The sequence below is a fragment of the uncultured Rikenella sp. genome (genome assembly GCF_910577125.1).
Classification (GTDB): Bacteria; Bacteroidota; Bacteroidia; order Bacteroidales; family Rikenellaceae; genus Rikenella.
Map to the genome: position 1 here is coordinate 1 of NZ_CAJTMN010000004.1, position 57,671 is coordinate 57,671.

The window sequence follows — 57,671 nt, forward strand, 5'->3', positions numbered from 1 at the left end:
AAACTTTAGAGGATGCTTGCGCATCCTAAAGCTGCCGGCGGCCCAGTTCTCGGACGCTTCTTTGGGCCGGGGATTCTTCCGGGGCGCGTAGGGTAATTCCCGCATTATTGCGCCCCGGAGAACCCCGACCCAAAAGCAATCGCAGAGACTGAGGACTGCGGAGCGTAAGGAGTAGCGTAGCTATCTAAAAGTCTTTTGGGTACCTTTTCTTCAGAAAAGGTACGGTTCTCTGCGGGTAGACACAGATACAACGAATGTTTTAAAATATACGTAATCAGGCGGGATTTGTTTCAAGGGATGGAACCGGAGGCGATAATTTGGTTTGTAAAGTCTCCAGCGACAGGCAGTGTTCGACCCGGAAACCTCCGCTGCGGGTGCGGCGGAGGCCGGTGAGGTGGGCGCCGCTTGTCAGACGGCGGCCCAGGTCGCGCGCGAAGGAGCGGATGTAGGTGCCTTTGCTGCACGCGATGCGTACGGTGAGGCGCGGAGAGTCTGGCAGGTCGCACGTTTCGAGGCGAGTCGAGTAGATGTGGATCACGGCCCGGCGCATGTTCACCTCTTCGCCTTCGCGGGCGTATTCGTAGGCGCGGCGTCCTTCGAGTTTCTTGGCCGAGTAGACCGGGGGCTCCTGCTCCTGCTCGCCGATGAAGCCGGACAATATGCGTTCTACCTCTGCCCGGGTGATGTGTTCCCAGGGGTAGCGGTTGTCGACGGGGTGCTCGAGGTCGTAGCTGGGGGTGGTGGCGCCGAGTTCGATCTCGGCGAGGTACTCTTTCTCTTCGGCCTGGAGGGTGTCGACCTGTTTGGTGGCGCGGCCGACGCAGATCAGCAGGACGCCGGTGGCCAGCGGGTCGAGTGTCCCGGCGTGGCCGACTTTGATCTTGCGGTGGCCCAGACGGCGCATCAGGGTGCGCACTTTCCGCACGACGTCGGTGGAGGTCCAGCCCAGGGGTTTGTCGATCGGAAACACGACTCCCTCTTCGAAGGGGTAGTCGGGGCGCAGGATGTCCAATAGATGGTCTGTCATGGGGTGCGGTTAACCGAGGATAAGGGCCGTAGTGCCTGCCGCGGTGCAGTAGAGGGCGAACCACCACAGTTTTCCGCGGCTGACGATGCGGATCATCACTTTGCAGGCGAAGAGTCCGGAGAGGTAGGCGGCCAGAAAACCGGCTGCCAAGGCGTAGCCGGAGATGCCGGAAGCGGCGGGGGTGAATTCGCCTTTCAGGAGTTCCAGCAGGGCTTCGCCGAGGATCGGTACGAGCACCATCAGGAACGAGAATTTGGCGAGCTGGCTTTTGTCGTCGCCGAGCAGCATGCCGGTGGCGATGGTGGAGCCGGAGCGCGAAATGCCGGGGATGACGGCGACGGCCTGGGCCAGACCGATGACGAAGGCGTCTTTGGCGGTGATGTTCCGTGTCTGTTTCGGCCGGATAAAATGGGTCAGCAGAAGCAGGCCGGCGGTCACGAGGAGCATGCTGCCGACGAAGCGGACGCCGCTGCCGAACAGGGCTTCGACGTGGTCTTTCAGAAAGAGGCCGACGATCAGGATGGGGAGCATCGAGATGATCAGCTTCAGCAGGTAGCGCGATTCGGGGTTGGCCCGGAGGGTGAGGCCGTGCCGCAGGAGTTGCAGGATCTCGCCCCAGAAGACGGTGATGGTGGCCAATACCGTGGCGGCGTGGACGAGGATGGCGAAGGTGGTGTCGTCGACGTCGGTGCCTAAGATGCGTCCCAGTATCACGAGGTGGCCGGATGAACTGACGGGCAGAAACTCGGTCAGCCCCTGGAGCAGGCCGAGCAGGAGGGCGTCAAGGGTTCCCATGGCTTATGACCGGCTTTTGGGGGTTGCGGTTTCGTCTGTGTCCGATTCCTTGGTTTTGGGCCGGTACATGATGGCGTAGATCTCGAACAGGAAGCCGGCGAGCAGCAGCAGGGGGGCGAGGTACAGCCGCCGGAAGATGAACATGTCGTGGTTGAATTCGGCGGCGGGGTTGTCGCTGGCGCCTCCGCTCAGGAGGATGAAGCCCAGAATGATGGCGCCGATGCCGGCGAGCATCAGGATGTAGTTTCTGCGGTTGAAAGGCATCGTGGCGCCGGTGGCGGGACGATGTGCCGGGGTCTGTTTTTTCATATCGTGTGGTGTCTGGTTCAATTTTATGTGGTGGCTGGCCTATTATTGAGTCCTGCGGAGCTTAAGGCGCGCGAACAAAGAATGAGGCGAAGCAAACAGGTAAGCGATACGTAGTATCGCTCTGTCCCGCCGAGGCGCCCACCGGGCGTTTTATTGGGGTTTTTCTTTGCCTTATTGGTCGGCCGCCGCCCGCGCAGGGCAGTCTCGTCCGGTTGGGGTAGAGGCGGCCATTCGCCCACCGCGGGCACGCGGGGCCTGCGCGGCCCGAGGGCAGTACCCTCAAACCAAACCGCGCGTCACGCCTTAGGAGGGAAATCGTTCAAAGCGTTTTGCGCTTTGAACAAGATTTCCCAGAGGCGCGCGGACAAAATAAGGCCGGAACCCTGCGGCTCGCAGGGCCGGAGCCACCCCCGGCGTAGGCCTGCAACTTCGCGGAGCTCGTTTCCGGTCTCGCTGGCTCCGACCCGCATAAACCCCGCCCCGGGCTTCGGCGACGCGGGCGACAATGGGCGGTTAGGCGATCTGATGGGCGTCGGCTACTATGGGTACAGTTGGTCGTCCGCTGTTAGCGGGACTTACGGCGTGTTCTTGGACTTCGGCACGCAGTACCTCAATCCCAGCAACGCGAGCTACCGTGGCCACGGTCTTCAGTTGCGTTGCCTCTCGGAATAAACGCGTCCAGCCCGCGTGACTCTGCGGGTTGCAGAAGCTCTGCTACAAGCACTGCCCCGTGTCCGCCTCACTGCGGCTTCGCTGTCGCTCCGCCACCGGTCGTGTTTTTTCGCGCGCCTTGGGAAATCTTGTCAAAATGTGCGAGCACATTTTGACGATTTCCCCTTTAAGGCGCGCGCCGAGCTTTGTGCTGGACGGAACTGCCGCTTTTTGGCTTCGCCTTCCTCGCGCTACCTCGCCAAAGCTCGCAAGCGGCTTTGGACTCGCAACGCTGCTCGGTTGAAAAAAGCGGCACCAAAACCGACGCTGCCAGCGAGAGCAATGCAAACGCAGTTTGCGAATTGCCGAGCGGCGAGGAGGAAACCCAAGGTAAACTTTTAGTTAGCTACGCTACGCCTTACGCTCCGCAAGATTCAAGTTCCGACTGCACTCGGGCCGGTCGGGTCCCGCGTGCCCGCGGTGGGCAATTGGCGTGTCAGCTCCATTCTTGGTTTTATTCTTTTCTCGCACACCTATCCTAGTGCTAGACTGCTGGGCACCGGTCAATCGGTGTGGCGGACGAACCGGTTGACGGCCAAGGCGGTAAAGGTAGTACAAATCGTTACGCCGGCCAAAATCATGGTACAGAACAGTAAAAACAGGGTTGCGCGGTCGGTCGAGAGGCGGATGTCGGGCATCACTTCGGACAGGCCGTCGGCGAAAAGATAGAGCAGCAGGGAGGCCAGTACGCCTGCTACGACGCCCTGGGTGAAGCTCCGGCGGATGAAGGGGCGGCGGATGAAGGCGGAGGTCGCGCCGACGAGCCGCATGGTGGCGATGGCCTGGCGGCGGGCGGCGATGGCCAGACGAAGCGTGTTCGAAATCAGCATGATGGCCACGGCCAGTAGAAAAATACCCAAACCCAGAAGCAGGTAGTTCAGGCGGTTGAGGTTCCGCAGGACGGCGTCGATGATTTTCTGCTGGTAGGCGACCTCTTCGACCCCTTTCCAGGAGGTGCACTCCCGCTCCAGAGCCGTCAGATCGGACGGGTCGGTGTGGCCGGCGTTCAGGGTCAGCTCGTAGGAGGCGGGAAGGGGATTTTCGCCCAGAAAGTCGATGAAGTCGGTGCCGATGTATTCCTGAAAATCGCGGGCAGCTTCGTCGGCCGAGAGGTAGCGCCACGAGGCGATGGCGGGATGGAGTCCCATCCGGCGCTCGATGGAGGCGCGCTGGGTGTGGGTCACGGTGTCGGAGAGCATGAGCGAAAAGCACAGCTCGCTCCGCACGGCCGAGGTCGAGGAGTAGGCGTTCAGCAGGATGTAGCTCACGGCGCCCAGCAGGAGCAGGACGAGGGTGACGCTGACGGTGGCGATCGTGTAGTCGGCTTTCAGGCTGTTAGGATGGTGTGCCATCGGTGTCTGGAGCGGTTGGTTGGGGTTTGCGTTTCCGGAGGAGTGTCCCGACGAGCAGGCCGAGGGTGCCGAAGAGCAGAATGGCGGAGCTGGCACGGGTGACCTCGACGAGCAGGTCGAAATTCGGGGCGGCGAAACGGAACTCGACGGTGTGTTCGCCGGCGGGTATCCGGATGGCACGCAGGACGTAGTCGGCCCGCAGGTAAGGGGCGCGTTCGCCGTCGATGATGGCTGTCCAGCCCTTCGGATAGTAGATCTCGGAGAGGACGGCTAAACCCTCTTGTGCCGACCGGGTGCGGTAGATCTGCCGATTGACGCGATAGTCGGTCAGCGCGATCGTCGCCGTGCTGTCCGCCGCGAAAGAGATTCCCTCCAGTTGCGGGGCGAAGCGGCGGTCTACCACGGCGGTGGTGTGGGGATCGAAGCCGGTCAGGGCGTCGATCTCGGCGTCGGGGTTGTCGACCCACCGGATGGAGTCGACGAACCAGGCGCTCCCGCAGGCATAGGGGTTCTGCTGGACGGTCGCCCGGCCTTCCTGGTCGGGGACGATGAAGTATTTGGTGTTCAGCATGTCGTAGACGGCCATGTTCTGCCGGCTGAGGTGGTGCTCGATGAGGTCCTGGTAACGCCGCAGTTTCGCAGCGTGGTAGCCGCCGACGGAGCGGTGGTGGTAGGAGGTGGTGGCGTCGGTGAAGGGGTCGAGGGTGAAGTTGGCGACCCGATAGTCGGTGGTGTCCTGTAGGATCAGCCGGTCGGCTTCCGTCATCGGAATGGCCAATGCCTGCCGTTCCGGTTGGAAGTCGGCGGCGGAGACGTACCGCTTGTCGACGGGGAAAAGGTCGAGGAGAATGATGCCGCACAGACCGGCTAAGAACCAGTTCCGTTTGACTTTGCCGCGGGCGAGGAGCCACACGAGGCCGGCGGTCAGCGCCACGAACAGCAGCGACCGGAAGGCGTCGGCGCGCATCAGGGAGGTGCGTTCGTCACGCATGGCGGCCAGAATGGGTTCGGGAAGTCCGATCGCTTCGTCGCCGGGCCCGGCGAAGCTGCTGAGCATGGGGCCGAAGAGGCCGATCAGCAGGCACAGGCCGCCGGTGATGCTCAGAGACCATTGCAGGCCTTTCCGAATCCGGGCGTTGTCGGTTTCGTCTCGGTTCCACAGCCGGACAAGACCGAGTATGGCCAGCAGCGGCACCGCCCACTCGACGATCACGAGGATCATGGAGACGGTGCGGAATTTATTGTACATCGGGAAGTAGTCCAGAAAGAGGTCGGTGAACCACATCATGTGTCGGCCCCAGGCGAGGAAGATCGCCAGCACCGAGACGGCGGCGATCCACCATTTCTCGCGTCCGCGCAGGACGAACATCCCGAACACGGCCAGAAAAACGAGGCTGGCGCCCAGGTAGACCGGGCCTTCGGTGGAGGGCTGGGGGCCCCAGTACGATGGCAGGTTGCGCTCGAAGCCGCGCGGTGCGTCGTATTTCTTCAGGACTTGGGCGACTTCGCCGTCGGGGGCGAAGTCGCGGCCGCCGCCGTAGAGGTTGGGTACGAGCAGGTTCAGCGTCTCGAGCTTGCCGTAGCTCCACGCCGTGATATAGTTCCGGTTCAGCCCACCGGTTTGATTCGCCGCATCGGTCGGATGGCTCTCGGTCAGTTCGCTGCGTCCGCGGGTGGTCTCGGGGGTGTGCTGGGCGATGTAGTAGAGCTGGACGATGTTGGCTCCGACGGCCAGGGCGGCGGCCAGCGCCAGTACTGCGGTGGTCTTGCCGAAACGGGCGAGGGCTCCGGCTTTATAGGCGGCGACGAATTCGTTGATCACGAGGGCCAGCAGGACGAACAGAAAGTAGTAGGTGATCTGCGGGTGGCTGGTGGATATCTCGACGGCGGCGAAGAGACCGGCCAGCGAGGCGCCTAACCACCGGTGCCGCCGGTAGGCGTACCACACGCTCCCGACCATCGGTGCCACCCAGGCGAGGGCCATCATTTTCGTGATGTGCCCGGCGCCGATGATGATGACGAAGTAGGACGAAAGGCCGTAGCCGAGTCCGCCGGCGATCGCGAGCCACGGATCGATGCCGAACAACAGCAGCATCAGATAGAATCCGGCCATGGCGACGAACAGCCATCCGGCGGGCTGGCCGAGAAAGTAGAGCCGGTCGGCGGCCTGTTTGACCCACCGGCCGTCGTAGTTCATGTCGATCAGGTAGGAGGGCATGCCGCTGAAGTTGCGGCCGGCCCACTGGGGGTGTTCGTCGTAGCGGTCGATGTGTTGCCGGATGTCGCTGGTGGCGCCGTTGAACATGACCATGTCGGTCTGGCGCAGGGCCCGGCCGTTGTACTGGGGGACGAAAAAGAGGGCGGAGACGCCGGCGAACAGGCTCAGGGCGACGATGTGGGGCAGGGCTTTCCGGAGGAACCGGACGAGGCTGTGTGGCATGGGGTGTCGAAATTTTGGGCCTAAATATACGGTTTTATTCGCACTCCTGTTCTTTTGTGAGGGTCGGAGCCGTCATTTGGGTGGAGGATACTGCATTGGTTAGGGCTGTCGGCAGTTTGAGGATGCGAAGCATCCGTCTAAAGTTTTTCTGGTTCTCGCTAACTGCGCTACGCTTGTTTTCCTCCTCGCCGCTTACCATAGTCCGTAAACTGCCTCTGGATTCGCTGGCAGCGTCGGTTGTTCACAAAGAGAACAGTACCCTCAAACCAAACCGCGCGCCACGCCTTCGGAGGGAAATCGTTCAAACACGTAGTCGTGTTTGAACAAGATTTCCGCCAGCGCGCGGATAGAACTTGATACCGTCGTCCGCCCCGCGTAAAGAGGGATTTTACTCGTTTTGCGATGAGCAAAATCGAGATGAAATCCCAGCGGGCGACGGCTTAAAGACGTGTGAACCAATCTTTTCCCGCGCGCGACTGCTGGAGAAGGAAATCATTCAAACGCGTGGGGCGCGTTTGAATAAGATTTCCGCCAGCGCGCGGTTGCGGCGGAGCGATAGCGGAGCCACAGTGAGGCGGACACGGGGTAGTGCTTTGGGCCGAGAGCGAGTAGCGCGATTCCGAAAGGAATCGCCGGCCTCGGTTTGGGGGTAGAGGCTGCTATTTCGGAGTGCCCGAAGGCACCGGCGCGGGGGAGGCGCGCCGAGGACGAACGGGTGGAGAATTGGATTGAGCTCTTGCGACTCTTGGGCCGCCGGCCTTGTCGCCGAAGCCGCGTAGCGGTTTCGGCGGGATGGGCGACAGGCCGAATGGGGCGGAGAATTGGGTTGTGGGTTGGGAGAAGTTGGAACGGGTCGGCGCCCGGGAGAGACCGCAATGCTCGACGCGTGAGCGGCGTGTTGCGGGCCTCCCGAGGGTGGTCCAGCCCGCGCGACCCTGCGGGTCGCAGGGTTTCAGCTTTGTTTTTGTCTGTGCGCCGCACTTCCACAGGGCCGTCGAATCGTCGGGGGATTTTCAAGGGGGATGTAGTCCCCCTTGAATGTGCTTTTTGCCTACTTTCTACCACATAGTAGAAAGTAGGGGCCCCCGCGGCCGAGCGGAACAGAGAGAAGAGGTAAACAACGTCCTTGACGTTAACAGCCCAACAACGTTAGGTAAAGCGGGCTTTATCCGCGCGCCTTGGGAAATCCAGTCAAAACACGCAAGCGAGTTTTGACGATTTCCCTCTTAAGGCGTGGCGCGCGATTGGTTTGAGGGTACTGCGCTCGGGCCGCGCGGGCCCCACGTCCCGTGGACGGGCGATGCTTACGCATCGCTGCGGCTGTGTCAGACCAATTCTCTGTCCGCGCGCCTTTTCAACGGGCGCCATGCAAAAGGTGAGAGAAACTTCTTACTTTTGCCGAAGTTGAAAACTCAATCGTATGGCTGGACGGGAGGTGTCTCTGTTTCTGTCGTTTTTCAAAATCGGATGTTTCACTTTCGGCGGAGGGTATGCCATGATTCCGATCATCCAAAAGGAGGTGATCGATAAACGCGGATGGGTCGAACGCGAGGAGTTCATTGATCTGCTGGCCTTGGCGCAGTCGGCGCCGGGGCCCATGGCGGTCAATGTCTCGATCCAGGTGGGGTACAAAATCCTGAGAACGCGAGGGGCGGTGGCGGCGTTTCTGGGAACCGTGTTGCCGTCGTTCCTGATTCTGCTGGGGGTGGCGATCTTCTTCGCGCACATCTCGGAGGATCCGACGGTGAACCGAATTTTCAAGGGGATGAGACCGGCGGTGGTGGCGCTGATTCTCCAACCGGTCTTCTCGTTCGCCCGGGGATTGAAAAAGTGGGAGTACGGGGTGTTCGCGGCGATTGCGGGGGCGATCTGGGCCGGGGTCTCGCCGCTGTGGTTCATCGCGGGAGGGATTCTCGGTGGGGTGGGATATACGTATTGGAGAACGAAGGGGCGGGAGGGGAGATAAAAAATCGAATTCGGGATGCTCTATCTGCAACTTTTTCTGACTTTTTTCCAGATCGGCCTTTTCGGATTCGGAGGAGGGTATGCGATGATTTCGCTGATCCAGGCCGAGGTGGTGACGCGGCACGGGTGGATCACGGCGGCGCAGTTTGCCGATATCATCGCCATCTCGCAGGTGACGCCGGGGCCGATCGCGATCAATAGCGCGACTTATATCGGTTATACGGCGACGGGGTCGGTGTGGGGGTCGGCGCTGGCGACGGCGGGGGTTTGCGCGCCGTCGCTGGTTATTATGCTGATCGTGGCGAGGTTCTACCTCAAAATGAAGGACAATCCGTATGTGGCGGGGGTGATGAGGACGTTGAGGCCGGTGGTGGTGGGGTTGATTCTGGCGGCGGCGCTGCTGTTGCTCACGCCGGACAACTTCATCGACTGGAAAAGCTATGTGATTTTCGGCGGGGTGCTGGTGGCGGCGCTGCGGAAGGTCAATCCGATTCTGCTGATTGTGCTGGCGGGATTGGCGGGGTGGTTGATCTATTGAGCTTGCGGACGGGGTTGCAGGTGGGATTGTAAGGGTTGTCGGAAAAATCTATTCACAAAATATGCACATAATATTAACAATTGTCGTGGCGGCGGGTGCGGGGCGGCGGATGGGTGGTGAGGTGCCCAAACAGTTCTTGTTGCTTGGGGGCGAGCCGATCGTCATGCGGACGCTGCGTCGGATGGCGCTGGGGGTGGAGCGGGCGTTGGCGGATTGTTCACAAAATGTGAACGGGTGGGTGCATAAGCTGGTGCTGGTGCTCCCGGAGGCGTATATCGAACGGTGGGGGGAGTTGTGCAGGGAGCATCGGTTCGAGGTGCCGCACGGGGTGGTGGCGGGGGGAGAGACGAGGTTTCAGTCGGTGCGCCGGGGACTGGAGGCGGAACCGGGGGCGGAGGTAGTGCTGGTACACGATGGGGTGCGGCCGTTTGTCTCGGATGGGGTGATTCGGGGGGTGATCGAGGGGGTGCGCAAACATGGGGCGGTGGTGCCGGTGGTGTCGGTGGTGGATTCGTTGCGGAGGATAGTGCCGGAGGGGGCCAGTGTGGCGGTCGAAAGGGGGGCATACCGGGCGGTGCAGACGCCGCAGGGGTTTCGGGGGGCGTTGCTTAGGGAGGCGTACGGTCGGCCGGAAGAGGAGCGTTTTACGGATGATGCTTCGGTGGCGGAAGCGTTGGGAGGTGTCGCAATCGGGCTCGTGGAGGGGGATCGGCGTAACATCAAGATTACGACGGGGTTCGATCTGGCGGTGGCGGAAAAGTTGCTCTCGGAGGGGTGGGGCTAAGGCTGCCTTTGCCCCCGTTTATTCCGAGAGGCAACGCAACTGAAAACCGTGGCCGCGGCTGCTCGCGTCGCTGGGGTAGAGGTTTTGCGCGTTGAAGCCCAGGAACATGCCGTTTGTACTGTTGGTCACCGCCGACCAGCAGTACCCGCAGTTGCCGATGCCCCTTGCTACGCCCTCATAGCCCGTGCGACCGAAGTCGCGGTAGCCCGGGGCGGGGTGCTTTTTTGTCGGGGGAAAGGGTTGTTTTGTGGCGGGGAAAAGTTATATTTGTACGGGATACGGCCCGGGATCGGGAGGCGGAGGAGTTGTTCGATGCCAAAAACAGGACGGATATGATTAGGGTATTGGATCAGGAAAACACGATTCTGGCGCGCTATGTGGCGCAATTGCGCGATGAGGTCACGCAGCGGGATCCGATGAGATTCCGACGGAATCTCGAACGGACGGGGGAGGTGATGGCCTACGAAATCAGCAAAACGCTGAATTACAGGCAACAGACGGTGGTTACGCCGCTCGGAGAGGCCGAGATGATGCTGCCGGCGGATGAGGTGGTGATCGCGTCGATTCTCAGGGCCGGGGTGCCGATGCACAACGGATTCCTCAATATGTTCGACGATGCGTCGAATGCGTTCGTGTCGGCGTTCCGGAAGTATAGCAAGGACGGGACGATGAAAATCGTGCTGGAGCAGGTCACGACGCCTTCGCTGGAGGGAAAGGTGCTGATTGTGGTCGATCCGATGCTGGCGACGGGGGCGTCGATCGAACTGGCGTACTATGCGCTTGTCGAGAAGGGCGGGGTGCCGGCGCATACGCATCTGGCGGCGGTGATCTCGTCGGCGGACGGGATCGAGTATGTGAAGAAACATTTGCCGATGGAGCATGTCACGCTCTGGACGGCAGCGGTGGATGAGGAGATGACGGTCAAGTCGTATATCGTGCCGGGAATCGGCGATCCGGGGGACTTGGCGTACGGGAAAAAACTGTAGGTGCCGTGTGCCGGCGGGTGGGACGGGCTATCGTTTGAGCTGTCTCACGAACAGTTCGCCGGGGTGTCCGTCGGCGTCGGTGAAGGGGGGCTGACGGACGAAACCGCATTTGAGGGCGACGCGCTGTGAACGGAGGTTTTCGGGACGGGTCGTGATCCACAGGGCGGAGATCTCGGACGAGGCGGTGTAGCGGGCGATGAGCAGGTCGACGGCTTCCGGAATATAGCCGTTCCCCCAGTGTTCCTCGCCGAGCCAGTAGCCTATCTCCCGCTGGTCGGTGGTGATCGCGTAATGCTCGCTGCCGCGGGGCACCAGACCGATGCAGCCGATCGGTTCGCCGAGCGTTTTCAGAACGACGGCATAGGTCTCGGGGGCGTTGAAAACGGTGCGGATGACTTCGCGGCTCATCGCCTCGGAGGTGTGCGCGGGCCAGCCGGCGAGGGGGCCGACGCGGGGGTTGCGGGCGTAGCGGTAGAGGGCGGGGGCGTCCGAAAGCTGCCAGGGGCGCAGGAGCAGGCGGGCGGATTCTAAGGGAGTATCTTTGGGGGGCATCTTTTTTCTTTCAGCAAAAATTCTTTATCGGAAGGTCAGGGTGAAGATCGATCCGGTGCCGTTCGGGCCGGGGCGGTACTGGAGGGTGCCGCCGTGCAGGCGCATGATCTGCCGCGAGAGGCTCAGACCGACGCCCGAACCGCCGCTCTTGGTGGTGAAGAACGGGATGAAGATCTGGTCGGCGACTTCGGGCGGGATGCTCGGGCCGTTGTTCTCTATCTGGATGATCACCTGCTCGCGGCTGTCTACGGTGGCGGTCAGGTCGATCCGGGGATGTTCGACGTCGAGGGTGGCTTCGATGGCGTTCTTCAGCAGGTTGATGGCGACCTGGCTGATCATGCTGCGGTCGGCGTAGAGGATCAGGTCGTCGGGCTCGACGGAGATACGGATGTCGACGTTCCGGGAGCCGTCGGGAACGGTGGCGGAGGTGAGGGCGCAGAGGTTCTCGACGAACTCTTTGACGTAGAAGAGGGTGGGGTTGGGGGCCGGAAGGCGGGTGAATTTGCGGTAGGATTCGACGAAGGAGATCAGGTTCTTGCCGGTCTGGCTGATGGTGGCGAGGCCGCGGCGGAGTTCCGAGTCGTCGTCGGGGCCGATGCGCTCGACGAGGGAGTCGCTGATCGAGGTGATGGGGTTCACGGAGTTCATGATCTCGTGGGTCAGGACGCGGATGAGCCGGAGCCAGGATTCGATTTCGCGGTCGGAGAGTTCGTTCTCGATGTCGGTCAGGGCGAGGATGCGGAGTTGCTCGCCGCGCCGGACGATCGAGGAGGCGTGAACGGAGAAGGTGACGGAGCCGCGTTCGGTGCGGCAGGTCAGCTGCCGGCTTTCGCCGGCGACGATGTCGCGAAGAAGGGCGGGGAATTGTTCGTCGAGCCGGCTGAGCTGTTTGATGTGGGTCAGGGGCTGGATGCCGAGCAGGCGGAGGGCTTCGCGGTTGGTCTGGGTGACGTGTCCGCGGTCGTTGATGATCAGGATGCCGGTGGTGACGCTTTCGAGGATCAGCTGATAGTATTTCTCCTGTTCGATGGTCTCTTCGCGGGCTTTGGTCAGCAGGGAGTGGATGCGGTTCAGGGACTGGTTGATCAGGAGGTCGTTGCTGCGCGAGGATCTCTCGGCGAACTTGAAGGAGTAGTCGCCGTTCTCGATGGCGTGGAACATGAAGATCAGTTTCCGGGTGGTGCGGCTGTAGAGGCGGAGGATGGAGCCGAGAGACAGGAGGAAAACGACGGCGCAGCAGCTGGCGGGAAGGTAGTCGGTGCGCAGCAGGAACCAGAGCAGCTCGGCGGAGCTGGCGGCCAGGGTGAGGAGCAGAAGCAGGAGGCGGAGTTTCAGGGCTTTGTGCATGGTGGTGTGTGACGTAAGGGGGCGTTGTAGGGGTGCGGCAGTCGCGGTGGGGCGGTTGTGTTGAGGTGTATGGCCGGAGTCTGAGGCGTGGCGCGCGAACAAAGAGTTGGGCTGACCCAGCCGCAGAAATGCGCAGCATTTCCCGTCCATGCACCCGTTGGGTGTTTTGTTAGGGTTGTCTCTGCCTTATTAACTGGACGCCGCCCGCGCAGGGCAGTTTCATCCGGTTCAAAGCTCGACCGCGCGCCGACGCCTAAGGAGGCGATTCAACGATTTCGGCGATGAGCCGAAAGGGATGAATCGCCCGGCGCGCGACAAAGCCAGCTCCGTGCGCCACGCCTTAAGAGGGAAATCGTCAAAACTCGCTTGCGCGTTTTGACAAGATTTCCCAAGGCGCGCGAACAAAGAATGGGGCCAAGCAAACCAGTAAGCGATACGCAGTATCGCTCTGTCCCGCCGGGGTCACCCGGACGCCGCCCGCGTAGGGCAGTTCTATCCTGTTAGGGTAGAGGCGGCCATTTCGGAGTGCCCGAAGGCACCGCGCGCCACGCCTTAAGGGGGAAATCCCGTCTTGCCTAACGTTGTGCGGCTGTCCGTCTCGGGAAATAATAAAGGCTCCGCGCCGTAACGCGAACGCGTTGGCCGCGGGGATCCCTACTTTCTACTATGTGGTAGAAAGTAGGCAAAGAGCACATTCAAGGGGAACTCCGTCTCCCTTGAAAATCCCCCGGCGATTCAGCCACCCATTGGGAATGCGGTACGCCTCGCCCCGGGCAACCGCTACGCCTACTCGGGCGATCCGGTGAGCGTCGGCAACGAGGGTTCCGTCTGGTCGGCTTCGGCCAATGGGGCGTACGGCGTTTATCTGCGCTTCGTGATGAATGCGGCTCAGCCCAGCTCCTCGAGCACCCGTGCCAACGGTTTTCTGTTGCGTTGCCTCTCGGAATAAACGGAAGACTCGCTTGATTGGGAACTTCGAACCCGGGCTTGTGACGATAACCCCGCCCCGGGCTTCCGCGGTCGTTCAGAGGGGGCTATAGGGGGCGTCGGCTTCAACGGTTACAGCTGGTCGTCGCCAGTCAGCGGTGCCTATGGCGTGCTCTTGGATTTTAACGTGACGTGGCTCAACCCCAGCGACTCGGACTACCGCGGCTGTGGTTTTCAGTTGCGTTGCCTCTCGGAATAAACGGTGCATGCGGGCAGTCCGAAATGGTAGCCTCTTTATATCGTTGCGGCCGGGCGCCCGGGAGTAACCGCAATTTTCGACGCGTAAGCGGCGTGTCGCGGGCCTCCCGGGGGGAGGCGTCCGGCCCGCGCGGTTCTGCGAACCGCAACTGCTCAGCCCAATCCACGCCCCAAGTCTCTACCCCGTGTCTGCCTCACTGCGGCTCCGCTATCGCTCCGCCGGTGCCTTCGGGCACTCCGGAATAGCAACCTCTACCCGGTTTTCCCGCGCGCTGGCGGAAATTCTGTTAGAACCATTCACCATGGTTCTAACGATTTCCTACTCCAGCGGTCGCGCGCGGGGTCGAACTTCGTTCACGCGCGAGGCTCCTCAACCGTCGCCCGCTGGGATTTCACTCGTTTTGCTTACGCAAAACGAGTGAAATCCCTCTTTAAGCGGGCGGGCGGTGCGTGCCGCACTCCCAATTGGCAGCCTCTACCCTAAAGACCGGAACTGGCCTCGGGCCGGCCGGGCCCCACTTGGTAAGGTGAAGATAACCCTAACAAAACACCCTATGGGTGCGTGGACGGGCGATGCTCACGCATCGCTGCGGCTGGGGTCAGCCCAAATCTTTGTATTGTTCTTCGTTCGTGCGCCTTGGGCTCTGCAAGACTCGATTTCCGTCTGAGCGCCGGGGAATCACAAATTGTATTTCTTCAACTTGTTGTAAAGGGTCTGGCGGGTCACGCCTAACTGGGCGGCGACGGCGGAAAGATTGCCCTGATGGCGTTTGAGGGCTTCGGTGACCATCGAACGCTCCATCTCGTCTAAGGTCGTGAAGTGTGCCGGCTGTGATTTCCGGTCGTCGTCTTCGCGATGCGAGATCAGAAGCTCGTCGGCGGTTACGAACGGGGTGTCGGCCATGATCACGGCTTTCTCGATGGTGTGCTGCAGCTCCCGGATGTTGCCGGGCCAGGTGTGGGAGGTCAGCTTCTCGGCGGCCTGGGGGGCGAAGGCGGTGCAGGGCTTGTTGTATTTCGTGGCGTAGTGTTCCAGGAAAATTTCGGCCAGCGGAAGGATGTCTTCGGGGCGTTCGGAGAGGGAGGGTAGCTCGATGTGGATGGTGTTGATCCGGTAGAGAAGGTCTTCGCGGAAACTGCCGTCGGAGACCATCTGGTTCAGGTCGCGGTTGGTGGCTGAAATCAGGCGGATGTCGACGGGAATCGGGGTGTTGCTCCCGACGCGGACGATACTGCGGCTTTGCAGGGCGGTCAGCAGTTTGGCTTGCTGGTGGTAGGGGAGGTTTCCGATCTCGTCCAGAAACAGGGTGCCTTGCGAGGCGGCTTCGAATTTGCCGGCCCGGTCGCTGCGGGCGTCGGTGAAGGCGCCTTTGACGTAGCCGAAGAGTTCGCTCTCGAACAGGGTCTCGGGAACGGCGCCCAGGTCGACGGGGATGATTGGTTGGGAGCGCCGGTTCGAAAGGCGGTGGATCTCGCGGGCGAGCATCTCTTTGCCGGTGCCGTTCTCGCCGGTGATCAGGATGTTGGCGTCGGTGTCGGCGACTTTTTCGACCAGGGCCCGGAGTCGTTTCATGGGGGCGGAGGTGCCCCAGAACATGGGACTCTCGGCGGTGGGCTTAGAGGCGGGCTGGCCGGAACCGGAGCGGGTGCGGCGCAGGGCCAGGGCGTTGCGCAGGGTGGTGACGAGTTTGGTGTTGTCCCAGGGTTTCACGACGAAGTCGGTGGCGCCGCGTTGCATGGCTTTGACGGCGAGGTCGATGTCGGCGTAGGCGGTGAAGAGGACGACTTCGATTTCGGGGAGGGCTTTTTTGACTTCGGAGAGCCAGTAGAGGCCTTCGTTGCCGCTGTTGATGCCGGAGCTGAAGTTCATGTCGAGCAGCAGGACGTCGGGATGGACTTCGTGCAGGGTGTTCAGCAGGCGGGTGGGGCTGCTGAGGGTTACTACGTGTTCGAAGACGCCGTTCAGCAGGATTTCGACGGCGGTCAGCATCCCGCGGTTGTCGTCTACGACGACGATCGTTCCCTCTTTTTTCATAACGGTCGGTTTATGGTAGGTGATAAACTATTCATGGGGTTCCCGGGGGTGTTGCGGCCGCGCCGCCGGTTTTCCGTTGCGTTGCCTCTCGCACCCACAGGGTATTTTATTGGCAGCCTCTGCCCTACTCTGTCACCCGTTCTCTATTCGTGCGCCTTAGGCTCCGCAGGATTCATTCTCCGTCTGTGCCGGGATATTCGTCCCGGCGCCGTCGATTATAAATATGAACGTTTGGCGGGGCAAAGATAGGATAGGATTGTCAAAAAAATAGACAAGAGTGTCAAAAAATTAGACACTTCGGTGATTTGGACTGAAAGGCAATTGCTTGATAAATAGCGAATTAACCGGTTTGGCACGAGGTGTGGTTATCTTTGCGGAAAAATGATGTCGGCGCGAACTAAACAACGCGGACGAAAAACGGATATAGTATCGAGATGAAAAAATGGATGACTGCTGCCTGGATGTTCGGTCTGAGCATACTGGGCGTTTACGGACAGGAAAACGACTCGCTGCATGTGTGGAACTTGCAGGAGTGCATGCGGTATGCGATCGAAAACAGCCCGAGGGCCGTGAGGCAACAGCTCTCCAATGCCAACCTGAAGGTGTCGTACCACGAGGCGATCCTCCGGCACCTGCCGTCGCTCAGCGGGAGTGTCGGGCTGTCGGCGGGGTTCGGGCGAAATGTGGACCCGTCGACCAATACCTATACGACGGTCAATACGCTGAGCAACAGTTACGGCTTGAATGCGGGCATTACGGTCTTCAACGGCCTGCAGCTGCTGAACAACACCCGGGCGGGCAGGATTGCGAAGCTCCGCGGCGAGGAGGCGCAGAAACAGACGGAGGACAATATCGCGCTGGAGACGCTTACGGCCTATTTCGACTATACGTACACGCTGCGGACGCAGACGCTGGCGCGGGAACAGGTCGAGGCGTCGCGTGAGAATCTGAGGCAGGGGAGGCAGATGAAGGAGCTCGGGCTGAGGGGGGCGGCGGATGTGGCGCAGCTGGAGGCGTCGCTGGCGGCGGACGAGTACAACCTCACGCGGGTCGAAAACAATGCCCGCACGCGCGAACTGAAGCTCAAAGAGGTGATGAACTTCCCGCCCGAGGAGACGATACGGATCGATACGGCCTATCTGTATGCCGCACCGGCGCCCGAAACGACCGACGTCTCGGAAATCGTGGGTGTGGCGACGGCACTGCTGCCCGACACCCGGATCTCGATGATGAATGTCCGGACGGCGAAGCTCGAGCTCTCGACGGCCAAGGCGATGCTTTTTCCGTCGTTGTCGGCGTCGGCAGGGGTCGGGACGTCGTACTTCAAAAACCTGAAACACGACGCGACACCGTTCCACAAACAGTTCAAGGATAACCTCTCCAAGTCGCTCTCGGCGAGTCTGAGCGTGCCGATCTTCTCGGCGTGGAGCCGTCCGGGGAACATCATCCGGCAGCGGAACAACCTCCGCAGCACGGAGCAGACGCACATCGAAACGCAGCGACGGATTGCGGTGGAGGTGGAGCAGGCGGTGTTGGATCTGAACGGGGCGTATGCCGAACGGATTCAGGCTGAAAAACAGGTGCAGGCCCGGCTGTTGGCCTACAAGGTGGCCCGGTACAAGTATCAGGAGGGGCTGCTCAGCGCGCTGGATCTGCAGACGACGTCGAACCAGCTGCTCGAGGCGCGGGCGACGCTGCTCAATGCCGAACTCACGTGGCAGGCGAAACGCAAGCTGGTGGATTATTACAAAGGGATTCCGCTGCTGGCAGAGTAGGAGTGCGGGAGGTGTGTTACTGACGGTGTTAATGAATTAAAAAGATAGATAGAGCGATGAAAGTGATGTTTTTTCGCAATTTTCTGACGACGGTGCGTCGTTTCAAGTTGGCCTGCGGGCTAAATATCGTGGGACTCAGCGTGGCTTTCGCCGCCTTTATCCTGATCCTGATGCAGGTGAGCTATGAGAGCGGGTTCGACAAGGGGTATCCGCAACAGGTCTATCGGGTGGAGGCGAAAGATAGCGTGGACCACTGGGCGATTTTTGCCCGTCCGGCGATCGATGTGCTGCTGAGCGGCTCGCCGGCGATCGCGCAGGGTACGATGCGGCCGTGTTATCTGGATGAACAGTATGTCTCGCTGGAGCGGAACGGGACGAAGGAGGCCTATATCGAATCGTACGCGCCGATCTATCCGGGCGATTTCGAGGTGTTCGGCTACGAACTGACGGAGGGGACGCGCGAGGCGTTCGACGACCATACGAAACTGCTCCTGCCGCAGAGCATAGCCCGGAAGTTTTTCGGGAACGAGTCGGCGGTCGGCCGGTTGATCACATTCGAGAACCAGACGGACGAGGAGGGGCGCAAAAAAACGTTCGAGGTGGGGGCGGTCTACCGCGATTTTCCGGCGAACAGCTCGGTGCCCAATTGCATCAAGCGGAAGATGGCGCCGGGCGAAAACGAAGGACAGTGGGGAAATCAGAATTACTGGTGTTTCGTGACGCTGTGGCCGGGGAGCGATCCGGAGGAGGCGGCCCGGCAGATGACGCAGGCTTATGCTTCGTTCGGGAAACCGGACTGGGTCTCGGGTGAACAGACCTTCGTTCTGCAGCCGATCGACGAGGTCTACTACGATACGACGGTGAGCTTTGACATGGCCCCCAAGGGCAACCGTACGACGATGACGCTACTGTTGTCCATCGCGCTGCTGGTGATCGGGATCGCCGCTGTGAACTTCGTCAATTTCGCCACGTCGCTCACCCCGCTGCGGATCAAAAATATCAACACGCGGAAGGTGTTGGGCTCTCCGGTCGGGACGCTGCGGGCGGAACTGATCTTCGAGTCCGCGGGTATCGCTCTGTTGGGCTTCTGCCTGGCTCTGTTGTGGGTCTACCTGCTGGGGGATACCGGTTTCAACGAACTGATCTCGGGCGGTATCTCGTTCTCGACCTACAGCGGGGTGATCTGGCTGGGCTTGGGTGTCGCTCTCGGTGTAGGTTTGCTGGCGGGTATCTACCCGGCGGTCTACACGACCTCGTTCCCCCCGGCGCTGGTGCTGAAAGGTTCGTTCGGGATGTCTCCGAAGGGCAGGAAGCTGCGGACGGCGCTGATCGGCTTCCAGTTCGTGGTCTCGCTGGGTCTGATCGTGGCGGCGATGTTCATGCAGTTGCAGAACAGCTACATGCGGGGGATGGATACGGGGATGAACCGCGACCAGATCGCTATCGTGCACTTGAGCAGCGAGCTGGCGGAGCCGGAAAGACAGAAAACGCTGGTCAACCGGCTGAAAGAGAGTGCAGCGGTCGAGGATGTCGCTTTTGCGTCGGCGAGGGTCGGCTGCCAGGACGGGTATATGCGGTGGGGACGGAATCTGGCCGACGGGCGGAACATCAATTTCACGTGCGTGCCGGTGTCGTGGAATTTCCTTCGGGTGATGGGGCTGCCGGTGGTCGAGGGACGCGACTTCGAGGAGGACGACGAATTGCGGGCGGGAACGTTTATCTTCAACCAGACGGCGATGAGGGAGTGCAATCTGACGCTCGACAATCGGGTGTTCGGACACCAGTCCGATCTCGTGCCGATTGCGGGAGTGGTGCGGGACTTCAATTTCGCGTCACTGCGCGATGCGATCGGGCCGATGTGCTTCTATCAGTTCGGGACCGATCCCTGGCACAACTTGGGGATCGCTTATATCAAAATCAAGGGCGATCCGTTCGCGGGGGCGGCGCATATCAAGCGGACGATGGCGGAACTCGACCCGCTCTATCCGGTCGATATCGAGTTCTATGATACGGTGTTCAATGCATTGTATCAGAAGGAGCTGAAGGTGACGGCTCTGATTACGGTCTTCTCGCTGCTGGCGGTGGTGCTCTCGCTGATGGGCGTCTTCGGTCTGGTGGTCTTCGAGACCCAGTACCGGCGCAAGGAGATCGGGGTGCGGAAGGTGCTGGGAGCGACCGTTGCAGAGATTCTGGCGATGTTCAACCGCTCGTTTGTGCGATTGGTGCTGATCTGCTTCGTGGTGGCGGCTCCGCTGGCGTGGTACGGGGTACGGGAGTGGTTGGGGACGTTCGCCTACCGGACGCCGATCTATTGGTGGGTCTTCGCGGTTTCGCTGCTGATCGTGCTGGTGATTACGCTGGCTACGGTGACGATCCAGAGTTGGCGGGCGGCGACGGCCAATCCGGTGGAGGCGTTCAAGACGGAGTAGGCTTCGGAGGGTGAATTGCATAAAACAAAGGAATCAGACGATGAAAACGGTTTTTCGTAATTTCATGACGACGCTCCGCCGGTTCCGGCTGGCTTCGGGACTCAATTTGCTGGGTTTGGCAGCGGCTTTTGCGGCTTTTGTCATTATTCTGATCCAGGTGAACTACGAGTATGGTTTCGACCGGTTCCATGCGGGGTCGGATCGGATTTTCCGGGTAGAGGTCTCGTCGTCGCGGCAGCATATTCCGGCGGGATCGTACACGCCTGCATTGCCGCTGCCGCTGGCGGAGGCGATTCGGGATGCGGTGCCGCAGATCGAGCGGGTGGCGGTGGCGGACGGACGCGAACGCACGCTGAATGTGGTGGCGGAGCGGGAGGGAAACCGGACGGTCTATGAGGAGACCACACGGGAGGTGTCGAAAGAGTGGCTGGCGCTGCTCGGTGTGCGGATGGCGGAGGGCGATGCGGCGACGGCGCTGGACGATCCGGGGGCGGCGCTCATTCCGGAGAGTATGGCCCGCAAGTTTTTCGGATCGGAGCCGGCGTTGGGGAGGCTGCTGGCGCCGGCCGAGACCGATTCGACGATAGGGGCGCGGCGGGCGGTGCGGGTCGGAGGGGTCTACCGCGATTTTCCGCGCAATTCGATCTTTTCGAATATCATCTATCTGCCGGTCGGCGAGGCGGAACGCAGCCTGTGGAGCTGGAGCAATTACCAGATCTATCTGCAGCTCGCTTCGACCGGAGAGGCGGACGAGGTGGAGCGGGCGATCGGGCGGATCGACTATCCGGACAAGAGCGCGGAGGCGAAATGGCGGCTGATGCCGCTGACGGACATTTACTATGCCACGGATATCGTACACGATATTGCGCCGAAGGGGAGTCGTACGGCGACACGCATCCTGCTGGCGATCGCAGTGCTGGTGATTGCCGTGGCGGGGATCAATTTCGTGAATTTTTCGATGGCGCTCGCGCCGGTGAGGATGAAGAATATCAACACGCGCAAGATTCTGGGGTCGTCGGTGGCGGCGTTGCGGGCCGCTCAGGTCGCCGAGGCGGCGATGACGGCGGCGGTGGCTTACGCGGTGGCGGTGGGAGTGGTGGCTTATATCGGGCGATCGGCGTTGGGCTCGTATTTCGCGACGTCGCTGTTGCCGGGCGACAACGGCGGGGTGGTGCTCTTCGGGGCGGCGATTGCTGTGTTGACGGGTGCGGCGGCAGGCCTCTATCCGGCGATCTATTCGACGTCGTTTCCGCCGGCGCTGGCGGTCAAAGGGAATTTCGGACTCTCGCCCAAGGGGCGGGCGTTGCGGAATGTGCTGGTGGGGTTTCAGTTTTCGGTCTCGATGGTGTTGATGATCTGTGCGGCGTTCATGAATCTGCAGAACCGTTTCTTCACTACGCGGGCGATCGGGATGAACCGCGGAGGGGTGGTCGAGATGCCGGTGAGCAAAAAGATCTTCGCCGACCGGCAGAGTCTTTTCAATGAGCTGGAGAACGATCCGGCGGTGGAGGGGGTGGCTTTGTCGATGGCGCCGATGTTCCGGGATTGTTACGACAACCTGGGGGTGTGGTTCCGGGGCGAGGCCGTCGAGTTCGGTAATGTGGAGGTGACGTCGCAGTTCGCGGAGCTGATGGGTATCCGCATCGCGGAGGGACGGGGATTCGTCGAAGAGGACGACCGGGCGGAGCCGGGAACACGGGCGATCTTCAACCGGACGGCTTGCCGGAAGTACGGGCTGGAGTTGGGAGACAGGCTGGAGGTCGGTGCGGGGCGCGGGATCGAGGTCGTGGGGATTATGGAGGATGTTAATTTCGAGTCGCTGCACAAGCCGCTGGGGCCGTTTGCGCTGATGAATGTCGGAAATACGGAGCAGGGCTATCTGCCGACGGCCTATGTCCGGATCGGGGCGGGCGGCGGAACGGCGGTGTTGGAGCGGATGGCCGGAGTGGTGGCGGCGCTGGACCCGAATGCGGTGGTGGATGTCCATTTTCTCGACGAGACGGTCGAGGCGCAGTATCGCGACGAACGGAGGATCGGAAGCCTGATTACGGGTTTCAGCCTGTTGGCGATCGTGATTTCGATGGCGGGGGTCTTCGGTCTGGTGGTTTTCGAAACACAGTACCGGCGGAAGGAGATCGGTGTGCGAAAGGTGTTGGGGGCGACGGTGGACGAGATACTTGTGATGTTCAACCGTTCGTTTGTCCGGTTGGTGTTGATCTGTTTTGTGGTGGCGGCGCCGCTGGCGTGGTACGGGGTACGGGAGTGGCTGGGAACGTTCGCCTACCGGACGCCGATCTACTGGTGGGTCTTCGCGGTGGCGCTGGCTATCGTACTTTTCATTACTTTAGCCACGGTGACGATCCAGAGTTGGCGGGCTGCGACGGCCAATCCGGTGGAGGCGTTCAAGACGGAATAGGCTTCGGGGGTGCGTGTGCGGTGTCTAAAAAATAGACGGTGAGTGTCTAAAAATTAGACATTCGGAGGAGGAAGCGTGATTTGTAAATGCTTGATAATTAATCGATTTTCCGGTATGGCACGGGGTGTGGATAGGAAGGGGCGGAAATCGATAAATAAAACAGGATATGTTCAGAAAATTTTTCCTTGAAAGCTGGCGGGCCAAAAAGAATCGGCCGGGCTCGTTCATTGTCAACTGGCTGGGGCTGACGCTCGGGTTTGCGGCCGTGATCGTGATGTATATCTTCATCATCAGGCAGGTGCGGCACGACGACTGCTTCGAACGGCCGATGGACGATGTCTGGCGGTGCGAGGTCGAGGTCGATCAGATCGGTTCGGTCTGTCCCGATCCGCTGGCGCGATTCATGATGCAGTTTCCGGAGGTGAGCGCTGTGACGCGGGTGATGGGCGGATGGGGGATGACGGTATCGGTGCCGGATCGGACGTCGGGCGACCGGTTCCACCTGAATACCCTGATGGGGGACTCGACGCTGTTGCAGGTGCTGCCGTTCCGGATGGTGAACGGCGGGGGAGCCGATGCGCTGGCCGATGCGACGAAGGGGATGTTGAGCCGGTCGGCGGCCATGCGGCTGTTCGGCACGACGGATGTCGTGGGGCGGCAGGTAGAAATCAACAATACCTATCCGCTAACGGTGACGGGAGTTTTCGAGGATGTGCCGCGGAATTCGGTGTACACCCCCGAGTTGATCCTGACGATGAAGCTGGTCAACATCATGAACGGACAGGCGAATTATCAGGACGACCGATGGAACCGGTGGGCGAGCGAATGCTACTTCCGGGTCAACCCCACGGCCGATATGACGGCCATGAACTATAAATTTCAGCGGGCCCTCATGGAGTACCTGGCTGAGGCTTTCGGAGAAAATTTCACAGCGGGAGAGACGATCGAAGACAAGATCAAGAAAGCCGGAGGGCCGGATAGTCCGGAGTTGCCGCATATTCGGGCTTTCGAAGAGTGTTATTTCACGCCCGAGGTGCAGGGATACGGCAATACGTACGACCCCGGGGCGCTCACGGTGCTGGGTATTATCGCTGTGCTGGTGCTGGTGATCGCTATCTTCAACTATGTCAATATTTATACGGCGCGTTCGACGGAGGTGGTTCGCGCGATGGGGATCAAGAGCATCATGGGGGCGAGCCGGGGCGGTCTGATCGGCTTCATTATCGGGGATTCGGTGCTGATTGCCTTCGTTTCGGCCGTCACGGCTTTCGGACTGGCTTACCTGCTGCGGCCGCTCTATCCGACGCTGCTCGGGAGTGCGCTGTCGTTCGACCTGAGCTGGGATATTCTGCTGGTGTTGTTCGGAGTCTTGCCGTTGGTGTGCGGAGTGCTGTCGGGGATCTTCCCGGCGGTGGTGCTCACGCGGATGAAGCCGCTCGACGCCATCGCCAACCGGTCGAGCGGGGGACGGCAGATGTCGACGGTGCGGAACGCGCTGATCGTCTTCCAGTTCGTCATCTCGATCGGACTGATCGCGGCGACGCTGATCATCAACAAGCAGATGCGCTACCTCGCGACGCTCGATTTGGGCTACAGTCGCGAGAATGTGGTGAAGGTGATGGGCGGCCCGTTCATGAATAACGACCGGTTCGAGACCTATCGTGAGCAACTGCTCGCTTCGCCGGCGATCGTCGACGCGTCGCTCATCGGCGACGATCCGATGCATGTCTCCCATATGGAGACGCTCGATCTCAACGGGACGGAGTCGTTTACGCCCAGGGTCTTGCGCGGCGACCGACATACGCTCCATGTGCTGGGGGTACCGATGGTCGAGGGGGACTCGATTACGGAGAGCAATTTCGACCGGCTGGGACGAGATTATCTGCTAATCAACGAGGCTTTTGCGGCCTATATCCGTCGGGTGGCGCCCGAGGTGACGGTGCCGGGCGAGAAGTTCTTCGGGGTGTTCCGCGATTTCCAGCACCAGCCGGTGACGGAACAGGTGACGCCGCTGGTGCTGATGCGGGTGTGGAGCGGCGACCCGTATATCCGGATCGCCGCCGGGCAGATCGAACCGGCCCTGAAACACATCGAACGCACGTTCCGCGAGATGTTCCCGAACGAGGTCTTCCAGTATGAATTTATGGACGCGCAGTTCGACCGGATGTACAAACAGGAGAGTCTCTTCCGGGCGCGGTTGCTGACCTTCAGCGTGCTGGCGATCTTTATCGGCTGTCTGGGGCTCTTCGCGCTGGTGGGCTACTCCGTCGAGCGGCGCCGCAAGGAGATCGCGATCCGGAAAGTGCACGGAGCGACGGTGCGCGAGGTGGTCGGGATGCTCTGCGTGAGCTTCCTGCGGTGGCTGGTGGTGTCGTTCGTCATCGCGGTGCCGGTGGTGTGGTGGCTGATGGACGGCTGGATGAGCCGCTATGTCTACCGGACGACGATGAGCTGGTGGATCTTCGCGCTGGCGGGGCTCGTGGCGGCGGTGATCGCGCTCCTCACGGTGCTGGGCCAGAGCTACCGCGCGGCGGTCGAGAATCCGGCGGTGGCGATCAAACGGGAGTAAAGGACGGCCGCGGCGGGTGGCTTTCGAATAAATTGATAATCAAGTAAAAACAGATAAGAATCATGGACAGAGTAATTGAAAAAAAGAAGGGGCTGCGCAAGAAGCATATCCCGTATGTGGCCGGCGGCGCCGTGTTGTTGGTGTTGTTGTGCTGGCTGATTTTCGGCGACCACAGCGCCTCGATGAAGGTGGACAGCCGGACGGTGACGATCGAGACGGCCCGCAGGGGGCAGTTCAACGACTATGTGCGGGTGAACGGCAACGTGCTGCCGATCACGACGGTGCAGGTGAGCCCGCTTGAGAGCGGGAACGTGGATGTCAAGGTGGTCGAGGAGGGGGCGATGGTGCGCAAGGGCGATGTGATCGTCCGGCTCACCAACCCGCAGCTCAACATGCAGATCCTGACCAGCGAGGCCGACCTGGCGGAAAAGGAGAACCTGCTGCGCAACACACGGGTGAGCATGGAGCAGGAGAAGTTGAACCTCCAGAAGGAGCGGCTCCAGCTCGATATGGATGTGGCGCGGGCCAAACGCAAGTATGAACAGTACGAGGCGCTCCATCGCGAAGACCTCATCTCGAACGAGGAGTATCTGCAGGCCAAGGAGAATTACGAACTCTCGCTGAAACAGAAAGAGCTGGTCTTCGAACGGCAGCTCCATGACTCGATCTTCCGGAGCATCCAGGTCGACAACATGGAGATCAGTCTCGAAAGCATGAAGCAGAACATGGCGCTCATCCGCCAGCGGGTCGACAACCTCAACGTGAAGGCCAACATCGACGGCGAGCTGGGGCAGCTGGATGTGGTGCTCGGGCAGTATGTCAACGCGGGGACGAAGGTCGGGCAGATCAACGACCTGAGCGACTACAAGATCGAGGCGATGATCGACGAACACTACATCGACCGCGTGAAACCGGGGCTCGAAGGGACGTTCGAACGGCAGGGGAACAAGTTCGGACTGGTGGTGCGGACGGTCTTCCCGGAGGTGCGCAACGGCCAGTTCCGGACGTGGTGCTACCTGACGGGCGAACGGCCCGAGAACATCCGTTCGGGGCAGACCTACTACATCAATCTGGAGCTGGGGCAGCCGACCGAGGGGATCATCATCCCGCGCGGGGCCTTCTACCAGACGACGGGCGGCAGCTGGATCTTCGTCGTGTCGCCGGACGGCGACAAGGCCTACCGCCGGCCGGTGAGGATCGGACGACAGAATCCGATGTACTACGAGGTGCTCGAGGGGCTCGAGGACGGCGAACGGGTCATCGTGTCGAGCTACGACACGTACGGCGACAACCAGGTGCTGCTGCTCAAATAGGCGGGCGGCGCGACGGCCGGGACATCCGAAACGGGCCCGGGATGCGTCTCTTGTATGAACATTTTTTGAAAAGGTGTTGAAACCGACACGCGGGCGCATCCGAAATCCCGTTTCGATGCGTCTTATGAACGGCAGGGTGGCAAGACGGTATGGTCGCCCTGCCGTTCTTTCGGTTTTTAATTTTTTGAATGCAAGTAACATGAGACTGTTTTTCCGTCAATTCCTGACCACGATGCGCCGTTTCCGGCTGGCCTGCGGGCTGAACATCGTGGGGTTGAGCGTGGCTTTCGCCGCTTTTATCCTGATTCTGATGCAGGTGAGGTACGAGTCGACTTTCGACCGCTTCCACCGGAATGCCGACCGGATCTGCCAGGCCGAGATGCTGATGTCCGAGGGGTTCGTGCCGGTCGTCTCGTCGGAGTTCGGCCGGACGTTCGGCGGAATGGGGGCGGGGATCGAGGCCTATGCCCTGCTGGTGCCGCCTTTTGAAGATACGTATGTCACGGTCGAACGCAACGGGACGAAGGTCGGCTTCGTACAGCCGGTGGTGAAGGCCGAGGCGGCCTTTACCGATATCTTCACGCCGGAGATGGTGGAAGGAGTTGCCGATGCGCTGCGGGAACCGGGCAAGGTGCTTCTGCCGGCGTCGCTGGCGCGGAGCTTTTTCGGCACGGAGCACGGTGTGGTGGGGCGCGGGGTGACGGTGAGGGGAAAGGAGTATGAGGTCGGCGGGGTCTACCGCGATTTTCCGGACAATTCGCAGATCAAAAACCTCCTCATTTTACCGCTTGTTTTCGGGTCCGACGAGTACAGTTGGGATAACGCCAACTATCAGATGTATGTGCTGCTTCGTCCGGGGGTCGATCCGGCGCAGGTTGTGGAGGGGTGGAAAGCGTTTCCGATCACCAATAAGATAGATATGGGGATGGAGATAACGGCGAATCTCGTCCGGCTGTCGGATCGCTATTACGACGACCGGACGGCGGCTTTCGGACTGGGTGCGCTGACGGAACGCGGCAACCGGACGACGATGACGCTGCTGTTGTCCATCGCGCTGCTGGTGATCGGTATCGCGGCCGTGAATTTCGTGAACTTTGCCACGTCGCTCACCCCGCTGCGGATCAAAAATATCAATACCCGCAAGGTGCTGGGCTCTCCGGTCGGGACGCTGCGGGCGGAACTGATCTTCGAGTCTGCGGGTATCGCTCTGTTGGGCTTCTGCCTGGCTCTGTTGTGGGTCTACCTGCTGGGGGGTACCGGTTTCAACGAACTGATCTCGGGCGGCATCTCGTTCTCGACCTACAGCGGGGTGATCTGGTTAGGGCTGGCGGTGGCTCTGGGCGTAGGGATTCTGGCAGGTATCTACCCGGCGGTCTACACGACCTCGTTCCCTCCGGCGCTGGTGCTGAAAGGATCGTTCGGGATGTCTCCGAAAGGGCGGAAGCTGCGGACGGCGCTGATCGGCTTCCAGTTCGTGGTCTCGCTGGGCCTGATCGTGGCTGCGATGTTCATGCAGTTGCAGAACAGCTACCTGCGTGGAGTCGATACGGGGCTGGATTACGAGGGGATTGCGATGGCCCGGATAGGCGGCGAGCTCCGCGGATCGAAGGCGTTCGAGGAGCGGGTGGTGCAGTCGCCGCTGGTCGAGGAGGTGGGCTATTCGGAGAGACCGCTGGGGTTGACCAATCTGCATGCTCAGTGGGGACGCGAGCTCCGGGGGACGACGATTATCTTTGCGGCCGACCATGTCTCGTGGAACCTGCCCCGGATGCTGGGGGTCGAGCTGTTGGACGGGGACTATTTCACGGAGACGGATGCACGGCGCGAGGGGTGTTATCACTACCTGTTCAACGAGTCGGCGGCCCGGGAGTTCGGACTCTCGATGCAGGAGCCGCTGAACGAACAGGGATGGGGCGGAGAGGCCCGGTTGACGGGAATCGCCCGGAATTTCAACTACGGGTCGCTGCATGCCGGAGTGGGGCCGATGGCGATGGTGCTGGTGGGAAGGGAGTCGGGGCTCGATGCCGATCGGTTGCAGACCGCCTATTTCAAAATTAAGGGCGACCCTTATGCGGCGGTCGAACACATCCGGCGGGCGGCGGCCGAAATCGATCCGGCTTACCCGATCGACCTGCAATTCTTCGATGCGGCGTTCGATGCGCTGTACCGGAAGGAGTTGAAGGTGACGACGCTGATCACGGTCTTTTCGCTGCTGGCGGTGGTGCTTTCGTTGGTGGGGGTCTTCGGGCTGGTGGTCTTCGAGACGCAGTATCGGCGCAAGGAGATCGGGGTGCGGAAGGTGATGGGGGCGACGGTGGGCGAGATTCTGGCGATGTTCAATAAATCCTTTGTCCGGTTGGTGCTGATCTGCTTCGTGGTGGCGGCTCCGCTGGCATGGTATGGTGTACGGGAGTGGTTGGGAACGTTCGCCTACCGGACGCCGATCTACTGGTGGGTTTTCGCGATTTCGCTGCTGATCGTGCTGACGATTACGCTGGCCACGGTGACGATCCAGAGTTGGCGGGCTGCGACGGCCAATCCGGTGGACGAGATCCGGGCGCAGTAGAGCCTGTCGCCGGGGCGTTCCGGTGTCAAAAAATTAGACACTCGGTGTCTAATTTTTTGACAGAAGTGTCCGAAGGGTGTATAGCTAAGTGACTGTTTGACAGAAAATTATTAACTTTGGCACGATTTCGGCATGAAAACAGGGTGTCGATAACCAAGTAAACCGAACGACAAAACATTCAACAATCATGGAAAATACCATTCAAATCTCTGATCCGATGCTTCGCATCGAAGGCCTCAGCAAGTATTTCCGTACGGAAGAGGTGGAAACCATTGCGCTGAACCAGGTTTCGATGGCGGTCTCCCCGGGCGAGTTCGTGGCGATCATGGGGCCGTCGGGGTGCGGCAAGTCGACGCTGCTGAATATCCTCGGGCTGCTCGACAATCCGTCAGAAGGCAAATACTTCCTCCTGGACAAGGAGGTGGGGTCGCTCAAGGAGAAGGAACGGACGCTGTACCGCAAGGGAAACATCGGGTTCGTGTTCCAGAGCTTCAACCTGATCGACGAACTGAATGTGTTCGAAAATGTCGAGCTGCCGCTGATCTACCTGCGCATCCCGGCCAAGAAGCGGAAGGAGATGGTGAACGAAATCCTGAACCGGATGAACATCAGCCACCGGGCGGGTCACTTCCCGCAACAGCTCTCGGGGGGGCAGCAGCAGCGTGTGGCGATCGCGCGTGCGGTGGTGGCGCAGCCGAAGCTGATTCTGGCCGACGAACCGACCGGGAACCTCGATACCAAGAACGGGCAGGAGGTGATGACACTCCTCTCGGAACTGAACCGCGAGGGGACGACGATCATCATGGTGACCCACTCGCAGCGTGACTCGACCTACGCCCACCGGATCATCAACCTGCTGGACGGTCAGATCGTGGACAGCGTCAAGAACGAGCTGTAGAGCTTACAGCAGCGGATACTTCTCTGTTTTCTTCATATAAAAAACGACAGGTCTGTCGCTTCCGTCCGTCTCGCATCCGGCGAGGCGGGGAGGCGGCAGGCCTTTTTTCGTATATTTGTCCGTATGAAGACAATGGATCGGGTAAAACAACGGGTGCAGACGGAGATGGTCGTCGTCTCGGTGGCGCTGATGGCCGGCAAGTTCGTCGCGTTCTTCCTGACGGATTCGGTGGGGATTCTGACCGATGCGCTGGAGAGTATCGTCAATGTGACGGCCGGCTTGATCACGCTGTACAGCCTGCATCTGGCGGCCAAGCCGAAGGATGCGGGACATCCGTTCGGACACGGCAAAGTGGAGCTGATTTCCGCGTCGATCGAAGGGCTGATGATTCTGCTGGCGGGGATCTGGATCGGCGTCGAAGGGGTGAAGCGGCTCTTCGAACCCCGGATGCCGGGGAGGCTGGATATCGGGATCGCGGTGGTGGCGGCGGCCGGGGCGGTGAACTATCTGGCCGGGTGGTGGAGCATCCGGATGGGGCGGCGGTACGACTCGATCGCGCTGGTGGCCGGCGGGAAACACTTGCAGACGGACACCTGGTCGACGGTGGGGTTGGTGGCGGGGCTGCTGTTGCTCTACTTCACCCGGATTCCGTGGATCGACGGCGCGCTGGCGGTGCTTTTCGGCGTGCTGATCGGGGTGGCCGGCGGGCGGATTCTGCACAAGACGATCGGCGGCCTGATGGACAGGGCGGATCGGGAGACGCTGGAGCAGATCGTGCGCGGGGTGTCGGCGCGGAGGAGGCCGGAGTGGATCGATGTGCACAACCTCAAGGCCATCCGCTACGGCAGCCTCTTGTATGTCGATTGCGACCTGACGCTGCCGTGGTATTTCAATATCGCGCAGGGGCACGATGCGTGCGAGGAGCTGAAAGGGGCGCTCAGTGCGGCGTTCGACGGGCGGGTGCTGGTCTCCATCCATTCGGATTCGTGCGAGGAGCGCCACTGTGCGCATTGCGAGGTGGCGGATTGTCCCTACCGGCGGGAGCCGTTCGAGGCGCCCCAGCCGCTGACCCTCGGCGAGATGACCAAAAACGACGAGACGAGGCACGCCGAGGGCGAGGAGTGAGAGGAGCGGTCGGATGCTATTCGATGGTGTACCACGTGTAGCCCCGGGCGGGAATAGTAACGTGCAGGGTCGCCCGGTACTCCCGGTCGAGGCGGTAGCTTTTCGCCGGGCCTTCCGCTTCGCGGATGCGTGCCCGCGTGGTCAGGCCGGTGTAGTAGAGCGGCAGCCGGATGGTGCGGGTGATCGCCCGGTCGGTGGGGTTGAAGAACATGGCCAGACCTTTGACGGGGCCGCTCGGGTCGACGTGCAGCAGGCCGTCCCACTCCCGGGCGTCGGGACGCCGCAGGTGGATGATGTCGCTGTTGAGGATCCGGCGGTAGCGTTTGTACCAGTCGATCACCTCGGTGACGGCCTCTTTGGTCGCGGGGGTGTCGTAGAGCCGCGGCCCGCGGTAGCAGGCCTGAACGCCGGCGCCGTAGTTCTGCATCATGTGGGTCTTGTACTCGTACAGGTGGTCGCTGAGCGGCTCCAGCGTGGCGGCGGCGCCTCCGCCCTGGTATTCGACGAGGGGCACGAAGCTCCAGCAGGCCGAGGCCGGACGATCCCACGTGCAGTCGTAGTTCAGCTGCCGGGCGTGGATGATTTGCCGGTCGCGCGGCAGCGACCAGTTGGTCTCGCGATAGCCGATGCCGGTCTTGGTCGAGCCGTTCAGGAAGTAGAAGTCGGGCACGTTGATGTAGATGCCCTGTCGGCACATCCAGTGGTAGAGGTCGGTCACGGTGCGGAACTGGTTCCACTGCGAGTCGTCGAGCCCGTTGTGATAGGCGTGGGCGGTCGAGGCGCAGACGTCGCCCGGGTAGGAGCCGTCGTGTTCGAAACAGCGCATCCCGGTCTTTTCGAAAAAGGTGCGGATTTTCGCGAAATAGTCATGCCCCCACTGGCTGGAGAGGCAGGGCGAGCTGCCGAATTTCGCGCCGCCCCGCCGGCCGGTCGCCGGGTTGATGACGTCTACGCTGTCGCTGATCCAGCGGCTGGCCAGCAGGGAGTAGCAGCCCATCTCGATGCCCCGTTCGGCGGCATAGTCGACCAGCGTTTTCCACTTTTCGATATTTTGTGCCGAGGTGTCTTCGGCGTTCAGCCCCGAACCGAAGCTGATGATGATCATCTCGTAACCGGTCGAGTCGCACTGGTCGACGGCCTGCCGGATGACGGCCGGGTCGGACGAGGTGAGGTGCATGAAGATCGGATTCTGGGTCACCCACGGGGTCAGGGTGTGGTACATGCGGCGTTTGAAGAGCCCTTTGCGTTCGCGGTCGTCGCTGTCGAACGGCATCTCGCAGACGGCGAACGACCGGAAGGTCTCGCCGGGCTGGACGCTCTGGGCGGGGCCGATCGGCGGGGCGACCTCCAGGATGCAGGGGGTCTGGAGGTTATAGTTCCGCTGCGAGGTGTAGCGCGGGTCTTCGACCCACCGCTCCGTGATGTCGGTCTGGGGTTCGAAGAACTCGCCGCCGCAGGCGTAGTCGCTCTCGATGTGGATGTTGGGCAGCCGGAATTTCGTCGGGTCGCCTCCGCCGGGCGATTCGGGTTCGGCGAAGGCCAGCTGTTCCAGCCGGAAACGGTCGACGGTCACGGGGGCCGACGCTCCGTTGTGCAGGGTGAACCGTTTGCGCACCACGGGCAGCCGGTCGTACAGGGTGTAGGCGATCCGGACAGTCGTGGCGCCCAGCTCTTCCGGGCCGCGCAGGGTGAAGGTCAGGGTGGAGCCGGTCGGATCGTCGGTGTTCAGCGCCCAGCGGTTCCGGTTCCAGGACAACGTCTCTACGTCCGGGGTGAATTCGAAGGCTTCGAGGGTGAAGGAGCCCGGCACGGAGGTCAGCCGGTCTAACCATTTCGGGTCTAAGTAGCCGCGTTCGGGCTGGCCGTCCAAGCCGCCGAGCGGGTACTCGCGGCCGTCGAGGGTGAGGGTGCCTTCGCCGCTCACGGCGCGGATGAGGCTCTCGCCGGTCATCCGGTTGACGATCTCGGTGGTCGCTAAGTTCGGCACGAGCCGGAAGACGCGGGCCACGAAGTCGTTGGCGAGGATCACCCCTTTCCGGTCGGGAGTGGCGTACAGCCGGGCGCGCGAGGGCGACGGGTCGATCAGCCAGTCGTAGGAGACGGGGGTGTAGAGCGCTTCCGAAGTGAGAACGGGCAGCTGGTCGAGTTGACGCAGCAGCTCTTCCTGAGCGGCGGTCAGCGCGTTCGGAAGGTGATTCGTCGAGTCGGCGGTGATGGCTTCGGGGCACCGGTCGCCGTCGTATTCAATCCGGGGAGCGATCCACAGGGCGTGGTCGCCGCTGGAACCGTCGTCGGTCGGTTCGGCGGCCAGCTCCAGCCGGGAGATGCCGGTCAGGTCGAGTTCGATGCTTTGCGGTGCATCGCCTGCGTGCAGGACGCCGCTGTCATAGAGGTCACGGCCGTCGCCCCGCACGACGAACCGCACGGAGCCGGGACCCACCGTCCCGTCGGGACGGGCGAGGCCGACGAACTGTCTGTCGTCTCCGTCCGTCGCATACCACAGTCTGGAGCCGTCCGTCAGGGCGATGGGGCTCAGGTCGGAGGCGGTGTAGTCGATGTCGTTGTCGGCGACGCCGACCCGGGCCCGGAACGAACGGGCCCGGCGGTGCAGGTCGAGCTGCAAAATCGACGGGGCGTGGGTGCCGATGACGTCGGTGAAAGTCTCGCCGCCGACGGTGGCCGGACGACCGGTGACGGCACGTCCGATCTGTGCGGCGCCGTAGCTCTGGCGCACGGTTTCGGGGTGCAGGTCGGTGAGTCGGAAGGTCTGGCGGGCGGCGAGCGGGCGGATGCTCAGCAGCAACAACCCGGCTGCGAGAAGACGGAGGGTTCGCATGAGAAGAAGAGTTGGGTTTAGGTCGGTTGCAAAAATAGACAGTTTTTTCGAATCGGGAGAAAACGGGGCTCTCCGATTATTCGGCGGCCCGATTTGTCCGGTTGATGGAAAATAGCGATATTTGTCCTACTTATATGAAAAGCTATACGAAAATCCGGCTCTGGGGGGCTCTGCTGTGCCTTGCGGCGGCTGTCGGGCCGGCGGTGGGACGGGAGACGGTGCGTTTGTCGCTGGGGGAGGCGATCGAGCGGGCGCAGGCCTACTCGATCGATGCCATGATGGCCAAACACACCTACCTGAGCCAGTATTGGCAGTATCGCTCCTACCGGGCGCAGATGCTGCCGTCGCTGTCGCTGAGCGGGACGATCCCCAATTTCGACAAGTCGTACACTTCGCTCCAGAATGCGGTGACGGGGGGATATAATTATGTGGATAATTATGCGATGCGCAACTCGCTGGGCTTATACTTGCAGCAGAATATCGCGGCCACGGGCGGGAACATTCAGCTCTACACGGGTCTCGACCGGCTCGACCAGTTCGCGCCGGAGCGGGAGGTGACCTGGAACTCGGCGCCGGTGAGCCTGATTCTCAACCAGCCGATCGGCGGCTTCAACCAGCTCCGGTGGGACAAGCGGATCGAGCCGGTCAGGTACGAGAAGGCGAAGTATGAATATCTGGAGTCGATGGAGGCGATTACGGCACAGGCGGTGACGCTGTTTTTCGACCTCCTCGTGGCGCAGCAGAACCTCGATATCGCCCTGAAAAATCGGGATAATACGGATACGCTCTACAAAATCTCGCAGGAGCGGTTCCGGATCGGCTCCATCTCGAAAAACGACCTGATGCAGCTCGAACTGCGGCTGCTGAACGAGGGGATGTCGGTCAATACCAATAAATTGCAGCTGGATCTGGCGGCGGCGCGGTTCAAATCCTATCTGATGCTCGACGAGGGGGATTCGGTGAGGCTCGATATTCCGGGGAGTGTCCCGGAGGTGGAGATCCCGATCGAGGAGGCCTACCGGCTGGCGTTCACCAACACGTCGTTCGAATACCGGAACCGGATCAGCCAGCTCGAGGCGGAGATGAGTGTGGCGCAGGCCAAGGCGAACCGGAGACCGCAGGCGACGGTCTATGCCCGGTTCGGGCTCAACCAGGTGGCGGGGACGATCGGCGGGGCGTATCGCAATCCGCTGGACCAGGAGACGGTCAGGATGGGGATCACGGTGCCGATCTTCGACGGGGGGGTGGCGCGCGGAAAGGTGCGGATGGCGCTCTTCAGGCAGGAGGTGACGGAGGCGGAGATCGATAAGGAACGAATCGACCGGAAACAGGATATCTACCTGAAAGTGATGCAGTTCAATAACCAGAACACGCAGTGTGCCGTCTCGGCCCGGGCCGATTCGGTGGCGGCCGAGCGGTATGCGCTTTCGCTGCGTCAGTTCGCGGCGGGGAAGATCAGTGTCCTGGACTTCAATACGGCCCAAAGCGAACGCAATACGGCGCACACGAGTTATCTCGCGGAGCTGCAGAACTACTGGAACTACTACTACGCGATACAGCGCTACACGCTGTTCGATTTCCTGCACGGACGCAATATCGCGGCGTGTTTCGATGTCGTTTCGCTGGAAAAACAATAGTCGGTCATGAGAACGAACTTATTTCGGCAGATATTCCGTTTGTTACTCGGTGCCGGGGGGACGCTGTTGCTCTCCTGCGCGGGCGGGGCGGCTTCGAATGAAAGCGGGGATTCGGCGGTATTGAAAAAGGAGCAGAGGCAGATGGCCAATCCGGTGGATACCATCGTGTTGAGGCGGGGAACGTTCCGGTCGCAGCTGATCAGCAACGGGAAACTGAGGGCGCAGCAGAAGAGCGATCTGAGGTTTGCGGCGACGGGGACGGTGACGTGGCTGGCGGGCGGAAACGGTACGGTGGTGAGGGCGGGGGCGCCGGTGGCGCGGATCGATGACCGCGAGGCGCAGATCCGGCTGGAACAGGCCCGGCAGGCGATGCACAAGGCGGATCTCGACCTGCAGGATGCGTTGCTGGGGTTCGGATACGATGTGGCGGATACGGCGCGGGTGCCGGACGAGACGATGCGGATCGCCCGTTTGCGGTCGGGATACGACGCGGCGGTGACGGGATTGCGGAGTGCGCGGCTGGCGGTGGATAACTGTGTCCTGACGGCGCCGTTCGGGGGGCGGATTGCGAACCTGAAGACCAAATTACACGAGAATCCGAAGGGGGATTTCTTCTGCTCGGTGATCAACGACGGCTCGTTCGACGTGGAGTTCAATATCCTCGAAAGCGAGCTCACGAGTGTCCGGCCGGGGCAGGAGGTGCGGGTGGCGACGTTCGTCGAACCGACGAAACGCTACGCGGGGCGGGTGGTGCAGGTCAATCCCACGGTGGACGACAAGGGGCAGATCACGGTGACGGCCAATATTCCCAATCCGGGGAGGCTGATCGACGGGATGAATGTGAAGGTCTACGTCGAGAGCTCGGTGGCGGACAAGCTGGTGGTGCCGAAGAGTGCGGTGCTGGTGCGGGACGACCGGGAGGTGCTTTTCCGCTACGATCCGGAGACGGGGCGGGCGATGTGGACATATGTGCTGATCGAGATGTCGAACAGCGATTCGCATGCGGTGGTGCCCAATACGGATCGGGGGGCGGAGCTGAACGTGGGGGATGCGGTGATCGTTTCGGGGAATCTCAACCTGGCGGACGGGTCGGAGGTGGAGATCATACGGCGGTGAGCCGAAATAGAATGAATCGCTCTCGTCGCGCGGACGAAGAATTGGGCTGAGTTGAAAAGTGGAAATGCGTAAGCATTTCCCCGTCCACGGGACGTGGGGCCCGCCCGGCCCGAGGGCAGTCGAAGCTCGACAGTCGCCCGCCCGCCTAAAAGGGCATATTCTGTTGGTTGGCGAGTGCCAACCAACGAGAATTGCCGCGGGCGACTGAAAAACGCATTAACAAACCCGCGCGCCACGCCTTAAGAGGAAAATCATTCAAAAGCGTTCCACGCTTTTGGATAAGATTTTCCAAGGCGCGCGGAAAATGCGAACAAAACTTATCCGCGCGCGACTAACTGGAGAAGGAAATCGTTAGAACAATGATGAATTGTTCTAACAAGATTTCCGCCAGCGCGCGGACAGAGGACGGAACGGCACTTGGTCTGACTTTACGCGGGACGCGGATGTGCCGCTGAACGGGACATTCCCTTATTACTCCGATGGAGTTGTCGGGGAATCCTTCGGGAAAGGTGATTACAAGGCGACCAACGGTCGGTTGTACAAGGTAAGCACCTCGGGTACGGGAACCCCGCTGGCCTGGTACCCCGCCTCGGGCTACCGCCATTCGAACTCGGGCGCTCCGGTGAGTGTCGGTTGCAGCGGGTACCATTGGGCTACATCCGTTCAGGCTGTCAGCAGCAACCACTTAGCTTTCGAACCTGCCATGCTGAATCCTAGCTACGTGAACTACCGTGGCCACGGTCTTCAGTTGCGTTGCCTCGCGGAAGAAACAGAAGAGACCAACATCCCGCCCCGGGCTATCGCTACGCACCCTCGGGCGCCCCGGGCGGAATCGGACACAGTGGATTCAGCTGGGCTTCTGCGATCAACGATACCAATGGGGTGTACTTAGGTTTCAGCGTGACGAGCCTCCTTCCCAGCGGAGTAAACTATCGCGCTGACGGTTTTCAGTTGCGTTGCCTCTCGGAATAAACGGATGACTCGAACGGCCGGAAGTCGAAAGACTGCTGAAAAATCGAAAACAAAAGAGGCGATGGGAGACGCCGGACAAGTATAGAGAAGAAAAATGATGAATTCGTTGTTGTTGCCGTTGCAAGGAGTGTTGGTCGGTTTTCTGGCCTCTGTGCCGTTGGGGCCGATCGGGGTGATCTGTATCCAGAGGACGCTGAACGGAACGCAGCGGAGCGGATTCTTCTCGGGACTGGGGGCGGCTACGGCGGACACCTTGTTCGCTACGCTCGCTGTCTTTTCGCTCTCGTTCATGACCGACTTTATGGACGAACACAAACAGTGGTTTACGGCGATCGGGGGAATTCTGATTATCGCGGTCGGGTTCTCGATCTTTTACAAACGGGTCAGAAGGGCCAGCCAACGGAGGCAGACTCGGAGCAGCTTGCTGAGCGATTACCTCTCGACGTTCTTCCTGACGCTCACAAATCCGGCTTATATTCTGGTATTCATTACGCTGTTCGCGGCGCTGGGGATCAGCAGCGAGGGGGGACGGACGGGGGGAAATCTGTCGCTTATCTTCGGCGTGCTGACCGGGGCGACGTGCTGGTGGTTCCTGCTCACCTATGCGGTGGATAAACTGAGGAAACGCTTTCGGCTCAGGCACTTGTGGTGGATCAATAAAATCACGGGGGGGGTGATTATCCTTTTCGGAGTCTTGCTGGTGCTGAGTCTGGTGGTGGATCTGGGGCCTGTGGACCGGATTTTAGCTTAAATGCCGAATGAAAAAAAAGATCATTATCGCAATTGACGGCTATTCGTCGTGCGGGAAAAGCACGTTCGCCAAGGCGGTGGCGGCGAAGCTCGGGTATATCTTTATCGATACGGGGGCGATGTATCGGGCGGTGACGCTGTTCGCCATGCGGAACGGTCTGGCGGATCGGCCAGAGGCGTTGGCGGAGAGGCTGCCGGAGGTGAGAATCGATTTCCGGTTCGATCCGGAGACGGGACGGAGCGATGTCTATCTGAACGGTGAGAATGTCGAGCAGGAGATCCGGCGGATCGATGTGAGCAGCCGGGTGAGTGCGGTGAGCAGCATTCCGGCGGTGCGGGCCAAGCTGGTGGCGATGCAGCAGGAGATGGGGCGTCGCAAGGGGGTGGTGATGGACGGACGGGATATCGGAACGATGGTCTTTCCGGAAGCGGAACTGAAGATTTTTATGACGGCGGATCCGCATGTCCGGGCGGAGCGGCGTTATAAAGAGTTGATAGCGAAGGGTGAAAAGGTGTCGTTGGATGAAATCGAACAGAATATCCGGGAGCGGGATCATCAGGATGAGACGCGGGCGGTGAGTCCGTTGCGTCGGGCGGCGGATGCGGTGGTGTTGGACAACAGCGGGATGACGGTAGAAGAGCAGATGCGCTGGATCGACCTCCGCCTCGCTGCTCTCGAACAAGGGTGATTCGTCTAAATAGAAATTGATTCGGAGGGTTGCCCGGCCGAGTGGTTTGTGCGGGCAAATAGTGTGCGGAGGCTGCCGCAGCGCAGTCGATACCTGAGTCTTGCGGAGTGTGAGGTGCGCGGATAAAGAATGGAGCCGACACGGCCGCAGAAATGCGAAGCATTTCCCGTCCACGGGACGTGGGGCCCGGCCGGCCCGAGGCCAGTCGAAGCTCAGCAGTCGCCCGCCCGCTTAAAGAGGGCATATTCTGCCGATTGGCGGTGAGCCAATCCGGCAAGAATTGCCGCGGGCGACTCAAATTGGGGTAGACACGGCCGGCCTTCGAGTGCCGAGCGGCACCGCGCCGACGCCTTAAGAGGGAAATCGTCAAAATGCACCTGTGCGTTTTGACAAGATTTCCCAAAGGCGCGCGGACGAAGAACGGGGTATAGGCTGCCAGCGTTCGAGTGCCGAAGGCACCGGCGGAGCGATAGCGCGATTCGCAGAATCGCCGTCCTCGGGCGCAGCGACGCACAAGCGGCGCGAGGGGGGCGCTGAGGACGAATGCCGCAGAATGGGGCGGTGGATGGGCTGTGCTCTTGCGGTTCGCAGAACCGCCGGCCTCGTCGCCCAGGCGCGAAGCGCCTCGGGGGAGTGGGCGACAGGCCGAATGGGGCCGGGCTGCTGGCTGTGGGTTGGGTGAGGTTGTGGCGGGCCGGAGCCAGCGTGGGCGCAACGAGCATTGCGAAGTTGCGGCCCTACGCCTGGGGTGGCTTCGGCCCGCGCGGCTCTTCGAGCCGCAGGGTTTGAAAATCATATAGGATCAAGCTCGGGCTCGAAGTTCCCCAATCAGTCGAGTCTTCCGTTTATTCCGAGAGGCAACGCAACTGATGACCGCGGCCACGGTAGTCCACGTTGCAGGGAGTGAGGCTCTGCGCGCCGAAACCCAAGTACATGTTGTGGATACCGCTGACCGACGATGAATTGTTGAATCCGTAGTAGCCAACGAGGCTCAGCCCGCCACTGGTTCTCTCGCGGAGGCCCGGGGCGGGGTGTTTTCCGCGCGCCTTTGGAAATCCAGTCAAAACGTGCCAGCACATTTTGACGATTCCCCTTTTAAGGCGTGGCGCGCGGTCGAGCATCGACTGCGCTCGGGCCGCCAGGCCCCGCGTGCCCGCGGTGGGCGGATGGCTGTGTCGGCCTAATTGGATAGAGGCTGCCATTTCGGAGTGCCCGCAGCCCCGTTTATTCCGAGAGGCAACGCAACTGAAAACCGTAAGCACGGTTGAGCGTGCCGCTGGGGTCGAGGTGCTGCGAATGGAAATATAAGTCCAGGCTGCCGATGCCGCTCGTAGCGGAAGACCAGCTGAACCCGTTGTAGCCGACGGCCACCGGATCACCTAACTGTCCATGGAAACCCGCATCGCGGAAGCCCGGGGCGGGGTATCAGACGAATAGGGCAGACGAGCAGGAATGAATAGAAAACGATTGATTCTCCGATAGATCAATATGGATTACGCAGAAAGCATTGCCTATCTGTATGCCGCCGCTCCCATGTTCCAGAGCGTCGGCAGCCGGGCCTATAAAGAGGGACTGGAGACCACCGAAGCGCTCAACGAACTGCTCGGGAAACCGTATGAAACTTATCCCACGGTGCATGTCGCCGGAACCAACGGCAAAGGGTCTGTCTCGCAGATGCTCGCGGCCGTGTTGCGGGAGGCAGGGTATAAAGTGGGCTTGTACACCTCGCCTCACCTGCGGGATTTTCGCGAACGGATGCAGGTGGACGGGCAGATGATTCCGGAACAGGAGGTCATCGGGTTCGTCGAGCGGATGAAACCCCATATCGAACGGCTGAAACCCTCGTTTTTCGAGATTACGACCGCCATGGCCTTCGACTTTTTCCGCCGCTATGCCGTGGACATTGCCGTCGTGGAGGTCGGGATGGGCGGACGACTCGACTGTACGAACGTCATCACCCCGCTGGTGAGCGTCATCACCAACATCAGCTTCGACCACAGACAGTTTCTGGGGCAGACGCTGCCCGAGATCGCCGGCGAGAAGGCGGGGATTATCAAGTCCGGCGTGCCGGTCGTCGTGGGCGAGTTCCAGCCGGAGACCGCACCGACTTTCATCGCAAAGGCGCAGGAGGCGGACTCGCCCATTCTCTTTGCCGACCAGCGGTATCGCTGCGACAGGCACGACGGGCGGATGTTCGAGGTCGAGAACCGGGGCGACGGCTACCGGTTTACCGTGCAGCTCGGGATGGAGGGCGATTACCAGCAGCGGAACCTCTGCACCGCGCTGGCCGCGCTGGATATGCTGACCGACCGGCTGCCGAGGCCGCTCACCACCAACGAAGTGCGGCGGGGGCTGGCTGCGGCGAGGGTGCCCGGGCGGTGGCAGCATATCGAAACGGCGGACGACCCGTGTCCGATTGTCTGCGACACGGGACACAACGAGGCGGGGCTGGCCTTTGTGGCGGGGCAGCTGAAAAGGCAGTCTTACGAAACGCTCTACTTCGTTTTCGGCGTTGTGGCGGATAAAGAGTTGGAGCATATTCTTCCGCTGCTGCCGCGGGAAGCGCACTACCTCTTCACGCAGGCTTCGCTGCCGCGGGCGCTGGCGGCGGAGCAGCTGGCGGAGGTCTGTCGCGCGGCGGGGTTACGGGGCGAAACGGTCGCTTCCGTACCGCAGGCGCTCGATCGTGCGCGCGTGCTGGCCGGCCCGCGAGACCTGATCTTCGTCGGCGGCAGCACCTTCACGGTTGCAGAAGTGCTGTAATCGTCATACCTTTGTATCGATCCGGCCTCCCGCCTCTCCGGGCAGGGGGCTTTCACAATACGCGAAGACGATGACTTGTCAGAAAAATATCACCCGGGGATGCTGCTTCTCGACCGATGCCAACGGCGAGCCGACGGCGCATAACTGTCCGGGGGCCCATAAACTCGAAGTGTTCGACTGGATGGCCGACCTGCCGGATCCGCTGGCCGAAAACACCATCTATGAGGTGCAGTTCAAAAATACCCGGAAAGGATACTACTGGAACAATGCGGGAATCCCGCTCAAGGTGGGCGACATCGTCGCCGTCGAGGCCAGCCCGGGACACGATATCGGGATCGTCACCCTCACCGGCGAGCTGGTGACCCGGCAGATGAAGCGCACGGGGTTCAATCCGCAGGGGCTCGAATGCAAGAAAATCTATCGGAAAGCCAAACCGTACGACATCGAAAAGTGGCAGGAGGCCATCGGGCTGGAGCATCCGACCATGATCCGCTCGCGGCAGATCGCCGCCGACCTGCACCTCAACATGAAGATCGGCGATGTGGAGTATCAGGGGGATAAGCTGAAGGCCATCTTCTATTACATCGCCGACGAACGGGTCGACTTTCGCGAACTCATCAAGGTGCTGGCCGACCAGTTCCGCATCCGGGTCGAGATGCGCCAGATCGGCGCGCGGCAGGAGGCGGGACGGATCGGAGGGATTGCCCCGTGCGGACGCGAGCTCTGCTGTTCGACCTGGATGAACAGCTTCTCGTCGGTCACGATCGGGGCGGCGAGACATCAGGAGATCTCGCTCAATCCGCAAAAACTGGCCGGGCAGTGCGGAAAACTCAAATGCTGTCTCAATTACGAGCTGGACTCCTATATCGACGCCCGGCGGGCGTTTCCGAGGCTCAACGGGTCGTTGGAGGCGATGGACGGCAGCTATCATCTGGTCAAAAGCGATATCTTCAAAAAACTGATGTGGTTCAGCCCAGACCCGCACTCGACGGCGGTGATGATTCCGCTGACCACGGATCGGGTGCGGCAGATCGTGGCGATGAACCGCCGGGGCGAGAAGGTGGACAAGCTGGAGGATGCGGCGCTGCTCGCGGCGCAGCATAGCGCGCCGGCAGAGCCGGAGATCAAGAACGTGGTGGGCGAGGAGAGCATTACGCGGTTCGACCACGCGCGGAGCGGAGGACGGAAGCGTGGCGGACAGGGGCGGAACCGGGGAAACCGCGAGAACAACCGCGACCGGGGCAATAATCAGCGGGGAGACAAGACGGAAAAGGCAGAGAAATCGGAGAAATCGGGTGGCGGGCGGCCTACGGCCCGGCCCGAAGTGGCGGCGCGGAACGGCGGGGGTGACGAACGGGCGGAGGCACGACCGACAGCGAGGCCGGAACTGTTGGCCAAGGCGAATGGCGAGCAGGGCGGGGCTGCCAATAACGGCGGCAACAACGGCAATCGGGGAGGAAACAACTATCGGAACCGGAATCCGCGGCGGAGGCCGGGAAATCGCCCGCAGGGCGGAGGGACGAACAACGGCGGACAGGGGGCCTGACGGGATGGGGCGGAAGAAGATCGGATACGGATGCGTGTTCTTCGGCCTCGTGTTGGCTTCTCTCCTAGTGGGGTGCAGCGGGGGAAAATATATGGAGATGTACGACTTGCCGCGCGAAGGATGGGGACGCGAGGAGGCGATCGTCTTCTGTTTCGAACCCGACTCGGCGGCAGGAACGAGGGGAGAACAGTGGATCGACATCTCGATCCGGTATGACGACGATTATCCGTATGCCACATTGCCGCTGGTGATAAAGGCGGTGACGCCCGACAAACGGTTCTGGGCTGACACGGTCGAATTCGCGCTGAGGAGGCCGGCGGGGGACGGAGAGCCGGGCGAAGGGGCATATCGCAGGGCCGGAAGGCACTATTCCAATCACAACGATATTACCCGCCGTTATCGCAGCGGGATTCGATTCGCCCAGCGGGGAGAATACGCGTTGTCGGTGCGGCAGTTGACCGGTGTGGAGCGGATCCGGGGGATTCGATCCATCGGGGTGGTGGTGAGCGGGGCGCGGCCGGTGCGGAGACGGTGACCGGTCTTTTTTGTGAACCTGTTTGCGAACATGGGAAAAAACAAACTCAAGAAATTCAGCGAAAATCTCACCTTTCGCTGCCTGATCCAACCGCAATTCGAAGAGATATTCCACCGCGACCATCCGCTCAAGGGGCGGTGGCGGAGCGACTTTTTCGGCAACGACCGGCCGATCGTGCTGGAACTCGGATGCGGACGCGGCGAATACACCGTCGGGCTGGCGGAGGCCGATCCCGCGGCGAACTACATCGGGGTCGATATCAAGGGGGCCCGGATGTGGCGCGGCGCCAAGACGGCTACGGAGAACCGGATGGCCAATGTGGCTTTTCTGCGGACGCGGATCGAATTTATCGACTCCTTCTTCGCGCCGGACGAGGTGGATCAGATATGGATCACCTTTCCCGACCCGCAGATGAACAAGCGGCGGGTCGCCAAGCGGCTGACGGCGCCGGGATTTCTGGAGCGCTATGCGCGTTTCCTGAAGCCGGATGGCATTATTCACCTGAAGACCGATTCGGGACACCTGCACGCATACACCAAGGCGGTGCTGGCGGCCAATGGGATGGCGCCGACGGTCTGCTGCAACGATATTTACGGGCCGCAGGGGATTGCCGACGCCACGCTGGCGATCAAGACGGCTTACGAAACGCGCTTCCTGGCGGAGGGGCTGCCGATCACCTACCTGCAATGGGCGCCGGGGGGACGACGGGAGTTCGAGGCGCCGGATTTCCCGGCCGACGAACTGCTGGTGGGAGAAAATACGCCGGTGCGATGAGAATTGAAATCGACGAACAATCGGGCTTCTGCTTCGGGGTCGTGAAGGCGATCACCACGGCCGAGGAGTGGCTGCGGACTAAGGAAGGGGCGGTGTGGTGTCTGGGCGACATCGTACACAACCGGGTCGAGGTGAACCGTCTGGAGCGGCTGGGGCTGCAGACGGTCGGACACGACCGGCTGCCGGAGCTGGTCGGCCGGTGCGTGCTGATCCGGGCGCACGGAGAGCCGCCGGCGACTTATGAGGCGGCGCGGCGGTACGGGATCGAGCTGGTGGACGCCACTTGTCCGGTGGTGGCCAAGCTGCAGGAACGGGTGAGGCGGGCGTGGGAGGCGATGCGGCAGGTGGGTGGGCAGGTCGTCCTGCTCGGAAAACCGGGACATGCCGAGGTGGTGGGGCTGACGGGGCAGACGAACGAGGAGGCGATCGTCATTGAGTCGGAAGCCGATCTGGAACGGATCGATTTCGGACGGCCGATCTGCCTGCTGTCGCAGACGACGCAGAGTCTGGCGCTGTTCAATGCCATCCGGGACGAGATTCTCCGGCGTGCGGAGCGGCCCGAGGCGGTGACGGTGCATGATACCATCTGTCGGCAGGTCTCGAACCGGAATCCCCACCTGAGGGAGTTTGCGGCGCGGTTCGATGCGGTGATTTTCGTGAGCGGCTCCAAAAGTTCGAACGGGAAGGCGCTCTACGAGGTGTGCCGGGGGGCGAATCCGCGGACGTACAAGGTCGAGGAGGCGGCGGAGTTGCGGCGGGAGTGGTTCGAGGGGGTCGGTTCGGTGGGAGTGTGCGGGGCGACCTCGACGCCGAAGTGGCTGATGCAGCGGGTGGCGGATGCGATCGCCGCCTTGGCTTCGGACGGAGAGCGGGGCGCGACGACGAGAGGGGAATAGAGGGAGCGGAGCGAAACATTTGCGAATTCCGAAAAAAGAGGCTATCTTTGCCCTGCAATTTACAGCCGGGTCGGTTGGCCGAGTGGTTAGGCAGAGGTCTGCAAAACCTCGTACAGCAGTTCGAATCTGCTACCGACCTCATACGGAGAGGATTTTTAATGCGCCGGTATATGAGGCGGGTTGAAAATCCTCTTTTCCTTTTTTCGAAGTCTGCGACATGGGAGGGGTTTCGGTCGGTCGCGGACTCTTTCATCGGATAAAATATGCGCCCGGTGGAAATACAATAACCTCCCCGGTGGATAGGCTCTGGAAATCAGCCTGTCGCCAGGCTTATCGTGCGGGTTTAAGTAGTGTATTATATACAGTAAGAGCTTGTTTAATAGATTGTCTGATAGTATTTTGTATAGCAAATGACTATATTTGTGCGGAACCGGCCCGAGGGCTGTTGAGGAATCGCTTATGGAATACATGTATGCCCATGTGTCGATCGATTGCGTGGTGTTCGGTTTTGACGGGAGGGAGCTGAATATCCTGCTGATCGAAAAGGAGGGGACGACGGATTTGAAACTCCCCGGCAGCCTGATTTACCAGATGGAGGATACGGACAGTGCCGCTCAGCGGGTGCTGTTCGAGCTTACCGGTATCCGGAGGATGAGCCTCAAGCAGTTCCGGTGTTTCAGCTCGCCCGACCGGACGGCGGATGTGCGGGATGTGGCGTGGCTCGAATCGACGTACGGACATCCGGTCGGACGGCTCATCACGATCGCCTACCTGTCGCTCTGCAAGATCAACCGGACGCTGAGCGCTGCGGCGCACAGCAGCGGAGCCCGGTGGTGTCCGGTCAGCGGCGTGCCTGTCATGCCGTTCGACCACAACCGCATCGTCGAGGAGTCGCTCGGTGAGATCCGCCAGTGGATCGAGACGGAACCGGCCATGCTTTTCGAACTGCTGCCCTCGAAATTCACGCTCTCGGAGTTGCGCGGACTGTATCAGGCCATTTACCGCAAACGGTTCGATATCCGGAATTTTTGCAAGAAAGTCGCCCGGATGGCCTATGTCGTGCGGCTCGACGAGAAGCAGACCGACGTCGCGCATCGCGCGGCACATTACTATAAATTCGACCGGATCGCTTATAACCGAACCCGCCGGGCGGTCGAATGATCTGATTTTGAATGCATTTCAGTATGAAAGCCGTTTTATTGATCTTTACGCTGGGCCTTGGCTGTCTGCGGGGGCTGGCCACAGGCGACCCGCGTCTGTATGTCGACCCGCGGGTCGATTCGCTGATCGCCCGGATGACGCTTCCGGAGAAGATTTCCCAGATGATGCACGCCAGTCCGGCCATTCCGAGGCTCGGCATTCCGGCCTACAACTGGTGGAACGAGTGCCTGCACGGCGTGGGACGGTCGGGCGATCGGGTGACGGTCTTTCCGCAGGCGATCGGGCTGGCGGCCACCTTCAATCCCGAGGCGTTGGAGCGGACGGCGGGGATGATCGCCGACGAGGCCCGCGCCATTTATAACCGGGCCAAAGGGACTCCCGACGAGGGGAAACAGTACAAAGGGCTGACCTTCTGGACACCGAATGTCAACATCTTCCGCGATCCCCGCTGGGGCAGGGGGCAGGAGACCTACGGAGAGGATCCCTGGCTGACCGGCCGGATGGGGAGCGCGATGGTGCGGGGGTTGCAGGGCGACGATCCGCGTTACTTCAAGGCCTCGGCGTGTGCCAAACACTATGCGGTGCATAGCGGGCCGGAGCCGGAACGCCATGCGTTCGATGCCCGGGTGAGCGCTTACGACCTGTGGGATACCTATCTGCCCGCTTTCCGCACGCTGGTGCGCGAGGCGGGGGTGTCGGGCGTCATGTGCGCCTATAACCGCTACGAGGGGCAGCCCTGCTGCGGCAGCGACAAGCTGATGCGGCTGATTCTGACCTACGAATGGGGCTTCGAGGGGTATGTCACTTCGGACTGCTGGGGGATCAGCGATTTCCACAAGTATCACGGAACGCATCCGGATGCGGCGACGGCGGCGGCAGATGCCGTGCTGCACGGGACGGATCTCGAATGCGGGAACGATTATGCGTCGCTCATGGAGGCGGTGGAGCGGGGGCTGATTACCGAGGAGCAGATCGATCTGTCGCTGCGGCGGCTCTTTATGATCCGCTTCCGGCTCGGTCAGTTCGAACCGGTGGGGCGGGTGCCGTATGACACGATTCCCGGTTCGGTGATCTCGTCGCCGGAACACCGGGCACAGGCGTTGGAGATGGCGCGGCAGTCGATGGTGCTGCTGCGGAACGAGGGCGTGTTGCCCTTCCGGCCGGGACGAATCAGGACGGTGGCCCTGCTGGGGCCGAATGCCGACAACGGAACGACGCAACTGGGCAATTACAACGGGATTCCGGTGGAGAACGTTACGTTGCGGATGGCGCTGGAGCGCGAACCGGGCCTGCGGGTGATCTACTATCCGGCGACGGACTTCACCGGGCCGCTGGCGGAGGGGCCGACGGTGGAGGAGGTGTTGGAGGCGATTGCCGGGGTCGATGCGGTGATCTTTGCCGGCGGGATTTCGCCCCTCCTGGAGGGCGAGGCGGGAGATGCCGGGAATGACGATATCAAGGGATTCCTCGGCGGCGACCGCAGCCGCATCGAGCTTCCGGCGGTGCAGACGGAGTGGATGAAGCGGCTCAGGGGGCTGGGCAAACCGCTGATCTTCGTGAATATGTCGGGCAGCGCGGTGGCCTTCCCGTGGGAGGCGGAGCATGCCGATGCGATCATTCAGGCGTGGTACGGCGGGCAGGAGACGGGCACGGCGCTGGCGGATATCCTCTTCGGGCGGTACAATCCGTCGGGCCGGCTGCCGGTCACGTTCTACCGCTCGACGGACGACCTGCCGGATTTCCGGGATTATCGGATGGAGGGCCGCACGTATCGCTATTTCGACGGAGAGGTGCTCTATCCGTTCGGCTATGGGCTGAGTTACGACAGGTATGCTTATTCCGCGCGGCGGATGCCCGATGCCGTTGAGGTCGGAGACTCCGTACGGGTGAGCATCGAGGTGCGCAACCGCGGACGACGGGGCGGCGAGGAGGTCGTACAGCTCTATGTCTCGCGGCGGGGGATGGTCTCCGGACGGCAGCCGATCTGTTCGCTGGCAGGGGTATGGCGGGTTCGGCTCGAACCGGGCGAACGGCGGGTGGTGAACTTTGCCGTGGCGCCGGAACAGCTCGGCGGGGTCGATGAGCGGGGGAATAGGGTGGTGATGCCGGGGCGGGTGCGCATCTGGGTCGGCGGGCGGACGCCGAATGCGGGTGCGGCGCGGTTCGGAGAGGAACCGGTGGCCGGCGAGGTGGTGCTGACCGGCGAACCGATACGGTTCGACCATGCCGGAAACCCGATCGAGACGGATAATCGAAAGTAAATATAATCAAGAAGGAAATGAAACAGATACGCAAAACGCTCTTACTCGGGTTTTTCGCCCTCTTTTCGGCGACCGCGTCGACGGCCCGGAAGACGATTTTCGTCGCGCCGGCCGGCAGCGACCGGGCGTCGGGTTCGCTCTCCCGCCCGTTCCGCACGGTGGAACGGGCGCTGGCCGAGGCGGCGCAGTTTCCGCACGATACGACGGATATTTTGCTGCGGGGAGGAACCTATGTCTTGCAGGAGACGGTCGAGGTCGTCGGGCTGAACCACGTGACGATCGCTCCGTACCGGAGGGAGCCGGTCGTGTTCACCGGGGCGCACCGGATCGATCCGAAACGGGTGCGGAAGGTGACGGATCCGGCGGTGCGGGAGCGGCTGCGGCCCGAGGTGCGCGACCGGGTGAGGCAGATCGATGCGCGGGAGCTCGGGATTCCGCTGACCGACATCATGCCTAAAGGCTTCGGACGTCCGTCGATGCCGGGCTGGAGCGAACTCTTCATCGACGGGCGGCCGCTCTCGGTCGCCCGATGGCCCAATGACAGCATGGCGCCGATCGGGAAGATCCACTGCACCGGCGATATTCCGCGCGAGGAGAGATACGGGATCGGAGACCCCGTTTTCGAATATGCCGGGGAGCGGCCGGCACAGTGGAAATCCGTCGACGGGATGTGGATCGGCGGCTACTTCGCCCACGGCTATGCCGACGACATGATCCCCGTGCAGAGCATCGACACCGCTGCACATACCCTGACGGCAGCCTTGCCGACCCCTTACGGATTCATGACCGGCGCACCGTGGCGGCGGTGGTTCGCCCTGAACCTGCTCGAAGAGATCGACCTCCCCGGCGAATACGTGATCGATGTGCCGGGTGGCCGCGTTTATTTCCTCTCTCCCGACAATGCCCGGTTGAATGATATTTACATCTCGACCCTCGAAACGCCGATGTTCGCCGTCGAAAACTCCAGGGGGGTGACCCTGCGCGGCGTGACGCTCGAATATTCGCGCGGGATGGGGGTCTACATCGAGGCTTCGGACTCCGTGCGGGTGGATAGCTGCGTGATCCGGAATCTGGGACATGTCGGGGTCTGCATCGGCCGCGGCGACACCGGTTCCGACCGGGAGGCCGCCGGAGAGAGCGCATCGTCCGACGGCTCGCCGAGGCTCGTGGGAACGCTTCAGAACCGCACCTATAACGACGTGCTCTTCAATCGCCGTGCCGGGACTCATAACGGTATCAGCAACAGCTATATCTGTCAAACCGGGGCCGGCGGGGTCAACCTCGGCGGAGGAGACCGGGCGACTCTGACGCCGGCCTGCAACTATGTGGAGAATTGCCGTATCCATGATTTCAACCGGATCGAGAAGTCTTACCGGCCGGGGATTTGGATCGACGGTGTGGGGAACCGCGTCTCGAACTGCGAGATCTTCGACGCGCCGAGCATGGCCATCCTGCTGCACGGCAACGACCACCTGATCGAATATTGCGACATCCACGACGTCTGCCGCGAGGTGGACGACCAGGGGGCTTTCTACTACGGGCGCGACCCTTCGGAGCAGGGGAATCGGATGCGGTACTGCTATTTCCATGACTTCTCGTCGGCCCACCGCGTCTCGGCCACCTACCACGACGACGGAGCGTGCGGCATGGAGGTCTTCGGCTGCGTCTATTTCCGCTCGGGAACCATTCCCGTACTCATCGGCGGCGGACACGACAACGTCTATCGCAACAATATTTTCATCGACATGCCGATGGCCGTCCACATCGACAACCGCATGGAGGGCTGGGGCCGGGGAATGCTCGACCCGGACGGAGTGGTCGATCGGCGGCTGCGGGCGGTTCGGTATACCGAACCGCCGTATGCGACGGCTTATCCGGAGCTGGCCCGTTATTGGGAGGGTACACCCCGGGTGCCGCGCGGCAATGTGTTTGCGGGCAATCTCTTCTGCAAAATCGGCAAAATCCTGAACGGATCGCCCGCCTGGGCCGACTGGAGCAACAACTGGGTCACGGTCGACGACCCGGGATTCGTGAATCCTGAGCAACCGTTGCAGGGCTTTGTTCCCGATGCGCCGATCTATCGGATGATCGACCGCTTCGCGCCGATTCCGTTTGAACGGATCGGCTGCAAACTGCCGGTGTCCGAATCGGAACAGTAAATGCTTTGTGGGATGAAAAGAGAGATTCTGTGTGCCGCCTTGTGTGCGGCCATTTACAGCCCGGCCTCCGCACAGGCCTACCGCGTGGAGGCCGGGCCGGCGGAGATCGGCGTCATCCGTCGCGACGGCAGGGCGGTTGTGAGCGGCGAGGGTGCTTTTCAACAGCCGGATCACTTCGTGTGGGGCGCCTCGGTCATTCGGGGCGACGACGGACGCTACTATATGGTCTACAGTGCGGTGCCGACCGGCAAATACGCTTTCGATCCCGCGTGGGTGTTGAGTTCCAAGATGGGGCTGGCTGTCTCCGACCGACCGGACGGCGGGTTTCGGCACCTCGGCTTTTTCCTCAACGAAGACGGCTTCCGGCCCGACCGATCGGCCTGGGATGCCCAGACGGTGATGAATCCCCACCTGCGGAAATTCGGCGACAGGTACTACCTCTACTACGTAGGCGGCGTCGATCTCGGTAACGACCGCGTGCGGTCGGCGGACGGCACGTTGCCGCTGCGTGCCCGGGTGCAGCAGTCGCTGCGGATCGGTGTGATTGCGTTCGAGTCGTTCGACGACCTGTTGGCCGGCCGCTTCGAGCGGTCGTTCGGGCCGCTGCTGGCGCCCCGGACGCGTGTTAAACCGAATGATATCGTCGACCCGTCGCCCGCAGGCACACAGCCCAAACCCGACAATATCATCGTGGTCAATCCGGCGGTGGTCTGTCGGCCGACGGACGGAAAGTATCTGCTCTATTTCAAAGGCAATCTGTACGATCCCACGTGGCGCGGGGTGCACGGCGTGGCGATCGGCGACTCGCCGACGGGGCCTTTCGTGCCGCAGGACTGCGAGGTGCTGACCATTGAGGGGGCGGACAAACGGCTCTCGGCCGAAGACCCCTATGTGTGGTACTCCGGGCGGGACTCCTGCTTCTACGCCGTCTTCAAAGATTTTACCGGGGCTTTCACCCGGAGCGAGCCGTGTCTGGCTGTGATGCGCTCCCGCGACGGGATCGAATGGGAGCTTCCCGAGCAGTCCCTTTTTATGAAAAAGCAGGTGGTCTTGCCGTCGGGCGAGGTGGCGAAGGTGGCGCGTCTGGAGCGTCCCCAGCTGCTGGTCGATGAGCAGGGGGTGCCGCTGGTGCTCTATTGTGCCTGTGCGGTGGACGAGGTGAACGCACGTGTCGACGGCGGATCGTTCAACGTCCAGATTCCGCTCCGCAACGAAGCACGATAAGGCTCCGGTGCTGCAGATCGGGTACATGGTGCAGGCAGCCCCCGCAATTCGCCTCTCGGGCGAGTCGCGGGGGCTGCCTGTCGTCTGTTCGCGCTGCTACCGACACCCTGTCGTGCTGCCGCGTGTCGTACCGCTGCCGTTGAAAGCATCCACGGCGAACCAATACGGAACATCCCGGTTCAAGCCCGTCATTTCCCGCTCGCCGACCTTCCCGTCCGGAATCCGCAAAGCGCTGTAAAGCTTGTCCGGTGCGATACCGTAACGGATCACATACCCCTCGGCCCCGGCCGTCGGCGTCCAACGTACCGTTGCCCGGCAGCCGTCCGCGGCATGGCGCTCGACGGAGAGATCGGCCACCGACGCAGGCGCTTCGCCTTCGCGGCGTCCGAACACCCGCAAATCCCGCAACGAAAAATAAGGAGCCGAAGTATAGGAGAGATTGCGCACCCGGATATAGCGCGCCTCGAACGGCTCGCGGAATTCGATATAGTCGTGCGGCGTATCGTTCTCCTTTTCGCTATTGTCCACCAGAGTCGTCCACCGTTTGCCATTGTGCGAAGCCTCCAGCAGGTAATGCTGGTGCGATTGCGGATCGCGCGCCGTGAGCTGCGAACCGTATTCGTCGAAGTTGACCTGCACCGCCGCCACCCGTGCCCCCTCGCCCAAATCGACCTCCAGCCACTCATCTTCCCCGGCTGTCGCCGCCACCCACTCCGTGCGCGCTTCCTCGTCCACCGCCCGCTCGGCCGGATGTCCCTCCAGGGCCGACGAAACCCGCACCGGACGGCGCAGCGACAGCAGCTCCCATTCCGGCCCGGTCGAATGCTGAACCGGAGCGTGGCCCGGCAGCCAAAGGGGATAGTCACCCGCATAGGTGTCTGTCCATAAATATCCCTCTTCGTCGAATCCGGAGGGGTAGAACGATACGCGCCGCTCGAACGGATGTTTCACCGAGATCGAGTTGGTCGCGGCTTTCCACCACTGCCCCTCCACGTCGAACAGGCAGCCGTGGCCCGCTCCGCAGATGAATCCCCCCTCTTTGGCCGAAGTCGGGTTGTGCGCCTGATAACGGAACGGGCCGGTCGGCGATGTGCCCACATAGACGCCGTCCGCATAGCTCTTCCACTCGGTGCCTGGGCCGGCATATTGCAGGTAGTATTTCCCGCCGTGGGCCGTCATCCAGGCTCCCTCGATATAGGGGCGCCGTTTCAATTCATGCCGTTCGCCGGGCCTCTCCCAGCCGTGTGCCGCCGTGTCGCTGTCGAGGCAATCCACCGGCGCGGCCTTTTGCCGGAAGGTTGCGAGATCGAGCGTCACCGCCCGGATCGGATCCGAAGGCGAACTGCCGTAATAGATGTACAGGTTGTCCCCCTCGGCCCAGAAAGCGGGATCCCAATGCGACGGAATCCTTGTCACCGCTTCCCAAACTCCCCGCTCCGGGGCGTTCGACCGGTATAACATCGCCTCGCCCGGGGTCGACCCCACGTAATAAAGCCACCCGTCTTGCACAAACAGCGCCGGCGCATAGTCCTCGATCGGCAGCACGTCGTCGGCGATCGGCACATGCGTCCAATGCGCGAAATCGGTCGTATGCCAATATCCGCCCGACTTGGAGGCGAAGAGGTAGTATCTTCCGTCGAACCTGATCACCACCGGGTCGGCCGCCTCCCGAGCGCCCGCCCCCTCCGGAATCAGCATAAAACGGTAGGGCAGATTCACCGGATTACAGAAGGTATGCGGACGAGAATTCGCCTCCGCCCGGATTCGACCCGCACCCCGGGCCGCTGTGCAGCACCATGCCGCCAGTAGTAGAAAACAGATTTTTTTCACGGCTATATTTTATTGTTCGCCCCGCTGCGGCGCCCCCTTCCGGTAGTGGGCCTCCCGCGCCTCCACCGCGGCGGAGAAGGCGTCCGTTATCTCCGTCGCGAGTCGCGCCTTCGCCCGCCACTCCGCCGAACCGTAGACCCCCGCCCGCGTATAGTCGAACGGTACGAAACCGATGCGGCGGGCGGTCTTCAGGCTGCGGAAGGTGAAGTCCCCGGCCTCCGGATTCCGAAACATCGGGTCGGCTACGATCGAGTGGGTGTCCTTGACTTTCCGCCACTCCCGGAACGACAGCCCGTCGAACCGCAGCATCGTATCCGCCCGGAGATCCCAGTAATCGTTATGATCCATCGCGATATTCGCCTTGCTCCACGCTCCCGATCCGCCCAGCAGGACGCCCCGGTCGGACAGCACGATGTTGCGTTCGAACGTCAGCGACCGGTGGGGTTCCACCCGCGTAAACTGCAACTGGTTCTGGTAACCCAGCGCGAAGATGTTGTTGCGGATGATGTTCTCTTTGCCGTAGTGCTGGTGGAAGCCGCCGCTCTTGCAGTGATAGACCAGGTTGTTCTCCATGACGATCCCCGTCGAGCCCTCGTCCGTATAGAGGCCCCACCCGCCGTAGTCGTACGAGTAGATGTCGTGAATCACGTTGTTCGCCACGACGGTTCCGGGCGATTCGCCGAGCGTGTAGACGGCTCCCATGTCCGACAGCTCGGCCCAGCCGATATGGTGCACGTGGTTGAAAGCGACCGTGTTGCCCACCGCCGGACTCGGCACCTCCACCTCCACATACTGCATCGTTCCGTCTTCGGCCATACGCGTGACCCACGTTTTCTGGTGGTTGTAGCCCCACTTCCAGCCCACCGAGATGCCCGAATAGCGCATATCCGCAATCTCGTTGTGCGTCAGCCGGTTCTCCGCTCCCTGGAAGATCGCCACCCCCACCGCACACGGGAACACGTATCCCCGTGCCGGATGATGTTGTTATCCACCGTATTGCGCGCCGTCACCGGACGCCCCTCCAGCCGGATCTCCGTCTCGCCGATTTTGATGCCGCCGGCTCCGAGCTCTTCGATCAGACACCGCTCGATGCGGTTGTCGAAACACTCCCGCCGCAGCCAGATCGCATAGCCGCCGGTCTGTGTCACCTCGCAGTCCGCGAACACCAGCCCCGAGGCGTAGTCCGCCTCGATGGCCGCCGGGATGGCGGCTGCCGCCTGCATCGGTTCGTTGCCTCCGGCCGGCATCGTGTAGGCTGCCGTCCGGAAGGCGATATGGCGAAACTCCTTGCCGGTCACCGGTTTGTCCGGAGTTCCGGCGAAGACGATCCATTTCGAAATCGTCGGTGCCCAGCATGTTGCGGTCTGCATCTCTTCCCCCTCGCGCGGCATGTAGTAGAGCCAGCCGTCCGTCGCCAGATACCACTCGCCGGGGGCGTCGAGCGCGCCGAGGTAGTTGTCCAGCACATAGCGCGACCCGCCGGTGACCGGATTCCACGGCTTCATCCCCTCGCCCGAGGTGAAGAGGAAACCCGAATCCGGCATGACATGGTCGATCGGTTTGCGGGTCACGTCCCACTTATGATAGAAAAGCGCCGTCGCATGGCGCAGCTCCTCTTTGGAGAGCTTTTTGAGCGGTTCCAGCTCCTCCGGCGCCACGGCGATCCGCTGTACGGCGTACCGGGCCGCCCGCGGGCCGCTCTTGTCCAGCACGGTCTCGCGGCTCCCCTTTACATAAAACCAGCCCCGGTTCGGCGTCCGTGCCCGCACGGCGCGCCGGTCGTTCACATAGAGCTGCTCGAAGCGCAGGGTCTCCGGCACCCGCGTGCGCCAGATGCCGTCGCGCCACAGAGACCAGCCGGATACCGGCACGCCCCCGCGGAAGACTGGTTTTTCGGTTGTCAGGCTCCGGAAAACGACGGGCCGCGTGTCCCGGCTGTCGAAAACCAGCGTTTCCGCCATCCGGTATTCGCCCGGCGCGATCCATACGGTCACGGTATCGTTGCCGGCCGGTAATGCTCGAATTAAATCGCGGGCGGCGGACAGGGAATAGACGGGTGCTGCTTCCGTTCCCGGATGGGTGTCACGGCCCGAAGGCGAAAGGTAAATATTCTGGGCCGAGGCAGTCGCGGCCGAAAAAACGGCCCCTGCCAGCAGGGCGAAACGGGATTTGAACATGGTATGAAATGAGTTTGTGGTCGCCAAATATAACACTGATAATCAACCGATCCAATACCCGGCGCAGCATACCCGCCGACCGCACCGCAGGGTTATTGTCATTTTAACACTCTGAGGGGAGGCGGAGGCGGGCCGCAGAAGGCCTTATCTCTCAGCGGCATACTGGCTTCCTGTACTTTGTACTATTTGTAATTTTTCATATTAATGTCTGATTGTTAATTTGTTAGAAAGATTGTAAAATAGTTTTCGGTCTCCTATATTTGCTTCTGAAATGCCATCTGTCGGGTATTTTCTGAAAGTTTCTTACGGTATGGTTTCCATCAAAAAACGGCTGCTGGCCGGGTTGTTTTTCGCGGGTGTCGCCTCCTGTGCGGCGGAGGGGGTGACTGTCCGCAACGATTTCTCTTCATCGCCGGCCATCACCTATGCCGAAGCGGAGCTCGGCCGCTGGATAGACAGTCTGGAGCGGATTGCGCCGCCGGCCAGACGGCCGAAGTTCACGTTCCGTCGTCAGCCGGCCTATGCGGAGACAGGCACTTTCGCCTATGCCTGCAACCGGCGCGGCGACGTCACCTTCATCGCCGGCGATCCGGCCGGCATTCTGGCTGCCGTCTACACCTGCCTCGAAGATTTCGGCATCCTCTACGACGTGACCGGCGCCACGCTGCCCGATGCGGTCCGGTGGGACGATATGTGCGGCACCCGGCGCGAGGTGACTCCCCGGGTGCGGTGGCGCGGCATCCGCCAGCATGTCAATTTCCCGATGGATATTTCCTCTTATCCGATCGGGCAGGCGGTGGAGTATCTGCAAAATCTGGTGAGGATGCGGTTCAACAAACTGGTCGTCCACAGCTACCCCTACCAGTGGTACGAAGACGACATCTCGACCGATACGACGGGCTGGGCCGGGCAATTCTTTTACGGCCATACGCACGACTTCGTCCGGTCGCCGTTGTTGCAGTCGATCGCTACGCTGAACGACTCGATCTTCTGCATCCCGGCTGCCGAAAAGGTCTTCCATGACCGGAAGGCCCGCAGCCGGGTCGCTGTCGAATGGATGGGGCAGTTGTTGACCGCCGCCAAAGAGCTGGGGCTGTGGGTGCAATTTTCGTTCGAACCCCGGGGATTCACCGTCGACCAGACTGTCCGGATGGCCCGGAAACTGACGGAGACCTATCCGCAGATCGACGACCTGGAGCTGATCACCGAAGAGACCGGCGGCTGGGGA

Annotated in this window: 43 protein-coding genes and 1 tRNA gene (1 of these 44 running past the window's edge); 30 read left to right on the forward strand and 14 right to left on the reverse strand. The window is 61.4% G+C overall.

Annotated features, from left to right (window positions below; translation table 11 throughout):
* Positions 1-274: 274 nt before the first annotated feature.
* Genes truB through QZ292_RS01035 form a run of 3 tightly spaced genes read right to left on the reverse strand, consistent with a single transcriptional unit; the run spans position 275 to position 2,131 of the window.
* Positions 275-1,027 (reverse strand): tRNA pseudouridine(55) synthase TruB, encoded by a 753-nt coding sequence (truB, locus tag QZ292_RS01025; RefSeq protein ID WP_294596571.1) that lies wholly within the window; start codon positions 1,025-1,027, stop codon positions 275-277.
* A 9-nt stretch (positions 1,028-1,036) separates the two neighbouring features.
* Complete coding sequence (locus QZ292_RS01030; RefSeq protein WP_294596573.1) at positions 1,037-1,822, reverse strand: undecaprenyl-diphosphate phosphatase; 786 nt, start codon at positions 1,820-1,822, stop codon at positions 1,037-1,039.
* A gap of 3 nt (positions 1,823-1,825) precedes the next feature.
* Complete coding sequence (locus QZ292_RS01035; protein WP_294596576.1) at positions 1,826-2,131, reverse strand: DUF3098 domain-containing protein; 306 nt, start codon at positions 2,129-2,131, stop codon at positions 1,826-1,828.
* A 525-nt stretch (positions 2,132-2,656) separates the two neighbouring features.
* Between QZ292_RS01035 and QZ292_RS01040 the strand changes: the two genes are divergently transcribed.
* Positions 2,657-2,803 (forward strand): hypothetical protein, encoded by a 147-nt coding sequence (locus QZ292_RS01040; protein WP_294596579.1) that lies wholly within the window; start codon positions 2,657-2,659, stop codon positions 2,801-2,803.
* 542 nt (positions 2,804-3,345) lie between these two features.
* Here the strand turns inward: QZ292_RS01040 and QZ292_RS01045 are convergent.
* Positions 3,346-4,194 (reverse strand): permease-like cell division protein FtsX, encoded by an 849-nt coding sequence (locus QZ292_RS01045; RefSeq protein WP_294596582.1) that lies wholly within the window; start codon positions 4,192-4,194, stop codon positions 3,346-3,348.
* Positions 4,178-6,634 (reverse strand): hypothetical protein, encoded by a 2,457-nt coding sequence (locus tag QZ292_RS01050; RefSeq protein ID WP_294596585.1) that lies wholly within the window; start codon positions 6,632-6,634, stop codon positions 4,178-4,180. Before QZ292_RS01050 ends, QZ292_RS01045 begins: the two co-directional genes overlap by 17 nt.
* Before the next feature lie 1,420 nt (positions 6,635-8,054).
* Here QZ292_RS01050 and QZ292_RS01055 point away from each other — a divergent pair.
* The 4 genes from QZ292_RS01055 to upp all read left to right on the forward strand — a co-directional run bounded on the left by QZ292_RS01055 (position 8,055) and on the right by upp (position 10,907).
* On the forward strand, positions 8,055-8,600 hold the full coding sequence (locus QZ292_RS01055) for a chromate transporter (protein WP_294596589.1): 546 nt from the start codon (positions 8,055-8,057) through the stop codon (positions 8,598-8,600).
* 15 nt (positions 8,601-8,615) lie between these two features.
* Positions 8,616-9,137 carry a chromate transporter gene (locus QZ292_RS01060; RefSeq protein ID WP_294596592.1) on the forward strand — a complete coding sequence of 174 codons (522 nt, stop codon included), beginning with the start codon at positions 8,616-8,618 and terminating at the stop codon, positions 9,135-9,137.
* A gap of 61 nt (positions 9,138-9,198) precedes the next feature.
* Positions 9,199-9,921, forward strand: a complete 723-nt coding sequence (locus QZ292_RS01065; protein WP_294596595.1) for a 2-C-methyl-D-erythritol 4-phosphate cytidylyltransferase — start codon at positions 9,199-9,201, stop codon at positions 9,919-9,921.
* A gap of 332 nt (positions 9,922-10,253) precedes the next feature.
* Entirely contained in the window at positions 10,254-10,907 is a 654-nt protein-coding gene (gene upp, locus QZ292_RS01070; protein ID WP_294596598.1) for a uracil phosphoribosyltransferase, read from the forward strand.
* Between the two features lie 27 nt (positions 10,908-10,934).
* On the opposite strand, the gene QZ292_RS01075 is transcribed toward upp, so the two are convergent.
* Together QZ292_RS01075 and QZ292_RS01080 are read right to left on the reverse strand one after the other, a co-directional pair.
* Positions 10,935-11,459 carry a GNAT family N-acetyltransferase gene (locus QZ292_RS01075; RefSeq protein WP_294596601.1) on the reverse strand — a complete coding sequence of 175 codons (525 nt, stop codon included), beginning with the start codon at positions 11,457-11,459 and terminating at the stop codon, positions 10,935-10,937.
* Positions 11,460-11,483: 24 nt separating this feature from the next.
* Entirely contained in the window at positions 11,484-12,806 is a 1,323-nt protein-coding gene (locus QZ292_RS01080) for an ATP-binding protein (RefSeq protein ID WP_294596604.1), read from the reverse strand.
* An 802-nt stretch (positions 12,807-13,608) separates the two neighbouring features.
* Here QZ292_RS01080 and QZ292_RS01085 point away from each other — a divergent pair.
* Complete coding sequence (locus QZ292_RS01085) at positions 13,609-13,755, forward strand: hypothetical protein (RefSeq protein WP_294596607.1); 147 nt, start codon at positions 13,609-13,611, stop codon at positions 13,753-13,755.
* 915 nt (positions 13,756-14,670) lie between these two features.
* Here QZ292_RS01085 and QZ292_RS01090 read toward each other — a convergent pair.
* A complete protein-coding gene (locus QZ292_RS01090) occupies positions 14,671-16,026 on the reverse strand; it encodes a sigma-54 dependent transcriptional regulator (protein ID WP_294596610.1) in 1,356 nt (451 codons plus the stop codon).
* 434 nt (positions 16,027-16,460) lie between these two features.
* Here QZ292_RS01090 and QZ292_RS01095 point away from each other — a divergent pair, with 434 nt between their 5' ends.
* The 8 genes from QZ292_RS01095 to QZ292_RS01130 all read left to right on the forward strand — a co-directional run bounded on the left by QZ292_RS01095 (position 16,461) and on the right by QZ292_RS01130 (position 31,117).
* Positions 16,461-17,801 (forward strand): TolC family protein, encoded by a 1,341-nt coding sequence (locus tag QZ292_RS01095; protein ID WP_294596613.1) that lies wholly within the window; start codon positions 16,461-16,463, stop codon positions 17,799-17,801.
* A gap of 56 nt (positions 17,802-17,857) precedes the next feature.
* Positions 17,858-20,230 carry an ABC transporter permease gene (locus tag QZ292_RS01100; RefSeq protein WP_294596616.1) on the forward strand — a complete coding sequence of 791 codons (2,373 nt, stop codon included), beginning with the start codon at positions 17,858-17,860 and terminating at the stop codon, positions 20,228-20,230.
* Positions 20,231-20,270: 40 nt separating this feature from the next.
* Positions 20,271-22,646, forward strand: coding sequence for an ABC transporter permease (locus QZ292_RS01105; protein WP_294596619.1), 2,376 nt, complete (start codon positions 20,271-20,273; stop codon positions 22,644-22,646).
* A 166-nt stretch (positions 22,647-22,812) separates the two neighbouring features.
* The gene (locus QZ292_RS01110; RefSeq protein WP_294596622.1) at positions 22,813-25,215 is read left to right on the forward strand and encodes an ABC transporter permease; all 2,403 of its coding nucleotides are present in this window, start codon (positions 22,813-22,815) and stop codon (positions 25,213-25,215) included.
* Between the two features lie 62 nt (positions 25,216-25,277).
* Positions 25,278-26,528: an efflux RND transporter periplasmic adaptor subunit gene (locus tag QZ292_RS01115; protein WP_294596625.1), complete on the forward strand. Its 1,251-nt coding sequence runs from the start codon at positions 25,278-25,280 to the stop codon at positions 26,526-26,528.
* A 199-nt stretch (positions 26,529-26,727) separates the two neighbouring features.
* On the forward strand, positions 26,728-29,094 hold the full coding sequence (locus QZ292_RS01120) for an ABC transporter permease (protein ID WP_294596628.1): 2,367 nt from the start codon (positions 26,728-26,730) through the stop codon (positions 29,092-29,094).
* Positions 29,095-29,311: 217 nt separating this feature from the next.
* Positions 29,312-29,992 (forward strand): ABC transporter ATP-binding protein, encoded by a 681-nt coding sequence (locus QZ292_RS01125; protein WP_294596720.1) that lies wholly within the window; start codon positions 29,312-29,314, stop codon positions 29,990-29,992.
* A gap of 123 nt (positions 29,993-30,115) precedes the next feature.
* The gene (locus QZ292_RS01130) at positions 30,116-31,117 is read left to right on the forward strand and encodes a cation diffusion facilitator family transporter (RefSeq protein ID WP_294596630.1); all 1,002 of its coding nucleotides are present in this window, start codon (positions 30,116-30,118) and stop codon (positions 31,115-31,117) included.
* A gap of 16 nt (positions 31,118-31,133) precedes the next feature.
* Here the strand turns inward: QZ292_RS01130 and QZ292_RS01135 are convergent, their stop codons facing one another.
* On the reverse strand, positions 31,134-33,953 hold the full coding sequence (locus QZ292_RS01135) for an NPCBM/NEW2 domain-containing protein (RefSeq protein WP_294596634.1): 2,820 nt from the start codon (positions 33,951-33,953) through the stop codon (positions 31,134-31,136).
* 134 nt (positions 33,954-34,087) lie between these two features.
* Here QZ292_RS01135 and QZ292_RS01140 point away from each other — a divergent pair, with 134 nt between their 5' ends.
* From QZ292_RS01140 to cmk, 5 genes are all read left to right on the forward strand, one after another.
* Entirely contained in the window at positions 34,088-35,590 is a 1,503-nt protein-coding gene (locus tag QZ292_RS01140; RefSeq protein ID WP_294596637.1) for a TolC family protein, read from the forward strand.
* A gap of 6 nt (positions 35,591-35,596) precedes the next feature.
* A complete protein-coding gene (locus QZ292_RS01145) occupies positions 35,597-36,706 on the forward strand; it encodes an efflux RND transporter periplasmic adaptor subunit (protein WP_294596642.1) in 1,110 nt (369 codons plus the stop codon).
* Between the two features lie 445 nt (positions 36,707-37,151).
* Positions 37,152-37,598 (forward strand): hypothetical protein, encoded by a 447-nt coding sequence (locus tag QZ292_RS01150; RefSeq protein WP_294596646.1) that lies wholly within the window; start codon positions 37,152-37,154, stop codon positions 37,596-37,598.
* A gap of 174 nt (positions 37,599-37,772) precedes the next feature.
* Positions 37,773-38,429, forward strand: a complete 657-nt coding sequence (locus QZ292_RS01155; RefSeq protein WP_294596651.1) for a LysE family transporter — start codon at positions 37,773-37,775, stop codon at positions 38,427-38,429.
* A gap of 7 nt (positions 38,430-38,436) precedes the next feature.
* Positions 38,437-39,117, forward strand: a complete 681-nt coding sequence (gene cmk, locus QZ292_RS01160) for a (d)CMP kinase (RefSeq protein WP_294596656.1) — start codon at positions 38,437-38,439, stop codon at positions 39,115-39,117.
* An 845-nt stretch (positions 39,118-39,962) separates the two neighbouring features.
* Here cmk and QZ292_RS01165 read toward each other — a convergent pair.
* The gene (locus tag QZ292_RS01165; RefSeq protein WP_294596659.1) at positions 39,963-40,181 is read right to left on the reverse strand and encodes a hypothetical protein; all 219 of its coding nucleotides are present in this window, start codon (positions 40,179-40,181) and stop codon (positions 39,963-39,965) included.
* A 160-nt stretch (positions 40,182-40,341) separates the two neighbouring features.
* Positions 40,342-40,488 (reverse strand): hypothetical protein, encoded by a 147-nt coding sequence (locus tag QZ292_RS01170; protein WP_294596661.1) that lies wholly within the window; start codon positions 40,486-40,488, stop codon positions 40,342-40,344.
* Positions 40,489-40,605: 117 nt separating this feature from the next.
* Between QZ292_RS01170 and QZ292_RS01175 the strand changes: the two genes are divergently transcribed.
* From QZ292_RS01175 to QZ292_RS01220, 10 genes are all read left to right on the forward strand, one after another.
* The gene (locus QZ292_RS01175; RefSeq protein ID WP_294596664.1) at positions 40,606-41,880 is read left to right on the forward strand and encodes a folylpolyglutamate synthase/dihydrofolate synthase family protein; all 1,275 of its coding nucleotides are present in this window, start codon (positions 40,606-40,608) and stop codon (positions 41,878-41,880) included.
* 70 nt (positions 41,881-41,950) lie between these two features.
* On the forward strand, positions 41,951-43,426 hold the full coding sequence (ricT, locus tag QZ292_RS01180) for a regulatory iron-sulfur-containing complex subunit RicT (RefSeq protein WP_294596668.1): 1,476 nt from the start codon (positions 41,951-41,953) through the stop codon (positions 43,424-43,426).
* A gap of 91 nt (positions 43,427-43,517) precedes the next feature.
* Complete coding sequence (locus tag QZ292_RS01185) at positions 43,518-43,961, forward strand: hypothetical protein (RefSeq protein ID WP_294596673.1); 444 nt, start codon at positions 43,518-43,520, stop codon at positions 43,959-43,961.
* Between the two features lie 30 nt (positions 43,962-43,991).
* The gene (gene trmB, locus QZ292_RS01190; protein WP_294596675.1) at positions 43,992-44,735 is read left to right on the forward strand and encodes a tRNA (guanosine(46)-N7)-methyltransferase TrmB; all 744 of its coding nucleotides are present in this window, start codon (positions 43,992-43,994) and stop codon (positions 44,733-44,735) included.
* Positions 44,732-45,631: a 4-hydroxy-3-methylbut-2-enyl diphosphate reductase gene (locus QZ292_RS01195; protein WP_294596680.1), complete on the forward strand. Its 900-nt coding sequence runs from the start codon at positions 44,732-44,734 to the stop codon at positions 45,629-45,631. Before trmB ends, QZ292_RS01195 begins: the two co-directional genes overlap by 4 nt.
* Positions 45,632-45,699: 68 nt before the next feature.
* A tRNA-Cys gene (locus tag QZ292_RS01200) sits at positions 45,700-45,770 on the forward strand.
* Between the two features lie 320 nt (positions 45,771-46,090).
* Positions 46,091-46,792: a DNA mismatch repair protein MutT gene (locus QZ292_RS01205; protein WP_294596685.1), complete on the forward strand. Its 702-nt coding sequence runs from the start codon at positions 46,091-46,093 to the stop codon at positions 46,790-46,792.
* Between the two features lie 23 nt (positions 46,793-46,815).
* Positions 46,816-49,053, forward strand: coding sequence for a glycoside hydrolase family 3 C-terminal domain-containing protein (locus QZ292_RS01210; RefSeq protein ID WP_294596690.1), 2,238 nt, complete (start codon positions 46,816-46,818; stop codon positions 49,051-49,053).
* 17 nt (positions 49,054-49,070) lie between these two features.
* A complete protein-coding gene (locus QZ292_RS01215) occupies positions 49,071-51,212 on the forward strand; it encodes a right-handed parallel beta-helix repeat-containing protein (protein WP_294596693.1) in 2,142 nt (713 codons plus the stop codon).
* Positions 51,213-51,224: 12 nt separating this feature from the next.
* Positions 51,225-52,436 carry a glycoside hydrolase family protein gene (locus QZ292_RS01220; protein WP_294596697.1) on the forward strand — a complete coding sequence of 404 codons (1,212 nt, stop codon included), beginning with the start codon at positions 51,225-51,227 and terminating at the stop codon, positions 52,434-52,436.
* Positions 52,437-52,532: 96 nt separating this feature from the next.
* On the opposite strand, the gene QZ292_RS01225 is transcribed toward QZ292_RS01220, so the two are convergent.
* From QZ292_RS01225 to QZ292_RS01235, 3 genes are read right to left on the reverse strand one after another with little or no spacing between them, the layout of a single operon-like run.
* Complete coding sequence (locus QZ292_RS01225) at positions 52,533-54,266, reverse strand: discoidin domain-containing protein (protein WP_294596700.1); 1,734 nt, start codon at positions 54,264-54,266, stop codon at positions 52,533-52,535.
* A gap of 9 nt (positions 54,267-54,275) precedes the next feature.
* Positions 54,276-55,226 carry a right-handed parallel beta-helix repeat-containing protein gene (locus QZ292_RS01230; protein WP_294596703.1) on the reverse strand — a complete coding sequence of 317 codons (951 nt, stop codon included), beginning with the start codon at positions 55,224-55,226 and terminating at the stop codon, positions 54,276-54,278.
* Entirely contained in the window at positions 55,172-56,443 is a 1,272-nt protein-coding gene (locus QZ292_RS01235; RefSeq protein ID WP_294596706.1) for a right-handed parallel beta-helix repeat-containing protein, read from the reverse strand. Before QZ292_RS01235 ends, QZ292_RS01230 begins: the two co-directional genes overlap by 55 nt.
* A gap of 310 nt (positions 56,444-56,753) precedes the next feature.
* Here QZ292_RS01235 and QZ292_RS01240 point away from each other — a divergent pair, with 310 nt between their 5' ends.
* Positions 56,754-57,671, forward strand: the 5' end (the start) of a protein-coding gene (locus tag QZ292_RS01240; RefSeq protein ID WP_294596710.1) for a hypothetical protein. The gene runs 1,209 nt beyond the window's last position; the window shows 918 of its 2,127 coding nt (coding positions 1-918); it begins with the start codon at positions 56,754-56,756; the stop codon falls past the right edge of the window.

Coding starts and splice junctions, on each gene's coding strand:
- QZ292_RS01135 (WP_294596634.1), bottom strand. CDS start 33,953: ATGCGAACCCTCCGTCTTCTCGCAGCCGGGTTGTTGCTGCTGAGCATC.
- QZ292_RS01145 (WP_294596642.1), top strand. CDS start 35,597: ATGAGAACGAACTTATTTCGGCAGATATTCCGTTTGTTACTCGGTGCC.
- QZ292_RS01115 (WP_294596625.1), top strand. CDS start 25,278: ATGGACAGAGTAATTGAAAAAAAGAAGGGGCTGCGCAAGAAGCATATC.
- QZ292_RS01110 (WP_294596622.1), top strand. CDS start 22,813: ATGTTCAGAAAATTTTTCCTTGAAAGCTGGCGGGCCAAAAAGAATCGG.
- QZ292_RS01220 (WP_294596697.1), top strand. CDS start 51,225: ATGAAAAGAGAGATTCTGTGTGCCGCCTTGTGTGCGGCCATTTACAGC.
- QZ292_RS01120 (WP_294596628.1), top strand. CDS start 26,728: ATGAGACTGTTTTTCCGTCAATTCCTGACCACGATGCGCCGTTTCCGG.
- QZ292_RS01155 (WP_294596651.1), top strand. CDS start 37,773: ATGATGAATTCGTTGTTGTTGCCGTTGCAAGGAGTGTTGGTCGGTTTT.
- trmB (WP_294596675.1), top strand. CDS start 43,992: ATGGGAAAAAACAAACTCAAGAAATTCAGCGAAAATCTCACCTTTCGC.
- QZ292_RS01095 (WP_294596613.1), top strand. CDS start 16,461: ATGAAAAAATGGATGACTGCTGCCTGGATGTTCGGTCTGAGCATACTG.
- QZ292_RS01130 (WP_294596630.1), top strand. CDS start 30,116: ATGAAGACAATGGATCGGGTAAAACAACGGGTGCAGACGGAGATGGTC.
- QZ292_RS01140 (WP_294596637.1), top strand. CDS start 34,088: ATGAAAAGCTATACGAAAATCCGGCTCTGGGGGGCTCTGCTGTGCCTT.
- QZ292_RS01050 (WP_294596585.1), bottom strand. CDS start 6,634: ATGCCACACAGCCTCGTCCGGTTCCTCCGGAAAGCCCTGCCCCACATC.
- QZ292_RS01235 (WP_294596706.1), bottom strand. CDS start 56,443: ATGTTCAAATCCCGTTTCGCCCTGCTGGCAGGGGCCGTTTTTTCGGCC.
- QZ292_RS01215 (WP_294596693.1), top strand. CDS start 49,071: ATGAAACAGATACGCAAAACGCTCTTACTCGGGTTTTTCGCCCTCTTT.
- QZ292_RS01060 (WP_294596592.1), top strand. CDS start 8,616: ATGCTCTATCTGCAACTTTTTCTGACTTTTTTCCAGATCGGCCTTTTC.
- QZ292_RS01030 (WP_294596573.1), bottom strand. CDS start 1,822: ATGGGAACCCTTGACGCCCTCCTGCTCGGCCTGCTCCAGGGGCTGACC.
- upp (WP_294596598.1), top strand. CDS start 10,254: ATGATTAGGGTATTGGATCAGGAAAACACGATTCTGGCGCGCTATGTG.
- cmk (WP_294596656.1), top strand. CDS start 38,437: ATGAAAAAAAAGATCATTATCGCAATTGACGGCTATTCGTCGTGCGGG.
- QZ292_RS01045 (WP_294596582.1), bottom strand. CDS start 4,194: ATGGCACACCATCCTAACAGCCTGAAAGCCGACTACACGATCGCCACC.
- QZ292_RS01125 (WP_294596720.1), top strand. CDS start 29,312: ATGCTTCGCATCGAAGGCCTCAGCAAGTATTTCCGTACGGAAGAGGTG.
- QZ292_RS01105 (WP_294596619.1), top strand. CDS start 20,271: ATGAAAACGGTTTTTCGTAATTTCATGACGACGCTCCGCCGGTTCCGG.
- QZ292_RS01065 (WP_294596595.1), top strand. CDS start 9,199: ATGCACATAATATTAACAATTGTCGTGGCGGCGGGTGCGGGGCGGCGG.
- QZ292_RS01090 (WP_294596610.1), bottom strand. CDS start 16,026: ATGAAAAAAGAGGGAACGATCGTCGTCGTAGACGACAACCGCGGGATG.
- QZ292_RS01210 (WP_294596690.1), top strand. CDS start 46,816: ATGAAAGCCGTTTTATTGATCTTTACGCTGGGCCTTGGCTGTCTGCGG.
- truB (WP_294596571.1), bottom strand. CDS start 1,027: ATGACAGACCATCTATTGGACATCCTGCGCCCCGACTACCCCTTCGAA.
- QZ292_RS01040 (WP_294596579.1), top strand. CDS start 2,657: ATGGGCGTCGGCTACTATGGGTACAGTTGGTCGTCCGCTGTTAGCGGG.
- QZ292_RS01075 (WP_294596601.1), bottom strand. CDS start 11,459: ATGCCCCCCAAAGATACTCCCTTAGAATCCGCCCGCCTGCTCCTGCGC.
- QZ292_RS01185 (WP_294596673.1), top strand. CDS start 43,518: ATGGAGATGTACGACTTGCCGCGCGAAGGATGGGGACGCGAGGAGGCG.
- QZ292_RS01055 (WP_294596589.1), top strand. CDS start 8,055: ATGGCTGGACGGGAGGTGTCTCTGTTTCTGTCGTTTTTCAAAATCGGA.
- QZ292_RS01080 (WP_294596604.1), bottom strand. CDS start 12,806: ATGCACAAAGCCCTGAAACTCCGCCTCCTGCTTCTGCTCCTCACCCTG.
- ricT (WP_294596668.1), top strand. CDS start 41,951: ATGACTTGTCAGAAAAATATCACCCGGGGATGCTGCTTCTCGACCGAT.
- QZ292_RS01035 (WP_294596576.1), bottom strand. CDS start 2,131: ATGAAAAAACAGACCCCGGCACATCGTCCCGCCACCGGCGCCACGATG.
- QZ292_RS01100 (WP_294596616.1), top strand. CDS start 17,858: ATGAAAGTGATGTTTTTTCGCAATTTTCTGACGACGGTGCGTCGTTTC.
- QZ292_RS01175 (WP_294596664.1), top strand. CDS start 40,606: ATGGATTACGCAGAAAGCATTGCCTATCTGTATGCCGCCGCTCCCATG.
- QZ292_RS01205 (WP_294596685.1), top strand. CDS start 46,091: ATGGAATACATGTATGCCCATGTGTCGATCGATTGCGTGGTGTTCGGT.
- QZ292_RS01195 (WP_294596680.1), top strand. CDS start 44,732: ATGAGAATTGAAATCGACGAACAATCGGGCTTCTGCTTCGGGGTCGTG.